This window comes from Mycobacterium sp. E2733 (assembly GCF_001667585.1).
In the GTDB taxonomy this organism is placed as follows: domain Bacteria; phylum Actinomycetota; class Actinomycetes; order Mycobacteriales; family Mycobacteriaceae; genus Mycobacterium.
Genome location: NZ_LZJZ01000096.1, coordinates 1 through 50,451, shown reverse-complemented (window position 1 = coordinate 50,451; position 50,451 = coordinate 1). Strand labels below are relative to the sequence as shown.

Annotated in this window: 38 protein-coding genes and 1 riboswitch; of the genes, 8 read left to right on the top strand and 30 right to left on the bottom strand. The window is 66.7% G+C overall.

The features are described 5' to 3' along the window. Together A5678_RS18065 and A5678_RS18060 are read right to left on the bottom strand one after the other, a co-directional pair. Nucleotides 1-1,964, bottom strand: a 1,964-nt coding sequence (locus A5678_RS18065; RefSeq protein WP_156746968.1) for a beta-ketoacyl synthase N-terminal-like domain-containing protein, incomplete at its 3' end; no start/stop codon positions are given. Continuing rightward, entirely contained in the window at nucleotides 1,961-3,703 is a 1,743-nt protein-coding gene (locus A5678_RS18060) for an AMP-binding protein (RefSeq protein WP_068044783.1), read from the bottom strand. The genes A5678_RS18065 and A5678_RS18060, both read right to left, overlap by 4 nt. A gap of 612 nt (nucleotides 3,704-4,315) precedes the next feature. On the opposite strand from A5678_RS18060, the gene A5678_RS18055 reads away from it, so the two are divergent. Together A5678_RS18055 and A5678_RS18050 are read left to right on the top strand one after the other, a co-directional pair. Then, nucleotides 4,316-5,038, top strand: a complete 723-nt coding sequence (locus A5678_RS18055) for a thioesterase II family protein (RefSeq protein WP_068044780.1) — start codon at nucleotides 4,316-4,318, stop codon at nucleotides 5,036-5,038. Nucleotides 5,039-5,223: 185 nt separating this feature from the next. Further along, nucleotides 5,224-6,108 carry an SDR family oxidoreductase gene (locus tag A5678_RS18050; protein WP_068044778.1) on the top strand — a complete coding sequence of 295 codons (885 nt, stop codon included), beginning with the start codon at nucleotides 5,224-5,226 and terminating at the stop codon, nucleotides 6,106-6,108. A 72-nt stretch (nucleotides 6,109-6,180) separates the two neighbouring features. On the opposite strand, the gene A5678_RS18045 is transcribed toward A5678_RS18050, so the two are convergent. Then, entirely contained in the window at nucleotides 6,181-9,450 is a 3,270-nt protein-coding gene (locus tag A5678_RS18045; RefSeq protein ID WP_082945606.1) for an RND family transporter, read from the bottom strand. A gap of 561 nt (nucleotides 9,451-10,011) precedes the next feature. Between A5678_RS18045 and kasB the strand changes: the two genes are divergently transcribed. Together kasB and A5678_RS18035 are read left to right on the top strand one after the other, a co-directional pair. After that, entirely contained in the window at nucleotides 10,012-11,265 is a 1,254-nt protein-coding gene (gene kasB, locus A5678_RS18040) for a 3-oxoacyl-ACP synthase KasB (RefSeq protein ID WP_068044774.1), read from the top strand. A gap of 73 nt (nucleotides 11,266-11,338) precedes the next feature. Further along, on the top strand, nucleotides 11,339-12,211 hold the full coding sequence (locus A5678_RS18035; RefSeq protein WP_068044772.1) for a haloalkane dehalogenase: 873 nt from the start codon (nucleotides 11,339-11,341) through the stop codon (nucleotides 12,209-12,211). A 79-nt stretch (nucleotides 12,212-12,290) separates the two neighbouring features. On the opposite strand, the gene gcvP is transcribed toward A5678_RS18035, so the two are convergent. The 12 genes from gcvP to A5678_RS17975 form a co-directional block, all read right to left on the bottom strand. Continuing rightward, a complete protein-coding gene (gene gcvP, locus A5678_RS18030; RefSeq protein ID WP_156746966.1) occupies nucleotides 12,291-15,137 on the bottom strand; it encodes an aminomethyl-transferring glycine dehydrogenase in 2,847 nt (948 codons plus the stop codon). Between the two features lie 173 nt (nucleotides 15,138-15,310). Then, nucleotides 15,311-15,408, bottom strand: a riboswitch (glycine riboswitch). A 39-nt stretch (nucleotides 15,409-15,447) separates the two neighbouring features. Continuing rightward, nucleotides 15,448-16,053, bottom strand: a complete 606-nt coding sequence (locus tag A5678_RS18025) for a MerR family transcriptional regulator (protein ID WP_068044768.1) — start codon at nucleotides 16,051-16,053, stop codon at nucleotides 15,448-15,450. 280 nt (nucleotides 16,054-16,333) lie between these two features. Next, nucleotides 16,334-16,828 carry a bifunctional nuclease family protein gene (locus A5678_RS18020; RefSeq protein ID WP_046184273.1) on the bottom strand — a complete coding sequence of 165 codons (495 nt, stop codon included), beginning with the start codon at nucleotides 16,826-16,828 and terminating at the stop codon, nucleotides 16,334-16,336. 104 nt (nucleotides 16,829-16,932) lie between these two features. Continuing rightward, complete coding sequence (locus A5678_RS18015; protein WP_068044766.1) at nucleotides 16,933-17,694, bottom strand: MerR family transcriptional regulator; 762 nt, start codon at nucleotides 17,692-17,694, stop codon at nucleotides 16,933-16,935. Next, a complete protein-coding gene (gene garA / locus A5678_RS18010) occupies nucleotides 17,694-18,176 on the bottom strand; it encodes a glycogen accumulation regulator GarA (protein WP_068044764.1) in 483 nt (160 codons plus the stop codon). Before garA ends, A5678_RS18015 begins: the two co-directional genes overlap by 1 nt. A gap of 253 nt (nucleotides 18,177-18,429) precedes the next feature. Further along, nucleotides 18,430-18,828 carry a glycine cleavage system protein GcvH gene (gcvH, locus tag A5678_RS18005; RefSeq protein WP_067743820.1) on the bottom strand — a complete coding sequence of 133 codons (399 nt, stop codon included), beginning with the start codon at nucleotides 18,826-18,828 and terminating at the stop codon, nucleotides 18,430-18,432. 29 nt (nucleotides 18,829-18,857) lie between these two features. Further along, complete coding sequence (locus A5678_RS18000; protein WP_231983708.1) at nucleotides 18,858-19,595, bottom strand: DUF881 domain-containing protein; 738 nt, start codon at nucleotides 19,593-19,595, stop codon at nucleotides 18,858-18,860. Nucleotides 19,596-19,763: 168 nt separating this feature from the next. Beyond that, nucleotides 19,764-20,096: a small basic family protein gene (locus tag A5678_RS17995; protein WP_007170008.1), complete on the bottom strand. Its 333-nt coding sequence runs from the start codon at nucleotides 20,094-20,096 to the stop codon at nucleotides 19,764-19,766. 55 nt (nucleotides 20,097-20,151) lie between these two features. Beyond that, entirely contained in the window at nucleotides 20,152-21,069 is a 918-nt protein-coding gene (locus A5678_RS17990) for a DUF881 domain-containing protein (protein ID WP_068044760.1), read from the bottom strand. Then, nucleotides 21,062-21,691, bottom strand: coding sequence for a CDP-alcohol phosphatidyltransferase family protein (locus tag A5678_RS17985; protein WP_068044758.1), 630 nt, complete (start codon nucleotides 21,689-21,691; stop codon nucleotides 21,062-21,064). Before A5678_RS17985 ends, A5678_RS17990 begins: the two co-directional genes overlap by 8 nt. 175 nt (nucleotides 21,692-21,866) lie before the next feature. Continuing rightward, a complete protein-coding gene (gene secA2 / locus A5678_RS17980; protein ID WP_068044755.1) occupies nucleotides 21,867-24,191 on the bottom strand; it encodes an accessory Sec system translocase SecA2 in 2,325 nt (774 codons plus the stop codon). 121 nt (nucleotides 24,192-24,312) lie between these two features. Then, complete coding sequence (locus A5678_RS17975) at nucleotides 24,313-25,956, bottom strand: acetolactate synthase (protein WP_068044753.1); 1,644 nt, start codon at nucleotides 25,954-25,956, stop codon at nucleotides 24,313-24,315. Nucleotides 25,957-26,049: 93 nt separating this feature from the next. On the opposite strand from A5678_RS17975, the gene A5678_RS17970 reads away from it, so the two are divergent. Together A5678_RS17970 and A5678_RS17965 are read left to right on the top strand one after the other, a co-directional pair. Next, nucleotides 26,050-27,975 (top strand): ABC transporter ATP-binding protein/permease, encoded by a 1,926-nt coding sequence (locus tag A5678_RS17970; RefSeq protein ID WP_068044750.1) that lies wholly within the window; start codon nucleotides 26,050-26,052, stop codon nucleotides 27,973-27,975. 105 nt (nucleotides 27,976-28,080) lie between these two features. Beyond that, entirely contained in the window at nucleotides 28,081-30,747 is a 2,667-nt protein-coding gene (locus A5678_RS17965; RefSeq protein WP_231983707.1) for an adenylate/guanylate cyclase domain-containing protein, read from the top strand. Between the two features lie 52 nt (nucleotides 30,748-30,799). Here A5678_RS17965 and A5678_RS17960 read toward each other — a convergent pair whose 3' ends face one another. The 3 genes from A5678_RS17960 to A5678_RS17950 form a co-directional block, all read right to left on the bottom strand. After that, nucleotides 30,800-32,272 carry an FAD-binding protein gene (locus A5678_RS17960; protein WP_068044748.1) on the bottom strand — a complete coding sequence of 491 codons (1,473 nt, stop codon included), beginning with the start codon at nucleotides 32,270-32,272 and terminating at the stop codon, nucleotides 30,800-30,802. Nucleotides 32,273-32,345: 73 nt separating this feature from the next. Further along, nucleotides 32,346-32,846: a VOC family protein gene (locus A5678_RS17955; protein WP_068044745.1), complete on the bottom strand. Its 501-nt coding sequence runs from the start codon at nucleotides 32,844-32,846 to the stop codon at nucleotides 32,346-32,348. Between the two features lie 130 nt (nucleotides 32,847-32,976). Next, nucleotides 32,977-33,660: a TetR/AcrR family transcriptional regulator gene (locus tag A5678_RS17950; protein WP_068044743.1), complete on the bottom strand. Its 684-nt coding sequence runs from the start codon at nucleotides 33,658-33,660 to the stop codon at nucleotides 32,977-32,979. A 112-nt stretch (nucleotides 33,661-33,772) separates the two neighbouring features. Here A5678_RS17950 and A5678_RS17945 point away from each other — a divergent pair, with 112 nt between their 5' ends. Beyond that, nucleotides 33,773-34,228 (top strand): nitroreductase/quinone reductase family protein, encoded by a 456-nt coding sequence (locus tag A5678_RS17945; protein WP_068044741.1) that lies wholly within the window; start codon nucleotides 33,773-33,775, stop codon nucleotides 34,226-34,228. 4 nt (nucleotides 34,229-34,232) lie between these two features. Here the strand turns inward: A5678_RS17945 and A5678_RS17940 are convergent, their stop codons facing one another. Both A5678_RS17940 and A5678_RS17935 read right to left on the bottom strand, forming a co-directional pair. After that, entirely contained in the window at nucleotides 34,233-34,916 is a 684-nt protein-coding gene (locus tag A5678_RS17940; RefSeq protein ID WP_068044739.1) for a hypothetical protein, read from the bottom strand. Between the two features lie 94 nt (nucleotides 34,917-35,010). Further along, nucleotides 35,011-35,943, bottom strand: a complete 933-nt coding sequence (locus A5678_RS17935) for a sterol desaturase family protein (protein ID WP_068044736.1) — start codon at nucleotides 35,941-35,943, stop codon at nucleotides 35,011-35,013. Nucleotides 35,944-36,044: 101 nt separating this feature from the next. Between A5678_RS17935 and A5678_RS17930 the strand changes: the two genes are divergently transcribed. Next, nucleotides 36,045-37,241, top strand: a complete 1,197-nt coding sequence (locus A5678_RS17930) for an NAD(P)/FAD-dependent oxidoreductase (protein ID WP_068044734.1) — start codon at nucleotides 36,045-36,047, stop codon at nucleotides 37,239-37,241. On the opposite strand, the gene A5678_RS17925 is transcribed toward A5678_RS17930, so the two are convergent. From A5678_RS17925 to A5678_RS17875, 10 genes are all read right to left on the bottom strand, one after another. Then, complete coding sequence (locus A5678_RS17925; RefSeq protein ID WP_068044732.1) at nucleotides 37,238-37,951, bottom strand: MgtC/SapB family protein; 714 nt, start codon at nucleotides 37,949-37,951, stop codon at nucleotides 37,238-37,240. The genes A5678_RS17930 and A5678_RS17925 overlap by 4 nt on opposite strands. A gap of 150 nt (nucleotides 37,952-38,101) precedes the next feature. Beyond that, the gene (locus A5678_RS17920; protein ID WP_068044730.1) at nucleotides 38,102-38,422 is read right to left on the bottom strand and encodes a DUF732 domain-containing protein; all 321 of its coding nucleotides are present in this window, start codon (nucleotides 38,420-38,422) and stop codon (nucleotides 38,102-38,104) included. A 99-nt stretch (nucleotides 38,423-38,521) separates the two neighbouring features. Then, nucleotides 38,522-38,845, bottom strand: a complete 324-nt coding sequence (locus tag A5678_RS17915) for a DUF732 domain-containing protein (protein WP_068044728.1) — start codon at nucleotides 38,843-38,845, stop codon at nucleotides 38,522-38,524. A gap of 52 nt (nucleotides 38,846-38,897) precedes the next feature. Further along, the gene (locus tag A5678_RS17910; protein ID WP_068044726.1) at nucleotides 38,898-40,316 is read right to left on the bottom strand and encodes a PPE family protein; all 1,419 of its coding nucleotides are present in this window, start codon (nucleotides 40,314-40,316) and stop codon (nucleotides 38,898-38,900) included. Nucleotides 40,317-40,388: 72 nt separating this feature from the next. Next, nucleotides 40,389-41,645, bottom strand: coding sequence for a PPE family protein (locus A5678_RS17905; RefSeq protein ID WP_068044724.1), 1,257 nt, complete (start codon nucleotides 41,643-41,645; stop codon nucleotides 40,389-40,391). 1,170 nt (nucleotides 41,646-42,815) lie between these two features. Beyond that, nucleotides 42,816-44,648 carry a type VII secretion AAA-ATPase EccA gene (gene eccA, locus A5678_RS17895; RefSeq protein ID WP_068044721.1) on the bottom strand — a complete coding sequence of 611 codons (1,833 nt, stop codon included), beginning with the start codon at nucleotides 44,646-44,648 and terminating at the stop codon, nucleotides 42,816-42,818. Then, nucleotides 44,645-45,850, bottom strand: coding sequence for a type VII secretion protein EccE (gene eccE, locus A5678_RS17890; RefSeq protein WP_068044719.1), 1,206 nt, complete (start codon nucleotides 45,848-45,850; stop codon nucleotides 44,645-44,647). The genes eccA and eccE overlap by 4 nt, the downstream gene beginning before the upstream one ends. A 19-nt stretch (nucleotides 45,851-45,869) precedes the next feature. After that, nucleotides 45,870-47,696, bottom strand: coding sequence for a type VII secretion-associated serine protease mycosin (locus A5678_RS17885; protein WP_068044717.1), 1,827 nt, complete (start codon nucleotides 47,694-47,696; stop codon nucleotides 45,870-45,872). Then, nucleotides 47,674-49,185, bottom strand: coding sequence for a type VII secretion integral membrane protein EccD (gene eccD, locus A5678_RS17880; RefSeq protein WP_068044716.1), 1,512 nt, complete (start codon nucleotides 49,183-49,185; stop codon nucleotides 47,674-47,676). Before eccD ends, A5678_RS17885 begins: the two co-directional genes overlap by 23 nt. A 265-nt stretch (nucleotides 49,186-49,450) precedes the next feature. Beyond that, complete coding sequence (locus A5678_RS17875) at nucleotides 49,451-50,353, bottom strand: ESX secretion-associated protein EspG (protein ID WP_055405688.1); 903 nt, start codon at nucleotides 50,351-50,353, stop codon at nucleotides 49,451-49,453. Between the last annotated feature and the right edge of the window lie 98 nt (nucleotides 50,354-50,451).

Sequence of the window (50,451 nt, the reverse complement as noted above, 5' to 3'; positions counted from 1 at the left end):
GCGAAGGCGGGTTCGTCGGTGAGCAGTTGGTGGGCCATGCCGGTCCATTGCGATCCTTGACCGGAGTAGACGAACACGGTACCGCTGCCGCAGGGTTCCTCGTGCGGGCCTACCACGCCGGGGGCGTGCTGGTCGTGGGCCAGCGCGCTGAGCCCGTGGCGGGCCTGGTCGTGATCGCGGGCGCACACGGTGGCGAACAGTCGGTGGCGGGCGCGGTGGTGATTGAGGGTGTGGGCGATCTCGGCCAGCCCGACCTGGGCGCCGGGCCCGGCCATCCACTCGGCCAACACCGCGGCCATCGAGGCGATACGCTGCGGTGTCTTACCCGAGACCACCAACGTGCTCACCGGCGGATCCGGCTGAGGCTCAACCGGTTCCCTGGCCGGCGCCTGCTCGAGCACCACATGCGCATTGGTACCGCCGAAGCCGAACGAAGACACCCCGGCCCGCCGGGCACGGTCCACCGGCGGCCATTCCTGGCTCTCCGCAACGACTTTCAGCCGCATCTGGTCGAATGCGATGTGGGGGTTGGGCTCCTCGAAGTGCAGACTCGCGGGGATCTCCCCGCGCTGCACCGCCAACACCGCTTTGATGAAACCCGCGACCCCGGCCGCCGCCTCCAAATGACCCAAATTGGACTTGACGGCCCCGAGCAACAGCGGTGAATCCTGGGGACGCCCACGGCCTAACACCGTGCCCAGCGCGCGCGCCTCGATCGGGTCGCCCAACAGCGTCCCGGTCCCATGCGCCTCCACGTAATCGACCTCGTGCGGCTTTATGCCGGCATTGCCGTAGGCCGCACGCAGCACCGCCATCTGCGCAGCCGGATTCGGCGCCATCAGTCCGTTGGATCGGCCATCCTGATTCACTGCCGAACCGCGCACCACCGCAAGCACCCGATCCCCGTCACGCTCGGCGTCGCTCAGCCGCTTGAGGACCGCCACCCCGCAACCTTCACCCCGGACGAAGCCATCAGCGCTCGCATCGAACGCATGGCACAAACCGGTTGGTGACAAGGCGCCGGCCTGATCAAATCCATGGAAGATCGCCGGCGACAACAGCAGATTCACGCCCGCTGTGATAGCGAGATCAGAGTCGCGCATCCGTAGGCTCTGACATGCCATGTGCACCGCCACCAATGAGGACGAGCAGGCCGTGTCCACCGCAATCGACGGACCACGCAGATCCAAGAAATATGACAGCCGATTCGCGATAATGCTCAGCGCGCCACCGGTGTTACTCCAGGCGTCGACCGAAGGCAGGTCGGCGCCAACCAGATACCCGTACTCACTAGCGCATGCGCCGGCAAAGACTCCCGTCTGCGACCGGCGCAGAGAAGTCGCCGGAATCCCTGCGTGTTCCAACGCTTCCCAGGCGACTTCCATCAGCAGGCGCTGCTGAGGGTCCATTTTCGCCGCCTCGCGGAGAGCCACCTCGAAGAACTCCGCATCAAACGCGTCGATGTCACTCAAGAACGAGCCCCATCGGGTTGTGCGGGCGAGCGTCTCTGCGACCTCCGCGGAGCCGTCGTTGAAGGGCTCCCACCGATCGGCGGGCACCTCTGTTATCGAGCAGCGACCTTCAGACAGGAACTGCCACAGGGCCTCCGGCCCGGAAATGCCGCCGGGAAAACGACACCCCAGTCCGATCACCGCGATCGGCTCGTCGGTCAGGAACCCGTCGGGGCGAGTTACCGGGTCGGCCGCCGGTTCGGAATCCGGGTCGAGGAGAAATTCCACCAGACCGTTGATCGTCGGGTGCTGCCAAAAGTCCACCGGCGAAACCGGCCGATCAAGCAGCTCCCCCAGTTCCCCGGACAGCACCACCGCGTCGCGGGACCCGACCCCGAGATCGTTCACGGACCGGTCCAAATCGACTTCTTTTGGATCACAACCGATATTGTTGACGAGGTAGTCGATCAGCCACTTGCGAAGCTCGACGTCGCCACGAATGGTCGTGGTCATGCCGTCACGTCCAGGGCGTCGAATTCATCCTCGCGGTAGCGCTCAGCACAGGTCGAGCGCCGGATCTTACCGCTGGTCGTGATCGGTATGGAGCCGGCCTGAACGAAGACGATGTCGGCGACACGCACGCGGTGGGTGTTCGATACCGCCGCTATGACTTCGCGCTTCATCGAACGGAGCCGCTGCTTGTGTTCCTCGTCGGACTCGCCGCGATTCTTCACCTCGATGATGGTGACAAGCTCCTCCGTGCGGTCGTTGGGTACCGAGATCGCCGCCACCCGGCCGCCGGTTATCTCTTGGACGGTCGCCTCGATATCGTCCGGATAGTGGTTGGACCCGTCCACGATCAGAAGGTCTTTGATGCGTCCGATGATGAACAGCTCATCATCGGAAATAACGCCCAAGTCACCGGTTTTCAGCCATGGTCCTTCCGGTGTCCCGGGTGATGGACCGCTGACACGTCCGCCGAAGGTGCTTTGAGTTTCCTGAGGTCGCTGCCAGTAGCCCTGGGCAACGTTTTCCCCGTGCACCCAGATTTCGCCGACCTTCCCCGCCGGGTTCTCCCGCGAGGTCTCCGGATCGATGATGCGGAGATTGGTGGAGCGGGTAGTGCCGTGGCCGACCAGCTCTGCGCCGCCGACGCTTTCGCTTTCGCATGGCTTGGCATGGCCATTCGACAATTTCTCATAGTCGAAACGCACGGTCTTCGGTGCGCGGTCACGGTCCGCACTCGCCACGTAAACGGTCGCCTCCGCGAGCCCGTACGAGGGCCGTATCACCGTATCCTTGAGATTGAAGCGCGCGAAGCGATCCGTGAAGCGTCCGATCGTCGCGGCATGGACTCGTTCGCTGCCGCTGAGGATCACCATCACGTCGCCAAGGTCAAGTCCCGCCATATCTTCGTCAGTCGTCCGCCGGGCCGCCAGCTCAAAAGCGAAATTGGGTGCGGCAGAGAAGGACTTGGGATTCGTGGCGAGCAGCTGCAACCAGCGCGCCGGCCGTTGCAAGAACGACATCGGGCTGGTCAATACCGCGCTTCGGTCGCAGATCAGCGGTGCGAGAACCCCTTTCATCAGACCCATGTCGTGATAAAAGGGCAGCCAGGAGACGAAGACGGTTTCCGGCGGTATCTCGTTTCCCACATAGTCGGTCAGCGCCTGTTCGACGTTGGTGATGACGTTTCGGTGGTTGATGGCGACGCCGGCCGGATTGCGGGTCGACCCCGACGTGTATTGCAGATACGCGGTCGGGCAGGTGACCGCTTCAGGTGGATCGAACCCCCAAGGCGAGTCCAGGTCCAGCGAGTCGACCTCGATCACCACGGGCGCGGGTTTGCCGTCATCGTCCCGGGCGTAGGGCCCAATGTCAGCGGCCACGGCGGATGTGGTCAGAATGACGGACGGGGCGCAGTCACGCAGCGCCGAAGAGATGCGCTCGTCGTGAACGCCGAATTGTGGCACCGAGAGCGGGACCGCTACGAACCCGGCATGTAGGGCGCCCAACAAGGCGACGATGTACTCGAGCCCTTGCGGCGCCAATATCGCCGCCCGATCGCCGCTGGCGCCATGAAGCCCCAGCTCTTCGGCGACGACTTGCGCCTTACTTTGGATCTGCGCCCAGGTGATGCTTTCGGCGAACCCATTGGGATCTACGTCGTAGTCAATAAACGTGTACGCGGTGGCATCTGGCTGTCGATCCACGCGTTCCTGCAGCAGCGCTGTCAAAGACGGTCCCGCCATCATGGACTCGCTACCTCCTTATCTCGCAGAAGAACTCGCGACAGCTCCCAGACGAAGCGGTCACGATTCAAGGTTGGGGCGACGGTGCGGTGATGCGCACGAGTAATTCGATGCTCGTTTCCCGCCCTCTGCCGACTGCGACCTCCTACCCGGTCACCCGGGCGGGTGGAACCTGCGACCTAAGGCGCCGCTCGCCGGCGGAAACGGCTGGTCACGGCCATAGAATTGAGAAAGATTCGATGGCAGCGGTTTTCGGTGCGGCCCAGGTTTCGTGGCGGACATCACGAGGGGGCGGTTCCCGCGCAGGACACCGTCGCTGCCGTTGCGCCGACGTCAATTTCCGAGTGGCGTGAAGCCACAGTCGATTTGGAGCCGCCCGTGACGTGCCTGCGCGGCATGGACGAAGAGCAGTGCACTCGGGCGCCTCCGAGCGCATCGGTGCGAAAGTTCTTCCGATGCCGCCACGGGTGACGGACAGGCGATCGAAAACCCGCCTATCAGCGCAATATGCCGACAATCCCAACCATCGTTTACAGTGGGCGCCATACGGATGTCGCACTGACATGTGGCATTCCGGCCGCAACGGCGCTGCCAATTCGATGATGGGCCGACATGAACGCAGAGCAGACTGAATCACCGACCGCCGTCCACACGCTATACGTGTTTCCACACGCCGGCGGATCGGCGGGGTCCTATGTCCCTTTTTCCCGGGCGTTTTCCGCCGACATGAGACGGATCGCCGTCCAATACCCGGGCCGAACCGATCGACACGACGTACCTGACATCGCGAGCATTCCGGCACTCGCGGACGACGTCTACAAGATGCTGGCGCCCCAAACTGGTGCGGACGTCGCTTTCTTCGGCCACAGCATGGGCGGGCTGGTGGCCTTCGAGGTGGCCCGCCGGTTTGAAGCCGCGGGCACGCCCATTGCCGCCCTTTTCCTGTCGGCCTCCCCGGCACCCGGAAGCGCCGGATACGAATACCTGAACCAAAGCTCCGATGAAGAGCTGTTGAAAATGGTGACCGAGATGACCGGGATGGACGCGCAGTTCATCGACGAGCGATTCGGCGCAACGATCCTGCGGACACTGCGCAGCTACGGGACCATCACCGATTACCGCTGCCCGGCCGGAACAACGATTTCGTCCCCCATCTACGCGTACGCCGCAGCGGATGACACCGTCGTCAGCCAGGAAAGTGTTGCGGCGTGGTCGGACTTCACGACGTCGGACTTCGCCCTTCGTGTTCTGCCCGGCAACCACTTCTACGTGACGCATGATGTGCAAGCACTCGTGGAGGACATGCAACACCGGATGGCTCCGAGCCCGGCATAGCCAGTCGGTCGGGCTGCGTTCGGCGGTACCCAGTCAAATCGGTTGGCTTCCTTGACCCTTGACCCACCTGTCGCGACGGTGGATCGGTACTCGAGCGCGGCTGGCCCGCGCCCGCCGGCATCGGCGCGGGTAAACCTGGCATCATTTGGTGGATTGCCACGGCCGCAATTGGGTACTTCTCGCCCATGCCAGGCGTGAAATCCCAAATCGTCTTCATCACCGGCGCTGCCGGCGGAATCGGAGCGGAAGTGGCCCGGCGGCTGCACCGGAATGGCGCAAATTTGGTGCTGATCGACCTCGACGAGGCGTCATTGACAGCCCTGGCCGGCGAACTCGGCGACGATCAGCGGCTGCTGACCGTCGTCGCCGACGTGCGCGATCTGGCGGCGATGCAGGCCGCGGCCGACACGGCCGTCCAGCGCTTCGGTGGCATCGATGTCGTCATCGCCAATGCCGGCATCGCCAGCTACGGCTCGCTGCTGCAGGTCGATCCGGCCGTGTTCAAACGGGTTATGGACATCAATCTGCTCGGCGTTTTCCACACCGTGCGCGCCGCGTTGCCGGCAGTGGCTCAACGCCGGGGCTATGTCTTGATCGTGTCGTCACTGGCCGCGTTCGCCGGCTTCCCCGGCATGGTCCCCTACGCCACGTCGAAAGCCGGTGTCGAGCAACTGGCGAACGCGCTACGACTGGAGGTCGCCCATCTGGGGGTTGGCGTGGGATCGGCCCACATGTCCTGGATTGACACCGCTTTGGTCCGCGACACCGAGGCCGACTTGCCCGCGGTGCGGGCAAATCGCGCCAAGCGCTCCTGGTCGCCGTTGAGCAAGATCACCCCGGTGGACAAGTGCGCCGCGGCCTTCGTCAAGGGTATCGAGGGGCGCAAGAATCGCATCTACTGTCCGCGCTGGGTGGGATTGTTCCGTTGGCTCAAGCCGGTGTTGTCGACGTCGGCGGGCGAGTCTGCTATTCGCAAGACCACACCGGAACTGCTGCCCCGCATAGACGTTGAGGTCGCGGCACTCGGGCGCTCGACGAGCGCGCGCACCGAGGCATTGGAGGCCCGATAAGCGTATCGAGCACCATGCGCTTGGTCTTTCCGGCGCCGAATCCGTTTCCTGGCCGTACCGTCGATGACGGGATTAATGCCGGGACGCCAGCCAGCGCGCCGATGTGGTCTCCGCTGATTCGGTGATCGCGGCGTCTTCGGAGGTCTTCCACCGGCCTCTCATTGTGACGTCGCCGTCGCCGTCCAACGCTGGCAGCTCCATCACGGGGCGCGCCGTCCAGTGCGCCCGGCGGCCATTACCGGAAAGACCTTTGCGAACGGGGGGGCTTTCGTGGCTGTCCGTCGGCTGAGTTCGTCCTGCGTCGTGGCCGTTGCCGCTGAACGTCCCCGCGCCGGTGAGGTACCGCGTCAGTCGGCGCAATCGGCGACCGGGGCGACGCAAATCGGTCGGGGCGGCGGGGTGCACCGGGACGCGACCGTGGTCCTCGTCGGCGCCGTTTTCGACGGTCCCGCCGTTCGGTTCAGGCACCGGCTCCGCCGGCGGTGGGCTATTCGAGCCGGCAACAGGCATTGGCGTCGTGTCCCGGTCACCAAGTGCCGGTACGGGTTCCGCTCGTTGCACAGAGGATGACCGCGCCCGCCGCCGCAGGTGTGGCCACCAGTTCCGTTCACCCATCAGCACGGCCAACGCGGGCACCGTGATGGTGCGCACCACAAAGGTATCCAGCAACAACCCGGCCCCGATGATGAATCCGGCCTGCAACAAACCGACGAGATCGCCGAACAGCAGCCCGAACATCGATGCCGCGAAAATGACACCCGCCGAGGTGATCACACCGCCCGTGGAACCGACGGTGCGGATGACCCCGGCCTGCATGCCGTGCCGCGACGACTCATCGCGGATCCCGGAGATGAGCAACATGTTGTAGTCCGCGCCTACCGCGACCAACACGATGAAGGCCATTCCAGGGACGCTCCACGACAGTTGCTGGCCCATGATCATCTGGAACACGATGACCCCGATACCAAGCGCCGACAGGTACGAAACGACCACGGAACAAATGAGGTAGAGCGGCGCAACGAGGGCGCGCAACAAGGCGATCAAGATCAGCAGCACGACCAGAATCGTCGCGATGATGATGAAGCCGAGGTCGTGGTTGTAAAAGTCGCGCAAGTCCCGATTCGCCGCAGGGAACCCCACCATCGATATCTTGGCGTCCGACAACGCGGTATTCACCTGGGCGCTCCGAGCGGTGTTGGCGATCGTACTGACCTGATCCATCGCCTGGGTGCTGAAGGGGTTGAGTTTGGTCTGGACCAAGTAACGTACCGTGTGCCCATCGGGTGAGACGAAAACCTGGGAAGCCTTCTTAAAGTCGTTGCCCGCAAGGATTTCCGGGGGAATGTAGAAACCCGACATCGCCGGATCCGACGCGTCGTTCTTCAACGACAGCAGGAACTTGGAAGCCTCGCTGAGCCCCGAGCCCATCCTTTTGGTTTGATCCACCAGACGTTGCACACCGTCGGCCAACTGTCGGCTTCCGTCGGCGAGGGCGTCGGCGCCGTGTTGCAGGGCGGCGAGGCGGCCGCGCGCGGCGCCAAGGTCGTTGAGGCCCAATGATTGGATGTCGGAGATGGCTGTGTTGAGTCTTGCGCGCAAGCCGCTCAACATCGACTCGATGGATTGCGTCTCCTGCGTCGGCGGCAGCTGGCCGGCCAGTTGGGTGATTCTGTCGAGGGTTCCGTCCTGGGAGAGGCGCTGCAGCTGGGTACGGATGTCCTGGATGCGTGGATCAGAGAGGGCGTTGAGCGCGCCGTTGGCGGTGGAAGCCGCCTGATCGACCCCGGCCCGGACTTGTGCGAGCCTGTCGGCCAGCTGGTTGGCACCGGCGGCCAACTGGTCGAGGTCGCCCGTGTGGTCGTTGATCATGCTCGCCGTGTCCTGGAGCTTGCCGCCCACTTCGCCCGCCTGGTAGGCCACGCTCGCCTGTTCGGGAGGCTGGCCAGAGGGTCGAGTGATGCCGCGAACGCTTGCGACGTTCGGCAGTTGGCTTACCCGATGTGCCATCTGCTCCAAATCGGCAAGGGCCTTGGGGCTCCGCAGATCATGGGGCGACTGGACCACCAGATACTCCGGAACGGTTGAGCTCAACGGGAAATGGCGGCTGAGGGCGGCATATCCGCGGTTGCTCTCGGCCGAATCCGGCACCGTCTTGCTTTGATCCCAGTTGAACCGGACCAGGGTCCCGCAGACAGCGAGGATGATCAGCAGTATGAGGCTCCCGACCAGGTGTGCCCGGGGCCGCCGCACAATGCGCTCCCCCGAACGCCGCCAGAAACGACTCGTGAGGTCGCGCCTTGGCGCCACCCATCCACGTCGGCCAGCGAGCGTCAAGATGGCCGGCAGCAGAGTCATGGCGGCGACAAATGCCACACCGATGGAGATTGCCAACGCCGGCCCGCTGGTCGACAACATTTCCAATCGGGCGAACTTCATACAGAGGAAGGTCACCGCCACGGTGGCCGCGGAAGCGGTGATCACTTTGCCGATCGAGCTCAGCGCCCCACGCACTGCCCGATCCGAATCCACGCCGCGCCGCAGGTAGTCGTGATAGCGGCTGATCAGGAACACCGCATAATCGGTTCCGGCGCCAGCCATCATCGCGGTCATGAAGATGATGGTCGGTTGGGAAATGCCCAGTCCGTGTTGCGACAGTCCGGCCACTATCCGCTGGGCCGCCACCAGGGACACACCGATCGTCACCAACGGCAATAACATGGTGACCGGGTTGCGGTAGACGATCAGCAAGATGAGCAGCACCAGCAACGCGGTCGCGATCTCGATGACACGCATGTCTCGTTCGCCAACGTAGCTGGCATCGGCAATCGTGGCCGCGGGCCCGGTCAGATTCGCGGTGAGGGTGGACCCTGCGGCGGTCTGCCGGACAGTCTCAGCGACGTGCTTGTACGCCTCGTCGGCTTGGGGCGACCCCAACCCGCCGGCCAGGCCGATCGGCAGGAACCACGCTTTCTGATCTTTGCTGGTCATGACCTCGCGCATGGGGGGTGCGCTGAGGAAATCCTGCATCATCACGACGTCTCGAGCATCCTGGCGCAGCTTGTCGACGAGCGTGCGATACACGTCTTCGTCCGAAGGTCCCAGCCCTTTTTCGTCGGTCAGGACGATCAACAGGAGATTGTCTGAGCCGGATTCGTGAAAGGCCTTACTCATCTGTCGGGCCGCGACGCTCGACGGCGCATTGTCCGGCAGCATCCCGACCGGATGCTCGTGCACCATCCGCGCCAGCGGCGGGCAGGTCACGAACAGCGCGGCCAGCAGCGCCACCCAGCATCCGATGACGGCTACCGGCCAGCGCGCTTTAAGGCGGCTCAGCCGTTGCAAGCTGCCTCAACTCCAAGCGATGCGCCGCCCGCGGTTGCCTGCCCCATCGTGACTAAACCCTTCACTAGCAGGATGTTGCATGCGTCTGCGGATACCCCGAGCGCGAGGCCCGAAACTCGAGTTCCGTCCACGCGCAGCCCTAACCGCCACGGTACGCCCGCCGGGTTTACCGGCCCGTCAACACAAAGCTCGACCGGCTGGTTGCGGGATTTTGCCTGGCAGGATGGCCGTCCCCGCGAACCGGTCCCGACCGCCCGATCGATTTCGGCGGCGATCGCGACCACGCGCCTCCGCGTTCCCCGACCTCGCCGCGGCATCAGCACCTTCTGGAGCTGACGCCGGCTACGGACACCAACCGAACGCCGCGGCGGGGTCTTCACCCTCGGGACGGCAACTTGCCGCTAGGCTCGATCGAGGTTGATGCCACGGCCAACGCCACGGGGAGCGGTGCGAAGGTTCGCAGTTGAGCGCATTTCCCTCCATCCGGAGGGTGTCCTGTGACACGCGCGTCCCTGAGTGACGACGGCCGGGTGGGCGCTGGGAAAGGATGATCCACGAAGCATGACGAATCTGATTACGGGGCAAGCGCTTCCCAATGTCGTCGTCACCGGATTCGCCATGACAACCGCGCTGGCGACCGACGCGGAGACGACCTGGAAGTTGCTACTCGACTGCCAAAGCGGGATTCGCGAGCTCGATGACCCGTTCGTGGACGAGTTCGACCTGCCGGTTCGCATCGGCGGGCACCTGCTGGAGGAATTCGACAGCGAGCTGAACCCGGCCGAGCTGCGCAGGACGGGCTACCTGGCCAGAATGTCCGCCGTCGTCAACCGGCGGGCGTGGGACCACGCCGGCTCGCCCGAGGTCGACCCCAACCGCCTGTTGGTCTCCATCGGCACCGGATTCGGTTCTGGCGAGGAGCTGGTCTTCACCCGCGACACCCTGCGCGCCCGTGGCGTGAAAGCGGTCTCGCCGCTGGCCGTCAGCAAGTACATGCCCGACGCCGCCGCCATGGCAGTGGGGCTGGAACGGCACGCCAGGGCCGGCGTCATGACACCGGTCTCGGCGTGCGCGTCGGGTTCGGAAGCCATCGCCCGCGCATGGCAGGCGATCGTGTTCGGTGAGGCGGACGTCGCGATCTGCGGCGGCGTCGAGACGCGGATCGAGGCGGTACCCATCGCCGCCTTCGCGAACATGCGGATCGTGATGTCGACGAAGAACGACAATCCCTCCGGCGCCTGTCGCCCGTTCGACAAGGACCGCGACGGCTTCGTTTTCGGCGAGGCCGGCGCGCTGATGGTGCTGGAGACCGAGGAGCACGCCAAGGCTCGCGGGGCACGCATCCTGGCCCGGCTGATGGGCGCCGCCGTGACGTCCGACGGCTATCACATGGTGGCGCCGGACCCGAGCGGGAATCGCGCCGGCCAGGCGATGACGCGGGCGATCCAGCTCGCCGGTCTCACGCCCGAGGACATCGACCACGTCAACGCCCATGCCACCGGAACACAGATCGGCGACCTGGCCGAGGGCAAGGCCATCAACAACGCGCTGGGCAGCAACAAGCCGGCGGTGTACGCGCCCAAATCCGCTCTGGGCCATTCGGTCGGCGCGGTCGGTGCGGTGGAGTCGATACTGACCGTGCTGGCGTTGCGCGACCAGGTCGTTCCACCGACATTGAACCTGGAAAACCTGGACCCACAAATCGATTTGGACGTGGTGGCGGATAATCCGCGGCGCGGCAACTACCAGTACGCCATCAACAACTCGTTCGGGTTCGGCGGGCACAACGTCGCCCTGGCCTTCGGCCGGTACTAGGGGCGACCGCCCTCGCGGGCTGGGGGGTGTCACACTCCGGGCCTAGCATCATGAGCGCTACCGAAGGAGCGCCATGAGCATCGATTTCACCCCCGACCCGCAGCTCTACCCGTTCCAGTCGCGCTGGTTCGACAGCTCGCGGGGGCGCATGCACTACATCGACGAAGGCCCCGCCGGTTTCGAAGGCCCGCCAATCCTGCTGTACCACGGCAACCCGACCTGGAGCTTCCTCTATCGCAACATCGTCATCGCGCTGCGCGACAGGTTCCGCTGCATCGCACCGGATTACCTCGGGTTTGGGCTGTCGGACCGTCCCGCGGCGTTCGGATACACCATCGAGGAGCATGCCCGGGTGGTCGGTGAGTTCGTCGACCATCTCGGCCTCGACGGCTTCCTGACGATGGGCCAGGACTGGGGCGGGCCCATCAGCATGGCGGTCGCGGTGGAGCGCGCCGAGCGGGTGCGCGGCGTCATCCTGGGCAACACCTGGTTCTGGCCGACGGATGAGTTCACTACGAAGATGTTCAGCCGGGTGATGTCCAGCCCGCCGCTGCAATACGCGATCCTGCACCGCAATTTCTTCGTCGAGCGTCTCGTCCCCGCCGGAACTGAGCACCGCCCAAGCGATGCGGTGATGCAGCACTACCGGGCCGTGCAGCCCAGCCCCGACGCCCGCAAGGGTGTCGCCGAGATGCCCAAGCAGATCCTGGCCGCCAAGCCCCTGCTGGCGCGGCTCGCCCGGGAAGTCCCGGCCAAGCTGGGCGCCAAACCAGCCCTGTTCGTTTGGGGCATGAAGGACTTCGCGTTCCGGCCCGGCCCCGCGCTCCCGCGCATGCGCGCGGCGTTTCCCGACCACGTCCTCGTCGAACTGCCCAACGCCAAGCACTTCATCCAGGAGGACGCCCCGGATCAGATCGCCACGGCGATCGTCGAGCGCTTCGGCTGACCCGGGGCCGCCTCGACCGTAACCACACAGCGAAAAATCGCGCTGAATTTCGCAGTGCGGTTACGCTGGCGCCGCCAAGTTAAGCGAACGCCTCCACCGGCGGGCACGAGCAGACCAGGTGCCGGTCGCCGTAGGCGCCGTCGATGCGCCGCACCGGCGGCCACACCTTCGGCCGGAAGTTCTTCCCGAGCGGATAGGCGGCCTCTTCCCGCGTGTACGGATGCTGCCAGTCGGCGACCAACAGGCACTCGGCGGTGTGCGGCGCGCCCCGCAGCGGATTGTCTTCAACGGGCCACTCCCCCGTGCCGACCCGGTCGATCTCGCCGCGGATGGCGATCATGGCCTCGCAGAAGGCGTCGACCTCGGTCAGGGTCTCGCTCTCGGTGGGCTCCACCATGAGCGTGCCGGCCACCGGGAAGCTCATCGTCGGCGCGTGAAAGCCGTAGTCGGCCAAGCGCTTTGCGACATCGTCGACCGTCACTCCGGTGGACTTGGTGATCGGCCGCAGATCCAGGATGCACTCGTGGGCGACCATGCCGTTCTCACCGGTGTAGAGCACCGCGAAGTACTCATCGAGCCGGCGGGCGATGTAGTTGGCCGACGCGATCGCGGTCAGCGACGCCGCCCGCAGACCGTCGGCGCCCATCATCCTGATGTAGGCCCAGCTGATCGGCAGGATGGACGCGGACCCGTAGGGCGCCGACGACACCGGATGACCTTTCGGCAACTCGGGGGCGTGCGGGTGTCCGGGTAGGAACGGTGCCAGGTGCGAACGCACCGCGACGGGCCCCACCCCCGGTCCCCCGCCCCCATGCGGGATGCAGAACGTCTTGTGCAGATTCAGGTGGCTGACGTCACCGCCGAACTTGCCTGGCCGGGCCAGGCCGACCAGCGCGTTGAGGTTGGCTCCGTCGACGTACACCTGGCCGCCGGCGTCGTGGACGGCCGCGCAGATCTCGGCGATGTCGTGCTCGTAGACGCCGTGAGTGGACGGATAGGTGATCATCAGCGTCGACAACGCGTCGCCGTGCTCGGCGACCTTGACGCGCAGGTCGTCGAGGTCGACGTCCCCGTTGTCGTGGCAGGCCACCACCACCACCCGCATGCCGGCCAACGCCGCCGACGCCGCGTTGGTGCCGTGCGCGCTGGACGGGATAAGGCAGATGTTGCGGTGGGGTTCGCCCCGGCTGGCGTGGTAGTCGTGGATGGCCAGCAGCCCGGCGTACTCGCCCTGCGAGCCGGCGTTGGGCTGCAGCGAGACGGCGTCGTAGCCGGTGATGTGCACCAGCCAGCTCTCCAGGTCACTGATGAGCCGGCGCAGGCCGGGGGTGTCCGACGCCGGTGCGAACGGATGCTGACGCGCGAATTCCGGCCAGGTGATCGGTTCCATCTCCGCGGCGGCGTTGAGCTTCATCGTGCACGAGCCGAGCGGAATCATGCTGCGGTCCAAGGCGATATCTTTGTCCGCCAGTGCGCGCAGGTAGCGCATCATCGCCGTTTCGGTGCGGTATTGGGTGAACGCCGGATGGGTCAGGAACTCCGAGGTGCGGGTCGCGATGTCCTGGATATCGCCGGCGACGGGCTCGGCCGCCGGCACGTCGAAGGCTTCCAGAACCGCCGCGACGTGTTCATCCGTGGTGGCCTCGTCGCAGGCCACCGACACATGGTCGGCGTCGACGCGCCACACGTTGACGCCTCTCGCCTTGGCCGCGGCCACCACCTCGTCGGCGCGTCCGGGAATCCGCGCCAGCACCGTGTCGAAGAATGCGTCGTGCACCAGCGTTGTGTTGGCCGCCGAGCCCAGCGCGGCCGCAATGCCCTCGGCGTGGGCGTGCACGCGGCGGGCGATCTCGGCCAGCCCGTCGGCCCCGTGGTAGCTCGCGTACATGGCGGCCATCACCGCAAGCAGCACCTGCGCGGTGCAGATGTTGCTGGTCGCCTTGTCGCGGCGGATGTGCTGTTCGCGAGTCTGCAGTGCCAGCCGGTAGGCCGGGGATCCGTCGGCATCCATCGACACGCCGACCAGCCGGCCGGGCAACTGACGGGCGTGTTTGGAGTGCACCGACAGGTAGCCGGCGTGCGGGCCGCCGAATCCCATTGGCACACCGAATCGCTGGGTCGTTCCGAACGCGACGTCGGCACCGATGTCGCCGGGTGGAGTGATCAGTGTGCACGCCAGCAGGTCGGCGCCGACGGCGACCAGCGCGCCACGTTCGTGGGCCTGCTCCACCAGGGCCGCCCAGTCGGTGACGCGGCCGCTTGCGCCGGGCAGCTGGGCGATGACGCCGAAGAACTCGCCCTCGGGCAGGCCCTCGCGCAGGTCGGCGGTGACGATCTCGATGCCCAACGGCCGGGCCCGCGTCGCCAATACGGCCGCGGTCTGCGCGAACAGGTCGGCGTCGACGGCCAGCCGGTTCGACGTGCCACGGGTCGCGCGGTGCATCAGCGTCATGGCCTCGGCGGCCGCGGTGCCCTCGTCGAGCATCGAGGCGTTGGCGACTTCCAGCCGGGTCAGGTCGGCCACCATCGTCTGGAAATTCAGCAGTGCCTCCAGCCGGCCCTGGCTGATCTCGGGCTGGTACGGCGTGTAGGCGGTGTACCAGGCCGGGTTCTCCAGCACGTTGCGCAGCAGCACCGGCGGGGTGAGGGTGTCGTAATAGCCCTGCCCGATCATCGAGACGGCCACGGTGTTGGCCTCGGCGAGCGCGCGCAGCTCCGCCAGCGCCTCGGTCTCGGTGACGGCAGGGGGCAATTCGTCCAGACCGGGTGCCGCACCGCTGCCGGTGGGCTTGTCGAGGATGCCCGCCGGGACGGCCTTGGCGGCCAGCTCGTCGAGCGAGTCGACTCCGATGACGGCCAGCATGGCCGCGACGGCCTGGGCATCCGGGCCGATGTGACGGGCTGCGAAAGTTGCTTGCTCGGGCACTGGCGAAACTCCTGGCTGTGGCATCGACGAAGGCAGAGGACTAGCGGTCCCCTCCCTCTGTCTTCACCCGTTCGCCGGGCGCCTGAGAGATTCGGCGCCGGCAGATGTCCGAGCGCCTTTCCCCATCGGCGGGTGCTGACCGCGAGGGTCAGCTCCGCTTTCCAGAGGCATCGTTAACTCGGGCGGTCCGGGTGCCTGAGAGGTTAGCGGAGAGGTGTTGCTCCTTCGGCGTCCGTGGCTGGCCGTCACGGAACTCTCCCGCACGAGTGCGATGCGGGGCCCAGTTTACCCGGTCGGGTCGCGCGCGCGGTTAACCGATCTTGCGGTCGCGGGTCTTGCGCCGGGACGCCAGCTCGTCTTCCGGGGCGGCGATCGACTCGCCCCCGTCCGCCCGCTCGCCGGGGAAGTCGGCGATCACCCCGGTCAGCTCACGCATGGCGCCGGAGACGGCGATGCCGAACACACCCTGCCCGCCCTGCAGCAGGTCGACAACCTCTTCTGCCGAGGTGCATTCGTAAACCGTGGTGCCGTCGGAGAACAACGTGATGTTGGCCAGGTCCTGCACACCGCGCTGGCGCAGATGGTCGACCGCGACCCGGATGTTGTGCAGCGAGATCCCGGTGTCGAGCAGCCGCTTGACGATCTTGAGAACCAGGATGTCCTTGAACGAGTAGAGCCGCTGGCTGCCCGAGCCGGCCGCGCTGCGGATGGAGGGCACCACCAACGAGGTGCGCGCCCAGTAGTCCAGCTGGCGGTAGGTGATTCCGGCGATCTGGCAGGCGCTCGGGCCGCGGTACCCGACCAGCTCGTCCGGCACGGAGTCGTCGGGGAACAGTCCTGGCTGCACGGGCGCTTCCGGCGCGGCGGTCGGGTGTTCAGCTAGGTCCAGCTGTTCTTGGCGTGGCTGCTCGCTCACGGTGCTTCCTCTCGCCGATCGCGCTTTCGTTTCTAGCTGCGTCACTGGCTGCGTCGCAGCCACGTTTGCTCAGGCCCGAGTGCTAGAGAGCTTACGCTGTCGATAGCTACCGTGCCCTTAAGTCGTGATCAAAGTATGGCTGCCGCCGGGCTATGTGAGGGCGCTATCCGCCAGGCGTGTCGACATCCCGATGCCAGTTGAGATCCACCCGTGATGTCCGTGGCCAGGGTAGTACCCGGCCAGCGGGCCTCGCCAAGCGCCAGAACGGTCCCCGAACCGCCTACGTGGCCTTGAAATCGTCGGGAGACACGCTGTCGAGAAACTCCTTGAATTTCTCCACCTCGTCCTCGCGGACGGCGGTGCCCCCCTCTTCGTCCGTCTCGTCGGGAATGAGTAGGCCGGCCTGGGCGAGCACGGCCTCCTCGACGTAGATCGGGACGCCGACGCGCAGCGCTATCGCCACCGAATCCGAGGGCCGCGCCGACACGGTGATGTTGCGGTCGAAGACCAGATCGGCGTAGAAGGTGCCCTCTTGCAGATCGACGATCCGCACCTCTTTCAGCGAATGGCCAAGCGCGGCAATGACATCCCTGATCAAATCGTGTGTCAACGGGCGCGGCGGCTCGACCCCCTGCTGTTCGAGCGCGATGGCGGCAGCCTCCGATTGACCGATCCAGATAGGCAGGTATCGGTCGCCGTCGGTTTCGCGCAACAACAGGACCGGCTGGTTCTGCGGCTGCTCAACGCGAATGCCGACAACACGAACTTCACCCATTTGTGTCTGCCCTCCGCATATGCTGCCGTGTCGGTTCTTGGCGCAACGACGACGCCCGAATGTCGCTATGCCGCTGAAACCAAGCTATCGACGAAGTCTAGTCCTCAGCGATGCAGAACGTCGCGAACGGCGGATTTGATCAACGACGTGTGCAAGGTGATGGCGAGAGCCGCCACCTCGCGCGCCAGGTCGTCGGCGCGGTCGCGGGCGCCCGCCTTATCGGCTTTGACTACCGGCCCGGCGATTTGGGCGATCAGGTCGGACTGCCGGTCGGCTGCGGAGCGGAACGCACGCAGATGCCGCGGCTCCACACCGTATTCCGACAGCGCCCGCGCGCATTGCAGGATGACCACGGCGTGTTCGTCGAAAAAGCCGCCCGGGCCGGTGGTGATCACCCCCGCCTTGAGCAGCGCCGTCAACAGGTCGTCAGACACCCCGGAGCGCTCCAAGAGATCTTCCCGACTCAGCCGGATGTTGGCCGGCGCCACCGCGGCCGTGTCCGAGCCGGCCCTGGAGCCCGGCTCGGCACCGACATCCCCGACTCCGGCCACCGACACCAGCCGTGGCCCGCCGTAGGGCGAGCCGAAGGGCGGCAGTTCGCCGTCGGGCTGGGCATCCAATTGCGCCCGGATGACCTTGAGCGGTAGGTAATGATCGCGCTGCGCGGTCAGGATGAACCGCAACCGGGCGCAGTCGTACGCGGTAAATCTCCGATAGCCCGACGCGGCGCGCTGCGGCGTCACCAGTCCTTCGGCCTCCAAGAAGCGAATCTTGGAGATCGTGACATCGGGAAAGTCCGGCCTCAACAGTTCCAGGACCGCCCCAATCGACATCCCGGCCAGTGCCGGGCTATCGGGTGCGCTCACTAGCCTCCGGATCCTCCATCCTCACCCTGCTTGGGCCCGGTCAGAAACACCAAGCGGAACTTGCCGATCTGCACCTCGTCGCCGTTGGCGAGCACCGCCGAGTCGACGGGCTCCCGGTTGACGTACGTGCCATTCAGGCTACCGACATCGACGACGTTGAATTCGTTGTTTTCCAACCTGAATTCGGCGTGGCGGCGACTGACGGTGACGTCGTCGAGGAAGATGTCGCTGTCGGGATGCCGGCCGGCGGACGTGATGGGCTGGTCGAGCAAGAAGCGCGACCCCGCGTTCGGCCCGCGTTTGACGACCAGCAGTGCGGAGCCCGCCGGGAGGCCTTCCACACCGGAGACCGCGCTCTCGGTGCCCGCCTGCGCGGGAGCGTCCAGTTCGTTGAGGAAGTCGGCACGAAAGACGGAAGTCGTCTCCACCGTGACTTCGTCAGAGGTCTGGTCTTGGGGACTTCCTGAGTCCATGTCCGTCACGCGCTGCTCCTCACTGGCCGCTGTGGCGTTGTCTGACCGGGCCGCTCGGCCGGCTGCTCACTGGGTTTCTTCGCCCGGTACTGCCGATTGCTCTGACTCGTGCGTTCAAGTGTCGATGTGTCGACGGTACCGCGCATAGGTCTGCAATGTGCCCCCCACCCGACGATCGGAAGACCGATTGCCCGCCTTTCCCCCGCCGGCCCGCCGCACCGCTCGCGTCGCCGCGCGGGGCTGGCAGGCAGATTAGCAATCGTCATTCGGTCAGTGTTCCGCGGTAGGCCTCGGCGTCGAGCAGCGACGAAATGGCCGACTCCAATGCGGCGACATCCGACACCTGGACGTCCAGCAGCCATCCGCCGCCGTAGGGCTCGGAGTTGACCAGCTGCGGGCTGCCTTCCAGATCGGCGTTGACCGCGGACACCGTGCCCGACACCGGGGCGTACAGATCCGAGACCGATTTCGTCGACTCGACCTCGCCGAACGATTCACCCGCGGTCAGTTCGGTGCCCACCTCGGGCAGTTGAACAAAGACGACGTCGCCCAGGGCCGACTGGGCAAAGTCGGTGATACCGACCCGCACGGTGTCCTCACCGCTTCGGCGAACCCACTCATGTTCGGCGGTGTAGTGCAGGTCGGGCGGGATATCGCTCACAAGGCGTCCTGTTCTGTTGGGCGAATTGCTCACTTGACGGGCTGAGCGTATTGGTGCGGTTTTGGTTGTCGCAAGGTGGTCACGTCCACTCGGTCGGCCTGCCGGACGGACATGCGCGCACCGACGCGCTTGATGCTGTCCTCCGCGCCGCCCGGAATGTTCATCGCCGCGGCCAGGGTGGGTGGATCGCCAATCGCCAGAATCGAATACGGGGGCGACAGCGTCTTGGTATCGACGGTCAGCGAACCAGGCATACCCACCACCCAGGTATCGACACCGACGCGGACGGACTGGTGCGCGTCGTTGATCTCGATCGCCTCGGCGCCGGCGGCACGCAATTCGTTGATCACGTCGATTATCACCTCCGGCGAGACCCCGGGCCCGGGGTCGTCGATCGTGACGGTGACACCCGGCCCGGTGGCGCCGACGGCGCCGGCCAAGATGGACAGCGCGGCCAGCTTGGCCTGCGCGGCCCGGATGGCGGCCTGGTCGTTATTGCCGGACGCCTGCAGCGAATTCAGGGTGTTCTGCAGTTCGTTCACTTCGGCGTTGAGGGTTGCCTCGCGCTGCCGTAACGAATCCAACAAAACCAACAGGTCCGCGGGGCGCGCCGTTTCGAGCGAATCGCCCGACTCGTTCTGGCGGACCTGCGTGACGATGGCGATGCCCAGCAGCAGACACAACAGGGCCGCCAGCATCCCGAACGCCAGCCGGGAACGACCGCCGCGGACCAGCCCGGACAGTCCGGTGCGGCGCACCGGCCCGATCTCCGGGCGGGCGCGCCTCGCGGGAAGTTCGTGGCGGCCGTGCGGCGCGGGGCTTGCTGCGTCACCGCTTTCGGCGGGTCCGTCCGCCGGGTCCTGGCTCACGCTGACCTCCTCCCCGTCATAGCGCCGCTCCCTCCTATCGCTGGCTCTGCATCGCCGCCGGCGCGGTCACGCCCCGAACAACCGGCGCCGCAGCGCGGCGGCGTTGCCGAAGATGCGGATTCCCAACACCACGATGATCGCCGTGGACAACTGCGTGCCCACGCCCAGTTGATCGCCGACGTACACGATCAGTGCAGCCACAAACACGTTGAACACGAAGGAGATCACGAAGACTTTCGGATCGAAGATCCGTTCCAGATAGGCGCGCAACCCGCCGAACACCGCGTCGAGCGCCGCGACCACCGCGATGGGCAGGTAGGGCTGGACGACCTCGGGCACGGCGGGATGAAAGACCAGGCCGAGCACGATGCCGATCGCCAGCGCCGCGATGCCGATCATGCTCGACTTCCCGTCCGCGACTCGCACAGCCGGAGATGTCTGTCGAGGGCTTTTGTCACTGTGGCCCAATCTGTTTGGCGAATTTGATATCCCGGATCGATCCCGCGGGCAGCGTCAGCCCGTCGGCGGCGTCCACGGTGACGACGACACCGTAGGAGACCTCAAGCAGCTTAAGACGCTCTCGGCCGGCGCTCTGGTCGAAGACGTCTCTCATCGCGCGGGGCGGGCCGACCGCGAGGATCGTGTACGGGCTGCTGGTGGGATTGTTGTCGACCAGGATCGCGCCGCCGGCTTGCCGGATGGTCACATTGGGCCCGATGCGGACGCCGCCGACCGAAATCGCCTCGGCGCCGCTGGCCCACAACGAGTTGACCACCAGCTGCAGATCCCGGTCCAAAATGATTTGCCTGCTGCCGCCGACCCGCTGCTTGGAAACGTCGGAAAGGTTCGGGCTGGCACCCGGATCGGTCACGGTGACCTTCAGGCCGGGGCCGATGACCGCCGTGCTGGCCGCCGCCAGGCCGAGCGCGTCGAGCCGGGCCAGCAGCCGCTGCCCCTCGGCGTCGTCGGCCAGTGCGCGGCGCTGTACGCCGTCCACCTGAGAGGACAGCTCGCTGCGCCGCTGGGCGAGTGTGGCCGCAGTGTTCTCGGCCGAACGCACATTGCCCAGCAGCAGCTGCTGCGCGGAACGCACACCGGGGGCCACCGAGCGGGCCTGCGCGACGGCGGCGGCGAAGACCGTGGCGATCAGCAGCGCCGCCAACGCCTGCCACAGCCAGCCGAAGGCGCGACCACGCCCGTGGGCGGCGGTGTCGCCGCGTTTGGCCGCCGCCGCGTAGCCGGGGTCCAGGTGCTCGGAGAGCAGGGCGCGCAGCAGGGACGGCACCGGGATCAGCTGCGGCCGCGCCGCCACGTGGGCGCTGCGCCCGGCGTTGGGGTCGTAGCCGCCGAGCAGGCGGTCCGCGTCAGCCACGTTCGACCGCCTTCGGAGCGGCGGGCCGGCGTACGCCGTGTCTGACCCGGGGCATCCGGCGCACGACCAGCGTCATCTGCACCACATACTGCGCGAACGCCCACAGGTAGCCGTACATGCCCCAGATCAGGAACGCCCAGCCGCAGGCCCCGACGACTCGGCTCCACAGGGCGTCCCATGTGCCCAGCAGCACCAGCGGAAAGCCGGACATCAGCGCGAACGTGGCGGCCTTTCCGATGTAGGTGACCGGCAGGGCGGACAACCCGCGGCTCCACAGCAGCGGCAGCGTCGCGGCCAGCAGTCCGTCGCGCACCAGCAGGATGGCGACAAACCACCACGGCACGATCCCGCTCAGCGCCATCACGACGGGAACGCAGATCATGTAGAGGCGGTCCACCGCCGGGTCGAGGAGGACACCGAGCCGCGACGACTGGTTCAGCAGCCGGGCGATCTTGCCGTCGGCCCAGTCGGACGCACCGCTGAACATCAGGATCCCCACAGCCCAACCGTTGGCGTGGGCGACCAGCAGGGCGTAGACGAACACTCCGATGAGCACCAGGCGAATGGCGCTCAGCGCGTTGGGCACCGTCAGCACCCGGTTGGGCGGAAGCGCCGGCTCCATAAGCCGTGACCTTAGCCCGACGACGATGCGGTCCGCAGCGCGGACCGCGGTGGAGTCGGGCAATTGGCTTAGCCCGACGACGATGCGGTCCGCAGCGCGGACCGCGGTGGAGTCGGGCAATTGGCTTAGCCGAACGCCGAGTGCGCGGCTGGCCGCACACTCGGTCACCACCGGGCTAGCGGAAGACCCCGGGCAGGCTCAGCGTGGACAGCGTGTCGTCCGACAGTGGGTTGTCGTTGACCATGTAGGTCCACGTCGACGTGGGCCGGGCCAGCTTGGACAGATCCAGGCCCTGTTCCTCTTCGAGAACGTTCGCCGTCTCGAACGTCTGCTGCGCGGCCTCGATCGCATCCGCGGCCAGCGACGCGAACGCGTCGACTGCCAGCCGGTGGAACTCGTCCAGCGGATTCTGTCGGCCCAGCGCTCGCAGGTGGATGCTTTCGCGGATGTCGGCGAGGTACGCCAGATGATCGGCCCAGCCGCGGTCGAGGTGATAGAGCATGATCTGCCGGCAGATCGTCTCGAGGCGCTCCTCGGGGATGTCCTTGGACAGTTCCTTATACCGCTTGGGCGCCAGTTCGGCCAGCTCCTCGCGCGCGCTTGCGGTGCGCAGCAAGGTGTTTCGCCTATCGACGATGATGGCGCGCTGCTGGGCGATCAGCTGGTTGTAGCGCCAGGTATTGGCGTGCACGTCGAGCATCCGGCCCTCGGCGACGCGCTGGGCGTGGTCGAGCAACCCGGCCGCCTTGGGGCTGACGATCCGGCCGTCCTCGTCGGTCTCCATCGGCAGCTTGTTATGGTCGAGGTTGGCCGCCACCACGTCGTCTTCCCAACTCGAGAAGAACACGGATGAGCCGGGGTCGCCCTGGCGTCCGGCGCGCCCGCGCAGCTGGTTGTCCAGCCGTTCGGTGTGATGCCGTCCGGTGCCGACCACGTGCAGCCCGCCGAGTTCGGCGACCCTGTCGTGGTCGGCTTCGTCGGAGCCGCCGAGCCGAATGTCGGTGCCGCGCCCCGCCATTTGCGTCGACACCGTGACCACCCCGTACTTGCCGGCCTCGGCGATGACCTCGGCCTCCTCGGCGTCGTTCTTGGCGTTGAGCACCACTGCGGGTACGCCCCGGCGCAGCAACCGCTCGTGCAGTTCCTCGGATTCGGCCACGTCGCGCGTGCCGACCAGCACCGGCTGCCCGGTCTCATGCACCTCGACGATGTGCGCGACGATTGCGTCGTTCTTGGCGGCGGCGGTGATGTAGACCCGGTCGGACTCGTCCTCGCGAATGTTGGGTTCGTTCGGCGGAATTGGTGACACGCCGAGCTTGTAGAACTGGCGCAGTTGCTCCCCGGCGGCCAGCGCGGTGCCGGTCATGCCGCACACGGTTTGGTAGCGATTGATCAGCGCCTGCACCGTGATCGTGTCGAGCACTTCCCCGGTTTCGGTGGTCTCGATCCCCTCCTTCGCCTCGACGGCGGCCTGCAGGCCGTCCGGCCAGCGTTGCAGTTGCGCGATGCGGCCGCGCGCGGCGTTGATGAGGTGCACCGCGTCGTCCCGGACGATGTAGTGCACGTCGCGCTGCAGCAGCACGTGGGCGTGCAATGCGACGTTTACCTCGGTCAGGGTCGTGCCGACGTGCTCCTCGGAGTAGAGGTCGATGCCGCCGAGCGCCTTCTCGACCTTCCGCGCCCCGACGTCGGTCAAATGGACGTTGCGGCTGTCGGAGTCGGTCTCGAAGTCGGTATCGGGGTTCAGCTGGCCGACCAGCTTGATGATCTCCAGTCGCGGCGTTTCCCGGTGCGTGGTGCCCGCCAGCACCAGCGGCACCAACGCCTCGTCGACCAGAACCGAGTCGGCCTCGTCGATCAGGGCCACGTCGGGGTTGGGCGACACCAGGTCGGCGACATCAACCACGAGTTGATCGCGCAGCACGTCGAAACCGATCTCGTTGACCGAGGCATAGGTGACATCGCAGCCATAGGCCGCGCGGCGCTCCTCGCTGGTCGACTCGGCGGTGATCCAGCCGACCGTCAGTCCCATCGCCTCGATGAGCGGGCCCATCCATTCCGCGTCACGGCGGGCCAGGTAATCGTTGATGGTCACCACGTGCACGTGCCGCCCGGCGAGGGCGTAGCCCGCGGCCGCGATCGCCCCGGAGAGCGTTTTGCCTTCACCGGTGGCCATCTCGATGACGTCGCCCGCGAGCATGCGCAACGCACCCAGCAGCTGCACGTCGAACGGGCGGAGCGTGGTCGCCCGTTCGGCCGCCTCCCTGGCGATCGCGAGGAACTGCGGGATGTCGTCGGACTCCGCGAGATCATCCAGCTTGAGCAGCCCCGCGGCCTTGCGGAGCTGCTCATCGGTGAGGCCGGCGGCTTCCTCGTCGTACTCCGACGAGTCGGTCACTTGGGCAAGGGAGCGGTTGCGGTTCTTTTCGGTGCTGGCGCCGAGCAGCCGCCAAAATCGGCTGCTCAGGCCGCCGGGTTGGGCGCGGGTGGTCTTTGGCACAGGTCAACGGTACGCGAGCCCCAACCGGCGCGAGCGTGCGTGTTTGCCCGCGACACGCCGGGCGGCGCCGTCCATTCCCCTGGGGAGCGGGGACCCCAGCGCACGCTCGTGGCGGGGCGAGTCACGCCAGGTTGGAGCGGCGTGGATAGGCGACGCTGGGGTCGGTGAGGACGTTGACGACGGAGGGCAGGCCGCTGGTGAAGGCGCGTTCCAGCGCCGGTCGCAGCTCGACCGGCGCGGAGACCAGCTCACCGTGGCCACCCAGGGCGCGCACCACCTCGTCGTAGCGGGTGCCCGGACGCAGTTCGGCCACCACCGAGTAGCCGTACAACGCCTCCATGGGGTGCTTCTCCAGCCCCCAGATTCCGTTGTTGCCGATCACCGAGACGACGGGCACGTGGTGCCGGGCCAGGGTGTCCCATTCCATGCCGCTGAAGCCGAAGGCGCCGTCGCCCTGCAGCAGGACGACCTGCCGGTCCGGCCGGGCGAGCTTGGCGGCCAGGGCGTACCCGGGGCCCGAACCCAGGCAGCCGAAGGGGCCGCTGTCCAGCCAGCAGCCCGGTTGGTAGCTGTCGATCACCCGTCCGGCGTAAGAGCCGAAGTCACCGGCGTCGATGACGACGATGGCGTCGCGGTCCAGCATCGGCGCCAACTCTGCGTACACCCGCATGGGGTGCAACGGGACGCGGTCGTCGGCGAGCTCGGCCTTCTCCTTGCCGCGCGCCGCGGTTTCGGCCGTCCGCAGGTCCTCGATCCAGTCCCGGTGGTCGGTCCCCCCGCCGGCGGCCAGCGCCGCGAGAGTTGTCAACAGGTCGCCGTAGAGCTCGGCCTCGACCGGGCGGGGATGGTTGCGCTCGGGTTCGGCCCGGTCCGCCACGATGAGCCGGGTCTCGGGCCCGAACACCGCACCGAAGCCGAGCCGGAAGTCCATGGGCACCCCGACGATCAGCGCAACGTCGGCCTCTCCCAACGCTTTTCCCCGGACCCGCGAGAACGCCAGCGGGTGGTCGGCGGGCACCGCGCCGCGGGCCATCCCGTTCATCAGGACCGGGATTTGCAGTTCCTCGGCGAGGCGCAGGAGGGCCGACTCGCCGCGTCCCCACCAGAGGTTGGTGCCCGCCATGATCACCGGCCGCTTCGCCGCCGACAGCAGGCCGGCAGCCCGGCCGAGTGCGTCACCGTCGGGAGCAGGCCCCGGCGGCAGGTCGGCGAGGGCGCCGGGGCGGCCGTCATCCTCGGACAAGGAAAACACGTGGTCCATGGGAAAGTCGACGAAGCCGACGCCCGACGGGGGGCCGACCGCCGCCCGCAACGCGTCGTCGATGAGCCGGCCGGCGTCACCGGCCGACTGGGCCGTGGCGGCGAAGCGGGCAAGCGGCGCGACGAACGGCACGTGATCGATCTCCTGCAGCGAGCCCATGCCCCACCGCTGCGCGGGCGCCCGGCCACCCAAAACGACCAGGGGCGACTGGTTCTGCTGAGCGGCCGCCATCGCGCTCATCCCGTTGGTGACGCCCGGCCCGGCGGTGAGCGCGGCGACCCCGGGCACCCTCGTCACTTTCGACCACCCTTCGGCGGCGAAGGTCGCGGTCTGCTCGTGGCGGGTATCGATCAGCCGCACCCCTTCCTCGCGGCAGCCGTCGTAGAGGGAAAACAGGTGGCCACCCGACAACGTGAAGACGGTGTCGACACCGCTGGCGCGCAGGCGCCGCGCGATGAGCCGGCCGGCGTGCAATGTTTGTGTGGGGATGGCGTCGGTGCTCATAACCGCAGCCTAGCCAGATCCTTCGGGTACCTTCGCCGGAGGATTTGAAGTTCCCGCAGAGTCCGCCAGCTCGACCCCGAGGAGACAGCGACCATGGGCCCGAAGCCGTTCAAGCCGTCGATCGACTGGTCGGCGGCGACCGTGGATTCCTTGCGGTGGGTAGCCATCGCGTGGGTCATCAGCGCGGTGGTCCTCTTCATCGTGTTGGTCGCCTTCAGGTACCTCACGCCGTGGGGCCAGCAGTTCTGGCGGATCACGCGTGGTTACTTCGTCGGTGCGCACAGCGTGCGTGTCTGGGCGATGCTGGGCGTGCTGTTGCTGTCCGTCCTTCTGTCGGTGCGGCTGATGGTGTTGCTCAGCTATCAGGGCAACGACCTGTACACGGCGGTGCAAAAAGCGGTGCAGGGCCTCGCGGCCGACGACGAAAACGTCAAACAGTCCGGGATACATGGCTTTTGGATGTCAATCGCAATCTTCAGCGTGTTGGCGGTCTTGTACGTCATCCGGTTCATGGTGGACATCTACCTGACGCAGCGTTTCATCATCGCCTGGCGCATGTGGCTTACGGCCAATCTCACCGACGATTGGCTCGCCGGCCGGGCCTATTATCGGGACCTGTTCATCGACCACACCATCGACAACCCCGACCAGCGCATCCAGCAGGACATCGACATCTTCACCGCGAACGCGGGTGGCACCCCCAACATCCCCTCGAACGGGACCGGCAGCACCTTGCTGTTCGGGGCCGTGAATGCGGTGGCCTCGGTGATCTCCTTCGCCGCGATCCTGTGGAACCTGTCCGGCAACCTGACTGTGTTCGGCGTCGACATCCCGCGCGCGATGTTCTGGACCGTTCTGGTGTATGTGCTGGTCGCCACTCTGGTGGCGATCTGGCTCGGCCACCCGCTGATCTGGCTCAGCTTCAACAACGAGAAGCTCAACGCCGCGTTCCGTTATGCGCTGGTCCGATTGCGTGATGCCGCAGAGGCCGTGGGCTTTTACCGCGGCGAGCGAGTCGAGCGGGCGCAACTGTGGCGGCGCTTCACCCCGATCATCGACAACTATCGCAAGTTCGTCCGCCGGACCATCATCTTCAACGGCTGGAACTGGTCGGTGTCACAGGCAATCGTTCCGCTGCCGTGGGTGATTCAGGCGCCACGCCTGTTCGCCGGCCGGATCGACTTCGGCGACGTCGGGCAAAGCGCGACGGCCTTCGGCAATATTCAGGATTCGCTGTCGTTCTTCCGCAACAACTACGACGCGTTCGCGGCCTTCCGGGCGTCGATCATCCGGTTGCACGGGCTGGTCGACGCCAATGACAAGGGCCGAGCGCTGCCGACCATCCTGGTCAAGCCGAGCGAAGAGGCGCCCGTCGAGCTTCGCGACATCGAAGTGCGCACGCCGGCCGGGGATCGGCTGATCGACCCGCTGGATGTTCAACTCGCCGAGGGTGATTCGCTGGTGATCACCGGCCGCTCGGGTGCGGGCAAGACCACGCTGCTGCGCAGTCTGGCCGAGTTGTGGCCGTACGCGTCCGGGACCCTCTGCCGCCCGCAGGGTGACAACGCGACGATGTTCCTGTCGCAGTTGCCGTACGTGCCGTTGGGCAGCCTGCGCACAGTGGTGTGCTACCCGAACTCGCCGGACAACGTCTCCGATGCCGAGCTGCATGAGGTGCTCACCAAAGTCGCGCTGGCACCACTGCTTGACCGGCTCGACGAAGAGCGGGATTGGGCGAAAGTGCTTTCCCCCGGCGAACAGCAGCGTGTCGCCTTCGCGCGCATCCTGCTCACCAAACCCAAGGCGGTCTTCTTGGACGAGGCCACCTCCGCGCTGGACGAGGGCCTGGAATTCGCGTTGTACCAGCTGGTGCGGACCGAACTGCCGGACTGCGTGGTGGTCAGCGTCAGCCATCGGCCCACCGTCGAGCAGCACCACGAGCAAGAGCTGCAGTTGCTCGGCGGCGGGCCGTGGCGGCTGGGACCCGTGGAGGAGAAGAAGGAACCCGCGCGCGTGTAACGGCTATCGGCTGCGGAATCGAGGACGACGACGACGTCGATTGCGGCGATCTTCGATCCTGTGCGATGTTTGCTGTGGCATTCTGCATGGGTGTGCACTGAACGGGTGGATCGCCCTTCGGGCATCGTGACGTTTCTGTTCACCGACATCGAGGGTTCGACACGTCGGTGGGAGGCCGACGCCGAGAAAATGCGGACCGCCCTGGCGCTGCACGACCAGGCGCTACGCCAGGCGGTCGAGTCGTACGGCGGATGGTTGTTCAAGCACACCGGCGACGGTGTCTGCGCCGCGTTCGCCTCACCGAAATCCGCGGTGGACGCGGCTGTCGCCGCCCAGCGCTCACTGGATTTGCCGGTGCGGATGGGGTTGGCGACCGGCGAGGCCGAGTTACGCGACGCGGACTATTTCGGTGCCGCGCTGAATCGCGCGGCGCGGGTGATGGCCGCGGGCCACGGCGGGCAAATTTTGCTGGCCGATTCGACGGTGGGCCTTTTGAGCGGCGTGGATTTGCTGGATCTGGGTCCGCGCCGCTTGCGGGACCTGCCCGCCCCGGTGAGAGTGTTTCAGGTTCGGGCGCCCGGCCTACGCGCCGACTTTCCCGCATTGCGGGCGGCCGACAGCGGGCCGGGGAACTTGCGCCCGCCGCTGACGACTTTCATCGGCCGCGAAACCGAAATCGCCCAGGCGCGTTCGGCTTTGAGACTCCATCGGTTGGTGACCTTGGCCGGCGTCGGTGGGGTAGGCAAGACCCGGCTGGCGCTCGAGGTTGCGACGCAGCTAGCCGACGATTTCGCGGATGGTGTTTGGCTCTTCGAACTCGCAGCGGTCACGGACCCCGCCGCGGTGCCCGATGCGGTGGCCGCGGTGCTGGGCGTCACGCAACAGTCCGGGAAAACGGTGTCCGACAGCGTGGCCGCCGCATTAGAGGGCAGGCTGCGACTGTTGGTGTTCGACAATTGCGAGCATGTGCGCGACGCGGCCGCCGACCTGATCGAGGCCATCCTCACCCACTCGACGACCGTGCGGATTCTGGCAACCAGCCGCGAGCGGCTGGACGTCGCGGACGAGCAATTGTGCTCGGTGCCGACGCTGGGTATCGCCGAAGGCATCGACTCGCCGGCCGGAATGTTGTTCATGCAACGCGCCCAACAGGTGTCGTCAGACTTTTCGGTGACGGAGGCGGACGCGGCCGCGGTCGCCGAGATCTGCCGTCGTCTCGACGGCATTCCGTTGGCCATCGAACTGGCGGCCTCGCGCATGGCGTCCATGACCCCCGTTGAGGTGCGCGACCGGCTCGATCACCGATTCCGGTTGCTGGTTGGATCACGGCGCGGCCTGGGTCACCACCAGACATTGCGTCACGCTGTGGCGTGGTCCTATGACCATCTCGACGAGGACGAAAAGGCGCTTTTGGAGCGCTGTTCGGTGTTCGCCGGCGGATTCGACCTGCAAAGCGCCTGCGCGGTGACTGGCTTCATCCGGTCGCAAAGCGTCGACGACTACGCGATCTTGAATCTGCTGCATTCCTTAGTACGCAAGTCCCTGCTCGTGGTTGATCGACTTGCGGGGCAGACACGCTATTCGATGTTGGAGACCATCCGAGAGTTCGCCGAGGAGCAACTCGTCGCCAGGGGGAAGGCGCCGGCGGTGCGGGCCGCCCACGTCCGCCATTTCGCCCAGCGTGCAACCGACGCGTTGGACGTGTGGGATAGCACGAACCAGCGGCAGGGCTACGCCTGGTTCTCCGCTGAGATGGCGAATCTTCGCGTCGCATTCCGCTGGGCGGCCGATCACGACGATCTGGACGATGCCGTCGCCATTGCCACATCGGCGGCGTTCCTCGGATTCATGGTTAATGCGATGGAACCGACCGCGTGGGCGGAAGAACTCATCGAGTCCGCTCGCGCGGCCGACCATCCCAGGCTCCCACTCCTCTACGTGCTGGCCGCGAACTGCTATATGGCCGGACGGATCGACGACGGGGTCCACTACGCAGACCGCGCGGTGGAAATGCTCAACGGTGATCACAGCGGGCTGCCGTTCGGCTTGGAGGGCTGGCCTTCTGGGGCGTATACGGCCAGCGGGCACCCCGAACGGTCCGTCGAGTTGTGTCGCGCCCAGCTGGCACGGGGTCGCGACTCACACACCATCACCAGGGGGTGCCTGGTGATGGCACTGACGATCAGGGGACCCAGCGAGGAAGCCTCCGCGATCGTCGACGACCTCGTCAACGCTGCCCAAGCGACCCGCAACCCCGCCGCGCTTTGCTACGCGCTGCTCGCCGCGGGGTTCGCCCTGCGCGACGTCGACCCTTCGCGCGCGTTGGCGTCCTTGCGTCAGGCGTTGGCCCTCTCGCAAGAGTCCGGCAACCGCACCAGTGAGACTCACACGGCGGCCGTTCTGTGCCGCGTCGAGTCCAAATATGGTGACCCGTTGGCGGCGCTCGATCACTTCAGATTGGCCGTCCACAATCATCACGAGGCGGGCAACACCACCATGATCAGCACACCGTTGGCTCTGCTCGCGGGATTCTTTGACAAAATCGAACGTTACGAGGCGGCGGCCACCATCGCCGGTTTCGCCTTCGGCCCCGTCACCGCCGCGAGTTTTCCCGAGATCGCGGCCGTGATCGCCCATCTCAGCAGCGTGCTCGGTGCGGATGCGTACGAATCGTTGGCGCGGGCTGGAGCGAAGATGACTACCGCCGAGATGGCCAACTACGCTTACCGCGAAATCGACCGGACCCGAGCAGAACTGGAACGCGCCGGCTGAATCAGCCATCCACGCCCCCGGCCCTGCGGGCCGCGTGCGCTCCGGCCGGGTCCTAGCGCGCCTGCGCGCCCCCGGCCCTGCGGGCCGCGTGCGCTCCGGCGCGGCGCCCGAAGAACGAGCCCTCCCCCAGCTGCGTCCCGCTGGCGTAACCCTTGCCGTCCTGGGCGATGTTGGACGCGCAGGCCCCGGCCGCATACAAGCCCGGCACGACGGTGCCGTCCTCGCGCAACACCTCGCCGTCGACGGAGGTGACGAGCCCGCCGATGGTGAAGCCGGCGTACATCGCCTTACCCAATGACATGTCGAACGCGCCCCATGGGCCGTGATCTTGTGCCGCAAGGAATTCGGGCTGCTTGTGGAAATCGGGATCCTCGCCGCGGGCCGCGTTGGCGTTGTAACGGTCCAGCGTCGCGACCAGATTGCCCTCCGGAATGCCAAGTGCGGCTTCCATTTCCGGGACGGTCTCCCATCCGTCGATCAGCGGTACCAGCGGCATCTTGGGATGCTCCAGGTGCGCCTCGTCGACGATGAGGAACGCCGCGCTGTCCGGCTGGTCCATGATGAACCCGGAAGTCCTGGAATGGTAGGAATCCTCGGCGACGAAGCGCTGGCCCAGCTTGTTCACGATGATCCCCGTCAACAGGATCGACGGCGGGTACGGCGGAGCCGTGATGAAAATCTGATCCATGTGCTCGGTTGCGCCGCCGGCCGATACGCCCATCCGGATGCCCAGCCCGTCGTCGTAGGTATTGCCCAGCACGAACGGTTTCTCGGCCAGCTTGGGGGTGTACTTGGCAACCATGTCCGGGTTCATCACGAATCCTCCGGCAGCGACGATCACCGACTTTGCTTTGATCGCACCGGTTTCGGAGAACCGCTTCCACATGACACCGCTTACCGCGCCCGAACCGTCCACGATGAGTTCGGTCGCGCCCGTCTCGTACCGGATCTGCACGCCCAGGCTCGCGGCGCGCTTCAGCAACAGATCGATCACCATGCTGGCGCCCCCGGTGTCGCCGGGCACGGGCACCTTGTGGCCGCGTGGTGCCGGCACCGCCTGCTCGAGGAAGGGCCACACCTTCTCGTTGCCGGTGAACATCAAGCCCTCGGTGTTGGGCTGGATGACCGCCTTGCCCGGGAAGTAGCTGCGCTCGAACTGAAAACCCAAGTCTTCCAGCCAATTGAAGTGCTCGACACTGCCCTCGCAGTAGGCCCGGATCTTGTCGTGATCCGGCTGCCGGGACACGGCGACCAGGTACTTGTACATCTCCTCGGGCGAGTCCGCGTGGCCGGTGGCCTCCTGGACCGCCGTTCCTCCACCCAGGTAGAAGTGGCCCCCGGCAAGCGAAGTGGTGCCGCCCGCCACCGCGGCGCGCTCCAGCACCAGCACCCGCGCACCGGCGGCCGCAGCGCTCACGGCGGCGCAACCGCCCGCGATGCCGAAGCCGACCACCACAACGTCGACGTCATCTGACCAGGACGTCACGTCGTCCGCGTTGAGGGTTGCCGGTATCTCCGTGCTCATTGGCGCCACTCCCTTCCTCCGCAAGCGGGAGGTACCCCCACGTCGCTGCGTTCTGCGTCGTCGCCGGCGCGGCTCACCGCTGCTCCTGCTTGATGTAGTCGTAAAACGCCCTCATCTCGGGCGCGATGTAGGCGATCTCAACAAACGGCACCGCCGCCTGCGGCGCTGACACATAGGCGAATTGAATTCCGCCGGGCATCACGCCTTGCTGCACGACCGGGGCCCCAAATTCGACGGCCTCGGCCAACACTGCGTCGAACCGCCCAGGGGTCTCGGCCTCCACGCAGATGTGGTGCAGACCGGGCCCGGATTCGCGCAGAAAGTCACTATAGATGTTCTCCCCGCGGACGGGTTGGATCAGTTCCAACTGCATGTCCCCGAGATAGCTCAGCGAGATGCTGGCGACGAAATCGGCTGGCTTGCCAAGGTAGCTGCAGGATTCCGGAGCAAAGTGCACGTCTGGTATCCGGATCCATTTGCGCACCCCTAACAAGCCGGTGAGGGCGGTTTCGGTGGCGTCCAGGTCGGTGGTAACCCACGCGATCTGCGTCGGCGATTGAACGGGAGGGGTCATCGTCTCGCAGGATAGTCCAGAGGCTCAGCCGCCAGAAAGGGCCGCGAAAACTTTGCCATGGCGAGCCGCTCCGGCGCGGCCCAAGCTGGGTGAACGTGTTCTAATTCCGGGCCCGCGGCCGTCCGGGCCGTCAATGCTGGCTCAACACACCCACCAGCAGCCGAAGCTGGGCGTCGAACACCGCCTCGGGGTCGGTCAGGGTATCGGCACCGTATTGTCCGAACACCTCGAGGCTGATCGCACCCAGCACCGCCGCCCACAACAGGAAGCACTTGGCGACCACCTGATCATCGCCGGGAAAACCGAACTCATGACGGATCCGCTCAAAGTCCGACGACATCGGTTGGGGCGCAACGGTATCGGTCAGCCTGATGTCACCGGTGGCTATCCCGGACGCCACGGCGTCGAAAAAGGCCGCCACCACCCGCGTTCCCACCGCCACGGTGCGCTCCGGCGGTGCGTGATAGCCGGGCACGGGGCTGCCGTACAACAGGGCCCAGCGGGCCGGGTGCGCGAGGGCCCACTCGCGCGCCGCCCGGGAAATGGCGATGACGTCGTCACTCCAGAGGTCCCCGACCGCGGCGCGGGCTCGATCGACGGCCTCGGCCAGGTCCGAGTAGGCGTCGACCAGTAGCAAGGTCAGCAGCTCGTCGCGGCTGGACACGTACCGGTAGACGGCCGACGACACCATGCCGAGGTCCCGCGCGATCGCACGCACGGACAACCCTGCCGCACCGCGGTCGACCAGCTGCTGGCGACCGAGCTGGATGATGCGCGCCTCGATCTGTTGCCGGGTTTCCTGGCGTTTGCCCACGCGGTCAGTGTGGCATAACCGAGATCACCGCTCTTGCTTTATGGCCGGCGGTGTGGCATCGTTCCCGTTTTAGAGAGCGGTGCTCTCGGTAGGAGCTGCGAGAGGATGCGAGATGTCCACGCGATACGAAGAGCCGGGCGGGGTCGTGCGGGCCGCCAACGCGGTGATCCGCTGGCTTGCCGAGATGGGTGTCAGCATCGCCGGTACCCATGCGCTGCGGGTCCGCGGGCGCAAAAGCGGAAAGACGCGGGCGGTGGTCATCAATCTGCTGACCGTGGACGGGGTGGACTACCTGGTCTCACCCCGGGGTAACACTCAGTGGGCCCGCAACGTCAGGGCCGCGGGGGTCGTCGAGACCGGCCCGCGCTGGCGCCGGCGGCGCGCCCGGGTGAGCGAGGTGGCCGATGCGGCCAAACCGGAACTGTTGCGGCGCTATCTGGACCGCTGGTACTGGCAGGTCAAGGACTACGTCGCCGGGCTGACCCCGGAGAGCACCGACGAACAATTCCGCGCCGTCGCACCCACGATTCCGGTTTTCGCGCTCGCGGAGGCGGACGCGTCCAGCTGAATCGCTATCGGGCGCTCCCGCGGGTCACGCCGAGGTCCTCACGGACTTCTTCGGACGTGGCCCGCCACGACACCGCCGCCGGGAAGTCCCCCCACACGCTGTTGAAGATCCCCACGAGCAGCCCCGGACCGGCGCTGGACGGCAGGTACACGGGCCCGCCCGAATCGCCGTTGTGGCTCTGCACGCCGTGCGACATGGTGAACCAGCCGTTGTTGACGCTCTCCACCGTCCCGCAGGTTTCACCGGTGCTCACGCCGAAGTGGCAGATCGCCTGTCCCGGGGCGAGCGCCGCCGCCGGATTCGAGATCAGTGGACGCCCGCCCGGCAGAACGTTGTTCGCCATCACGCCGTTGTCCAGCACGATCGCCTCGTAGTCCGTGATCAGCTGGTCGGTGGCGACCGTCGTGCCGCTGGGGGTGTTGTCCCGGAAGGCGGCCAGGCGGCCGATGACGGCCCCGCCGCGGTCGGTGACGACTCCGGCGCCGCCGCGGCAGTGCCCCGCGGTGAACGCGACCTTGAGGTTGGGGTCGACGTAGCCCAGCGTGCAGACGCGATTGTCCTGTCGGATCTCCATACCCGGATAGACCATGACAAAGTCGGCTTGAGCCGGCGCAGACGGCATCCATTGCGCGAGCGCGGCGACGGTGAGCGACGCGGTGAGCGCACGCATTGCCAGGCGACGCACCATCAACTCCGATCCGTCGGGGCCAAATCTCGACCGATTTGAGATTACGGCGTGACTTTCCGTTACGCAGAAGTCTTCGCGCGGTCCGCCGTCGGCGTTACGGAGATGTCGCCAGGGAAACGGCCGCCTCGGTGTGGTCCGCGGTGCGCGGCGCCCAGCCCGGCGGGCCGAAGACGTAGCCCAGACGATCGCGCAGCCGGGTCGCGGAACGCCAGTCCTGGGCGATTGCGACGTATTCACGGGTCTGCAGCTTCCAGATGTTGAACGTCTCGACCCGTTTGGTCAGGCCGTAGTGCGGGCGGAACAACTCGGCCTGGAAGCTGCCGAACAGCCGGTCCCAGAGGATGAGGATTCCGCCGTAGTTCTTGTCGAGGTAAATCTGGTCCATCCCGTGGTGCACCCGGTGATGCGACGGGGTGTTGAAGACGAATTCGAAGGGCTGCGGCAGCTTGCCGATCCGCTCGGTGTGCACCCAGAACTGGTAAATCAGGCTGACCGAGAAACTGAAGAACACCATCCAGGGCGGGATCCCCAGCAGCGGCAACGGCACCCACATCAGGATCTCGCCGCTGTTGTTCCACTTCTGGCGCAGCGCGGTGGCGAAGTTGAAGTATTCGCTGGAGTGGTGGGCCTGGTGCGTCGCCCAGATCAGCCGCACCCGGTGCGCGATCCGGTGGTAGGCGTAATACAGCAAATCGACCCCCAGGATCGCGATGACCCAGGTGTACCAGTGGGCCACCGAGAGGTGCCAGGGCGCCACGTAGGCATAGATCGCGGCGTAGCCGAACAGGGCGAGGGTCTTCCATGCTGCTGTGGTGCCCACCGAGACCAGCCCCATCGAGATGCTGGCCAGCGAGTCGCGGGTGAGGTACGCGCCGGAGACCGGCCGTGCGTTCTCGGCGATGCTTTCCAGCTTGCGGGCCGCCGCCCATTCCAGCGTCAACAGCAACAAGAAGAAGGGAATGGCGAGCAGCACGGGATCCCGCATCTGCGGGGGCAGCCCGGCCACGAAACCTGAGAGTGCACTCACAGGCACAAGAGTACGACGACCTGCGGGATGGGCGGGTCGCCTTGGTCCGGTATGCGGACCACACTGGGACGACGGGGCCGAACAACGCGAGGTGTGAGCAGTTGACCGCTGTGCTGGTGATCGGCTCGGGCTTTGCCGGATTGTGGGCGGCGCTCGGTGCCGCCCGCCGGCTCGACGAGCTGGCCATCCCGGCGGGCACGGTCGACATAACCGTGCTCGCCACCCAACCGTTCCACGACATCCGGGTGCGCAATTACGAGGCCGACCTGCGCCAATGCCGCATTCCGCTCGCCGCACTGCTCGAACCCGTGGGAGTGGCTCATGTCGCCACCGAGGTGACCGCGATCGACACCGACGCCCGCACCGTCGCCACATCGGGTGGCGCCACGTATGACTACGACCGGCTGGTGCTGGCCTCCGGCAGCCAGGTCCTCAAACCCCCGATACCGGGCCTGCGGGAGTTCGGCTTCGACGTTGACACCTATGACGGTGCCCTTGCGTTGCGGGAGCACCTGCTTCGGCTCGCCGACGGCTCCCCGACGACAGCGGCGGGCACGGTCGTCGTGGTCGGGGCGGGCCTGACCGGCATCGAAGTGGCTTGCGAGCTACCGGACAGGTTGCGGCGGCTTTTCGCTGGGAGCGACGTCAGTCCACGGGTGCTGCTGTTGGATCGCAGCCGCATCGGCTCCGACATGGGCTCCTCGGCGCGTCCGGCGATCGATGAAGCACTATCGGCCAACGGAGTCGAGACCAGGGCGGGCGTCGGCGTCGCGGCGATCAGCGAGCGCGGTGTGTCGCTGACCTCGGGCGGGCACCTGGCGGCGGGCACGGTGGTGTGGTGCGCCGGCATGCGGGCCAGCTCGCTGACCGAGCAGCTGCCGGTGGCGCGCGACCGACTGGGGCGGGTGCCCGTCGATGACTTTCTGCGAGTCATCGGAATCCCCGCTGTCTTCGCCGCGGGCGACGTCGCCGCTGCCCGGATGGACGACGACCACCTGTCGGTGATGTCGTGTCAACACGGCCGCCCGATGGGCCGCTACGCGGGCTACAACGTGATCAGCGACCTGTTCGGGGAGCCGCTGCTGGCGCTCCGGATCCCTTGGTATGTAACCGTTCTCGATCTCGGGCCAGCCGGCGCGGTTTACACCGAAGGGTGGGATCGGCTGCTGGTATCGAGCGGCGCACGGGCCAAGGATACGAAGCGGACCATCAACACCCGGCGGATCTACCCGCCGCTGACCGGGAACCGCACCGACCTGCTGGCCGCGGCCGCGCCGGAGCTGCAGTCCCGCCCCTAGCGGTCCGACTGTGCTTCGTCGCCGGCATACCACTGCACCGCGCGGACCCCCGGCTGCAGGGACAGCTCCGCCACCAACCGCTCCAGCCGGGATGGAGCGTCGCCGTCCATGAGTAGGTGCGCGGTCAACGTGACCTCGTCGTCGCCGGACCGCCCGGTGTGGATGCCGCGCAGCGTGATGTCGTTGCCGCTCGCGTGCTGCACGATCTGAGCGCGCGCGTACTGCTCGTGTTTCGGACGGGAGACCACCTGCACCAGGTAGGGCCGCAGGCTTTCATCGTCGTCGCCGGTGTTGTCGCGGTCGATCAGCCGGCCCAGGGGCCGCCCGAACACGTGGATGGCGATGACGGTCCCGGTGCCGATCAACGCGAACATCAGATGCCCCGACGCCGCGAGGACCCCGATCGCAGCGGAACACCACAGGGTGGCGGCGGTGTTGAGGCCCCGGACGTTGACCCCTTCGCGCAGGATCACGCCACCGCCGAGGAATCCGATGCCGGACACCACATACGAAGCGACCCTGGTGGGGCTGGTGTCGGTGGTGGCAGCGGCATACAGCACGAACAACGTCGCTCCGCCGGCGACCAGCGCGTTGGTCCGCAGGCCGGCCCGGCGCGCGCGCCATTGCCGCTCCAGACCGATGAGAGCGCCGCATCCCACGCCGACGGCGAGCCGGAGCGCGAAATCGGCGACACTCAGCGTGGTCTCCATCGGCACTCCTTCCCTCGGATCGGCAACGGCCGCAGCTAACCACGCCCAGGTGAACGGCAGATGGACCCGAGCCGAACCGGATGCGGTGCGGCCACGCGTGCGAAACCTGCGGGCCGCCAAACGGTTCCGGTTACGCCCCGCAGCGGCAGGCTAGCTCCTGTTCAGTTGCTGAGGGCAGTAAAACTTCGCGGCTATCGCCAGAAACGACGTCGCGTGATCCGTAGTGAGCCCGGGATTTTGGCCCTTCAAATCGTTGACCATCTGGGGGCCGTACTCGCCATTGCCCATGGCAGTGCACACCGCTTGGGCGAACTGAACCGCTGCCTCCGGCGTCTTGTAGGTGATGCCCGCGCTTCGCAGCGAGGCGAGGAAACTCGCCTCGTCGACGGCGCCCGCATCCGGCTCACCGTGCGCGGGCGCGGCGAGCGCGATCACAGCCGAAACGGCGATCAGCGCGACTAGCAGCCTCATAACCGGTGATTGTCTCATGGCGCGCCGCCGACTGCAGCGCTGGCCCCATGTGTCGAAACACGTTATAGGCCAGCCTGATACGGCACTGATGGGCCTCGATCAGGCCTTGCTGAGCTGGTGCGGGCAGTAGTATTTCGCGGAAAGCACTGCGAAGTTGGAAGCCATCTCCATGTCCATGCCCGGATTGTGCGTCTTCACGTCGTGGACCACTTCGAGGCCCGATTCCCCGTTGTTCAGGCACGAACACACCGCCCGGCCCGCTCCGACAGCCGCATCGGGACTTGCGAAGCCGAAGCCGGCCTGATGCAGGGCGGCGAGGAAGGCCCCGTCATCGCCGTTCGGTACGGGTGGAGGATCGGCGTATGCCGGTGCGGCCAGACCGATCATCACGGGGGCGCTCAATAGAACCAATAACCGTTTCATTACCCACCTTTCTTCGTGCGCTTGGCTGCCAAGGTCTCAATCATGTTGGCGTTCAACCTAACTGGACATCAGCGGGCAAGACTTTGGATTTGTCGCCCTTTCTCAGATGCACCGCGTGGATGCCGGGCTTCTTCGCCAGCTGCTCGAGCAGGGCGTCGAGGCCTTCTTGATCGACGTTGTGGTGCTGCACGGTTTCGGGTTTCTCCGATATCTGTGCGACCAGACGCTTCAGTTGTTCCGGCGACTGTTTGTCTTTGAGGTCCTTGATGGGCTTCATCCGGTTGCGGACGCCGGCACCGACCACGGTGGGCCCACCGGAGCCGAGGGCGCTGCCCAGCATCCCCGCCATTCCCATCGAACTGAACAGGCTGCCCTCGCCCAGCGCGGCCGCCGGCACCGCCTCGGGCCCGGCGGCCGACAGTGCGGCGGCAACCGTTCTGATGGCCGGGGTGGCCGAGGCCCAGCTGGGCGGAACGCTCAACTGGCCCACCAACGTGCCGCGCGCGAGGCCCGCCGTTGGGCTGATCGCGTCATACAGCGTGCCCCGGCCGAAGCCCAACGCCCCCAGCCCGGCGCCCAGCGCGTCCTTCGGTAGCGCGCCGTAGGCGACGGGTGGGGCGAACTTGAGCCACTGCGACAAGGGGAAGTTGATCAGCAGTCCGACGTCGTTGAACTGTGTGGTCAGGCCCAACGGCACCTTGACCGCGTTGTACATGGCCGTGATCAATGGGGTGCCGCCAGGAGTGGTGCCGAAGCCCTTCAAGAAGGTGTTGATCGTGGTGTTGTATTGGGTGGCAAGCTGCGAAAGCCACGCCAGTATCGGGTTGCCCGCTGTCGCGGTCGTGGTCAGCGAGTTGGCTGCCGCGCTGACCGTTGACCCCGCATTGCCGGCGGAGGTGCCCGCACTTTGGCTTATTGCAGCCGCCTGCATCGTTGTACCCGCAGCGTTCGTGGTCGCGGGCGGCTCCGCGAACGGCGTAAACCTCGAGGCCGCCTCCGACGAGGTGGCGTAGCTGTCCATCGCCACGGCGTCCTGGGCCCACATCTCGCTGTACTGGGTCTCGGTAGCCGCGATCGCGGCGGTGTTCTGTCCGAAAAGGTTGGTCGCCATGAGCTGCGCCAGGAGGGCACGGTTCTCCGCGATCACCGGCGGTGGCACATGCGCGGCGAACGCCGCCTCGTACGCGGCTACCGCCGCGTTGGCCTGAGTGGCCGCCTCCTGGGCCTGAATCGCGGTTTGCTGCATCCAGGTCACATAGGGCGCGGCCGCCGAGGCCATGGCAAGAGACGAGGGGCCCACCCATGGCCCGGTGGCCAGACTCGAAACCACCGACGAATAGGCCGACGCCGCGGACTGCAACTCCGCGGCCAGGTTCTCCCATGCGGTCGCGGCCGCCACCAACGACTCCGGTCCCGGGCCGGCATACATCCGGCCCGAGTTGAACTCCGGAGGAAAGGCTCCGTAAAACATCTTTGTTCCCTTACCTGGTGGCGGGCGGTTGCGTGCACGGTGTCGGGCTGGCGTGCGGTGTGTTCATGGCAGTCACTCCTCGATGCACGGGATCACGATGATGGTGGCGGCGGCCGGATCGGCCTCGACGACGGCACCGCCCAGCGAGCCGGCCGCTGCGGCGGCACTTCCGCCCATGGGGTGGGTCGCGCTGGCGGCGACGGCCCGCCCAAGCAGGCTGGACAGGCCCATTTGGCTGAAGACACCCTCTTCGCTCGCCAGCGCGGCGGCCGGGGCGGCAGCCATGTTGGTGGGCATCACCTGGGCGACTGTCCGGATGGCCGGCGCAGCGTCCGTCCAGCCCTGCGGTACCGACATGCTGCCGACCATGGCCGCTTTGCCCATGGAGCCGGATACCGGTGCGACGGCGGAGCTCAGCATGGGACGCACGGCACTGGGGCCGCTGGTCAGCGGTGCCAGTGCCCCGGAGATCGCTTTCGGGCCGGACAAATAGGCTGCGGCGCCTTGGCCGTTCTGACCCCAGGCGTACGCCTGACCGAACGACAGGAACGGGCCACCCGGAACGCTGCTCCATGACTGGGGGGAATACGGGCCCGTCAGCACCGACCAGATGTTGTTCCAGTAGTCGAGGTTTTGCCCGATTCCAGTGGTGATTCCGGTTCCCGTCGTGGGGTTGGCTGCCGCAACATTGCCGGCGTTCAGGAGGGGTTGCATCGCCGTGCTCAGCTGCGCGGCGGTGTTCGAGCCCGATTGCGCACCCGACTGGGTGACCGCGGCGGCCTGCATCGGCCCGGCGGACTCGTTGGTGGTCTGCGGCGGCTCGGTGAACGGCGCCAGTTGCGACGCGGTCGCCGACGAGGCCGCGTAGCCGTACATCGCGGCGGCGTCCTGGGCCCACATCTCCATGTATTGGGCTTCGGTGGCGGCGATCGCCGGGGTGTTCTGGCCGAGGATGTTGGTGGCGATGAGCGTTGCGAGCAGGGCGCGATTGGCCGCGATCACCGGTGGCGGCACCGTGGCCGCAAACGCCGCCTCGTAGGCGCCCGCGGCCAGTTTCGCCTGAGCGCCGGCCTCTTCAGCCTGAGCGCCGGTGGCGTGCATCCAGGCGACGTATGGCGCGGCGGCGGCGGCCATTGCGATCGACGAGGGACCGGTCCACGGCCCCGTCGCCAGCGTCTCGATGGTCGAGTGGTACGAGGCGCCGGTGGCCTGCAGCTCCGCGGCCAATTCGTCCCACGCCGCGGCAGCGGCCAGCAGCGGACCCGACCCCGCACCGACATACATCCGCCCCGAGTTGATCTCCGGCGGAAGCGCTCCGAAGTCCAACATCTACTACCTCCCGTCCCGCAAGTGGCCGCCAGGGTAGGCGCGACTTTGCTGCCCCGGCCGCATCCGCGGCGAGGTTCTAATGAAATCCATCAGATCCGGCATTGCAGCCATGAGCTCGTTTCACACATTTCGAACAAGGGCCTCCTATCTCCCTGACTAAGTTCCCGGCGATGATTGGCGCCCGACTTACCCGATCCGATCCACGAATATAAGGCCATTGTGCCGGTGATGCATTTCGGTCGGCGTTCTCTCCTGGTAACAGAATGTAAAAAGGAAATGTCACACTCTCGTCGGCGCCTGTGAGAAGTTGAGCCGCTCAGGCATTTACGTGTGACTTCGCATACACCCAGGTAAAAGGCGCTTCCAGCATGGTTGAGGGGCGATTTACGCCAACGCGCAAACCGCTATTTCAGCGAATAACAACCGCACGGACCGACGCTATTGCCGGTCGCGCTAAATTGATTCCCAATCGAATGCAGGGCGGACTTGAGGCGTTGAATCCTCCTATCGCCATATCGCAACACAATAAAAACAGGCGTATTTAGCTCGTGCGCATAAATACCTATCGGATTTGACCCGACCGCTCATAGCAAGCGTGTCAATCCGAAACGATCACCCCATCCGGGACGCAATTACGGCCCAACTGGGAGCCGACGGCGCTGTCGGTGCCGGCCGTGTTGCTGCCGGCGGTCTAGAACGTTTGCTTGTGGGCAATGGCCCCGGATGGATCACCCGGAAGCCGCGATCCGACCAGTTGATGAGTTGCCGGCAGGCCACCGAGCGCGCACCGTCGCAGAAGCCGCCCGTCGGCGGTTCGTCGCGCACGGGGCTTCGCCTGTTCGCCGACGAGGTCACCCGGACGCGAACGGTGCCTCCGAGCGCCTAGGTCGCCGAACCGATACGTGATCGCCATGCCGTTCCCTTACTGTTCATCCACACGAAGGGTAAACGGGCTACTCTGCCGCGCCGCTGATTAGCTGCTGACAGTTTGCTGGGAGCTAGTTTGCACTGCTCATCGATGGTTTTCGGAGGGCGCAGACGGCTCGGCCATCACGGCTACGACGTTGCTAAACGTCGGGATTTTCTCAACAGTGATTTGTAATAACCCGCCCCGGTCCCTGGTGTTGCCGCAGGCACCATCTGTCATCCGACGGCGGGCGCGCCAGGGACCTAGGTCGTCTTGTTCTCGGCAACCGCCGCGCTGAGACCCTCGGCCAGGTCCTCTTGGGTCAGCTCCTTGAACCGCAGGAGTTGCTGCTCGCTGAATTCGGTGACATCGCTGGCCAGCACCGCATCCAGGTCTTCGTCGTCCAGACGGAAACTGCGGTGATCGCGGGCCTTCTCGACCACATTGCGGACGAAGCCGGCGTTGCCGAGCGTATCGATGCCGCGGATCAGGTCCCCGTCTTCGGAGTAGCTCTCATCGAGATAAAACCTGGTGTACGAAGGCAATAGCGAGTGCGCCGCTTCCTCGGTGATGACGTCCTCGTTCTCCTGCCCCATCAACCGAGTCAACGCGACCAGCTCGTCCGGCGTATAGCTGAAGAACTCGATCACGGTCGAAAACCGCCGCCGCAGACCCTGATTCACGTCCAGCATCTTCTCCATCGCCTTGGCGTAACCGGCACCGAAGACGACGAGTTCGTCGCGATGATTCTCCATGTACAACAGCAAGGTGTTGATGATCGCGTTGCCGTAGGGGTCACCTTGCTGATAGCCCTTTTCGTGCAACGTGTGCATCTCGTCGAAGAAGACCGCCCCGCCGAGAGCCTCCTCGAGCATCTCCTCGGTGTTCTTCTCCGCGTCGGCCATGTATCGGCCCAGCAACTTGGTCCGGCTGGTTTCCACCACCACCGGTTTGCGCAGCACGGTCAAGCCACACAACTGCTTGCTGAACGCCCGTGCCACCGACGTCTTTCCGGTCCCGGGCGGACCCAGCAGCAGGGTGTGGCGCGAGGTCACCGGCACGGGAAGGCCCATCTTGGCGCGGGCGAGGTTCACCTTCGTCGTCGCCTTGATGAGCTTGATTTCCCGCTTGGCGCGTTCCATGCCCAGCATCGCGTTGAGCTCGGCGTCACCCTCGGCCAGGTACCTGGCGGCCTCCTCGGCGTGGCGGGCGGCCTCCGTCTCCTCCCGGGTCGGCGCGCTCTCCGCGTCCCACGGATTCGTGCGCGCCTCAATGGTTTCCGGGTCGGTCAAGACCAGTCGATAGCTGGGGTTGTCCAGCGCTTCGCGGGCCGGGCCGAACTTCGGATCCCGCGAATACACCCGGCGCAACAGTTCGACGGCCTCGTCCTCGCGGCCCAGGTGGCGCAGGCACATGCCCTGGGTGTAGAGGGCGATGTTGGCCGCGCCCGGAACGCGGTCCCCTTCAATCGCGTCCTGGCCGCGCCGGATCGCCTCCTCGAAGACGCCGAGCGACGCCAGCGCCGTCGTCGCCATGGCCGCTCCGGCGGCCTTCAGTTCGGGCTGACGCCAGACCTTGCCCTCCGGGAATTGGTTGAGTACATCCGGCCACCGCCCGGTGCGGAAGTACAGCACGCCCCGCACATAGTCGACCAGCTCCTGCTCGAAGGGTTGGCGCGGCTCCACCCCGTCGAGCAGCTCCGCGGCCTCCTCGTAGCGTTTGACCTCGGCCAGAACGGCCGCGTATGCACACGCCAGTGACTCGACGCTGGTGACAGCCAGTTGCAGGAACAAGCCGTCGGAGACCTGGGGACGGAAGTGCAGATCGGTGACCCCGAGCCGGCGGGTCTCCCACCCGAACGTGCGGTTCGCCGCCCACGCGCCGGCGAGCACTTCGATGCTCCGCTCCCCGGCAAGCAATCGCGCCAGCCAGGCGTCGCACATCCCCGGGTCCAGGTTGCTGGCCGTGGTGAACATCTGCGACGCAACCTGCGGGTTGTGACTCGGCTGCAACCCGTTGACGGAGATCCCGGATGCCAGCAGGCCGGCGACCATCGCGTTGCGGGCGCCCTCAGCGGTCGATTGCGGCCGCGTCATTGCGCCACAGGCACGCCTGCCGGGCTCTCTCGCAGCTGACCGACCGACAGCGTGAGCTCGTCGTCGTCACGCACGGCACGGCTCGGCACGACAAGCGAGGCGTGTGTCGCGGGGGCGGGCAGGCTGGCGCGGACCGCGGCCAGCTGGCGCCCGGTGAGGCGATTGAGGCCGGACGAAACATTCCGGGGCAGCCGCTTCTCGGTGTGGTAGCGCACCCAGGCCGACACCTGCGGCCGGCCCGCGCGGGCGGTGAGCCGGACCGTCAGCACGGTGGCGACGGTGTCCGCCTGCCACAGCTCGTCGAGCGCGTCGGTGGTGATGTCCGCGGGCGTCACCCAGAAGCTGGTGGTGAAGCCGTTGAAGTGCTTGAGGTGGCGCCAGCCGGGCCGGCTCCAGGTGGGCTCCAGATCGGCCAGCACCGCGCGGTCGACTTCGGTGATCTCCTCGGCGGTCAACGGCTTTGCGGCACAGGTAAGTCCGTCGAGATCCTGAGCCAGCCGCTCGGTGGCCGCCACCAAAGTCGAAGCCAGGGAATCGCGGACCGCCACAGCGGCGATGTTGCGCTGCGGGTTCATCCGCAACACCAGCCAGGTGCGGCGAACGTACGAGGTGGGCTCTCCGTTCGCCACCTCCCACTCCTCGGGGCCCCAGTCGTCGAGCTTCGACAACTCGGCGGCCCCAATGCCCGGGCCGCCGCGGCGCACCTTCACCGACACGATGTCGATGTTGTCGAGGTGAATGTCGAACTGCCGCAAGCCATCACCCACCGCCTGCACCAGCAGGGTGGGCGCCGAGTTCCGGTGCCGGTGGCGCGAAGACGGGTCGTCGTCGCCCCCGTTCACCGCGATGACCGAGACCAGCTGGCCCTCGTACTCGCGCACGCCGACCTTGTCGCGCCCGAATCGGCGCTGGTAATCGAGCACCGGTGTGCAGCCCGCTCCCAGTGCGGTGCCCGGGTCGGCGGACCAATCCCACAACCAGGTGGCCAATCCCGACGTCACTGTCACGCCGTGGTAGGTGACCAGCGAGAGCAGGGCGACCAACGCCGCCAGGCCGACACCCACCCAGAACGCAATGCGATAGGTACCCTGCCACGACTCCGGGCAGTGGCTGGCCACCACCAAGATGGCGATGTCAACCAGGAACACCGCGGTGACCCGCGGCCACGACAATGACAAACCGAACCTGCGCTGAGCTTTCATGTCTGCTGCTGCTCCGCCCTTATTGCTGCTTCCGCGATCGCTTCATCAGCATCGCCGTTCCAAACACGCCCCCACCGATCAGTAACGCCCCGAGCAAGCCTCCGGCGGCCACCCACACTGGCACCATATCCCGCGGCGGGACGGGCTTCGGTATGTTCAGCGGCGCCGACAGTTGCTGCGGCGGCTTCAACGGCCCTTCGGGTACGTCCCACGTGAGTGCCGCCACCGGGTCGACGATGCCGTGCCCGATCTGGTTGTCCACGCCCCGTGCCGGCGCCCGCGCGGTGCGGGTCAACCGGTTGATGACCTGGTATGCCGACAGCTGGGGAAACTTCGCGCGAACGAGTGCGGCGACGCCGGACACGATCGCGGCCGAGAAGCTGGTGCCGGACGGAACCAGCAGCGTGTTGTCCGGTCCGTCGATCGCGTTGATGACGCCGTCGTCCCGCGGTGACAGCCCGACAACGTCGGTGCCGGGCGCGGCGATGCCCACCCACGGACCGGCCACGCTCGTCGACGCCTGACCCTGGTTGCCCTGAGTCATCGGTCGGCCATCTTCGTCGACCGCGCCCACCGTCAGGACGTAGTCGCTGAACCACGACGGCGTCACGACGGTGGTGACGGAACTCCAGTTGCGAGGATCGTTGGGCTGCAACGGATCATGCGCGGGATTCTGTTTGCAGTCCTTCTTGCTCGTGTCGCCGGCCGCGGCCACGATCACGGCGTTCTTGTCGACCGCCGCATAACGCACCGCGGCACCGAGCGCCCGCTGGTCGATGATGTTGCGCGCGCTCATGCAGGTCACATCCGAGATGTTGATGACCTGCGCGCCCATGTTGGCGGCGTGCACGATCGCCCGCGCCATCGTCTGGACGTCGTCAATCTTCGCCCGGGTCTGCGGGTCTTCGTCGCCGGTGTAGGCATCCTTGAGGCCGAACGCCTGGCTGGACTGGCGGATTCCGATGATGTCCACATCCGGGGCGACACCGCTGAAGGCGTCAGGACCCGCCGAGGGTGGCGCGGGCGGCGGAGGTGGCGGGCTGGGCGGCGGATCCAGCGGCCTCGGCCCGCGCGGGTTGTCGACGCCGACTACGTGGCTCCCACCGGAGTAGCTGGGGATCGTCACGGTGCCCCCGCCGTGGTTGCTCGCGGGGGCCTGCCCGCCCTGGGGCGGTCCCGGCGGCGGACCCGCGGGCGCGGGCGGTGGCGGCAGCCCGAATGGCCCCGGAGCCGGCGGCTGCTCCGTCGGCGAAGGCGGAACCATCGTCACGGTCTGCGGCAGGGGCGACAACGTCACCGTCTGGGGCGGCGGCGCTTTCGGTGGCGGTTCGGTGGTGGGGATGGTGACCGGCCGGCGCGGCGCGGCCGGTGGCGCTCCGGCGCCGTTGGCCGGCGCGGCGCCGATCATCGAGGCCACGATGGTGCCGTGCGCGTCGCAGTCGGACAACCCGTCACCGCCCATGACGTAGTCACCGCCGGGGATCAGGCGCGGAAACCTCGGGTGTGGGCTCACACCGGTGTCGATGACGGCCACCTTGATGCCGGCACCGCGGCCGAACTGCCAGGCCTCCTGCAGGTTCAGCATGTCCATGTACTTCGGCTGCAACCGGAAATCCGTGCCGGGCAGCACCCCGACCTCGGTGCAGTATGAATTCTGCTTCATGGGCGCCGGCGGCCCGGGCGGACCGTCGGGCGGCACCGCGCCGGGATCGATCGTCGGCGGCGAAATCGCATAAGCGGGCGGTAAACCGGCCAATGCTCCTGAGGCGAGCAAGATTGCGGCGAGACCCGCAGCGGAAGCGCGCCCTCGCCACACCTTGCTACTACCGGTAGCGGATTGCTGCATAGACATTCATCAACCACAATGCCAGCGGGAAAATCGGCATCAGGCAGAGGTATTCGATCCATTCCACGAACTTGCGGAACAGCGGGCTGTAGATCGTGTTGGGCACCACGGCCGCCGACGTGAGGCCGGCCGCCGGCAGCAGAACCAGGATCGCCGCGCAGATCGACACGGCCAGGGGCGACTGCAACACCAGCGCGTACCGCACCACCACCGCACCGACGATGAGGACGGCGGTCACTGCCAGCGTGATCGCCTGCCAGCGGTCGACGTAGGAGCGCCCGCGCAGCATCAGGAACCCGGCGCTGAAGCCCGCCAACAACAGCGGCAGCCAGCGCTGGCCGGTGTGCGGATCCGACAACGCCGTCAACGAGACGACCATCAGCACGCCGAGCCCGGTCAGCAGGCCGGTCAAGAAGGAGCGGGCGCGCTCGGCCTGCACCAAGACGTCGCGGACGGACGCGGGTCCCTCGAGGACCGGGGGCCCACCGTCGGAGCGGACCACGGTGGTCGGCAGGTCGGGCCGGGCCTCGAACACCCACCGGCTGGTCGCCGAGGGGAACACCGGCAGCCGAATGCCGGCCAGGCGGCGGGAAAGCGCCGGCGCGGTGTGATAGATCAGCACGCACACCAGGACAACGCTGGTCAGCAGCGTCACGGCGCTGGTCATCGCGACCATTCGCGCCAGGGCCGCGATCGCCGTGACCACGCTGACGGTGACGAGCGCGGTGTAGAGCCCCAGGCGGCGTCCGGTGAAACGCAGGGCCAGCATCGCGGCGATGGTGAGCACACCGAAGCCCAACACCGCGTGCGGGGAGCCCACTCCGCCGGGGGGCGCCGCCGCGGCGGCGACCGTGAGAGGCGCCAGGCCGCTCAGCAGCATGATGTCGGCGACGCGGCGATCTTGCTCCGTGTGCGCCCGCATCTGCAGCAGCAGGGCAACGCCCAGCACCACCGCGGCGATCACCGCGGAGTACGCCGTCGGCAACCAAGAGTTGTGGTGCCACCGGTACCAGAGCAGCAAGCCCGAGGCGGCAGTCACCCCGGCCGCCACCATCGACGCGCCGACCTGCACCGCCACGACGGGGTCGATCGCGGCGAACCGCTTGCTCAGGTTTGCCGCGACCGCGGTGGAGATGTGCTCGATGACCTGCGAGCGATGCTCGGTGTCCTGGATGAACCGGATCCACAGCCGGTCGCCGTCGTAGACGTCCTGTTCGGTCAGGGACTGGGTCGCCCGCAACGGGGTGCCGTCAACCAGGCAGAGCGCCCACCTGCCGCGGCCCGTGGCCTCCAACGGCGTCTCGCCGAGTTCCCTGAGCCGGCTGTTCACCACCTTCAGCAGCGGCTCGGTCATCACCGAGACGGGGGCGTTGGCGTCCAGTAGGACGCCGATCTGTACGCCCGCCCCGGCCATAACGCCGACCACGACCGCCCGAGGCTGCGAAATTCCCTCAACGTCAGGCTGTAGCGCTTCAACTACCGCAGTCATCGCCCTGAACCCCTTACCGTCGTGAATGTGTAACCCCGTACCGCCAGCCGGGCGGAAGTGTGCGCCGGCCCGCTTTCCGGGAAGCTGCGGCCCCCGGGAAAGTGCAGCCCGACTAATCCGAATTCCATCTACCCCGCCTCGCGATTAAAACCTTTGGTGACAGTGGTTTGAAATTTGCTGAATCTCTTAGAGAAGTATGCCGTGTTGGCTTCTCAACCGCATGTTGAGCGCAAAGACATTGGTGAACTTTATGTTTCGTCGAATGTCAGACCCTGCTGTGGGTTTTCCACTCGCCGTAGGGAAGTGTGTCCAGCACCGTCTTGACGCCCACCTGCACCAACTGGGGGGTCGCCGGACAGATGGCCAGCCACGCCTCCCCCGACCCGGCCGTCCGCGCTTGCTGGTACAGCGCGATACGGCCACCGGAACCGTCTTTGAGCGACAGCACCGAAGCGCTGGGGCCCTTCGCGTCGTCCCGGTACTGACGCGCGTACACCGCGACCTCGGCCGCTGGGTCGGAGAGCGCCTGTCCCAGCGCGGCCACCGTGGCGGCGCTGATGCCCATGCGCCGCAGATCGCCGCCGGAGAACACGTTGAAGCCGGACTCCTGCCACGACTTCGTGGCTTCCAGCATCTCTTCCAGCGGCACGTTGACCGCGTTGATCGCCGCGGGCTCGGCGTGGTGGATCGACTCCAGCGCGTCCAAGACCAGCGACGCGATCGAGGCGCTGTCCGCGATGGCGACGTCGTCGACCGTGATGTCACCGCCCACCCGTACCGCGGACACCCAGTGCTGGCCGCGGCGGGCCAGCACCACCCGGAACTCGTTGTCGGGGATGTCGCGCGACCCGGGTGGCTGATTCTCGTCGTCGACCACACCGTAAAGCAGCTTGCCCCGCGACAGCAGGGCGATGACCTCGAGGTCCGGCGCGGCCAGCACCCTCATTCGAGCGGCCACATGTTCGTTCACCTGATCGTTTTCGACAATGCCCTGCTCGCGCATCACCGCCATGCCGGGGTGCTCGTTGAGCCAGTCGCTCGAGTCGGTCGAAACAAATGGCCGGCACCGCAATTCCGGCGCGACGTGCCGGATGTCCAGGAGGGCCTGGAGCATCCAGAAACCGTCGACGTTAACGGTGATGTCGGTGCGGGCGGTCTGCTGATCCATCAATACCTCAAGGGTTCAAAGTGCACGGTAACCGCAGGACGCGGCAGCACACCACCCGTAGGTGGTCTCTTAACAAATAATAACCATCCGAAGAAGCA

Coding starts and splice junctions, on each gene's coding strand:
- A5678_RS18060 (WP_068044783.1), bottom strand. CDS start 3,703: ATGGCGGGACCGTCTTTGACAGCGCTGCTGCAGGAACGCGTGGATCGA.
- A5678_RS17955 (WP_068044745.1), bottom strand. CDS start 32,846: ATGACCCCTCCCGTTCAATCGCCGACGCAGATCGCGTGGGTTACCACC.
- A5678_RS17995 (WP_007170008.1), bottom strand. CDS start 20,096: ATGATCGGCATCGCGGCGCTGGCGATCGGCATCGTGCTCGGCCTGGTC.
- A5678_RS17940 (WP_068044739.1), bottom strand. CDS start 34,916: ATGGTGCGTCGCCTGGCAATGCGTGCGCTCACCGCGTCGCTCACCGTC.
- A5678_RS18035 (WP_068044772.1), top strand. CDS start 11,339: ATGAGCATCGATTTCACCCCCGACCCGCAGCTCTACCCGTTCCAGTCG.
- eccD (WP_068044716.1), bottom strand. CDS start 49,185: ATGACTGCGGTAGTTGAAGCGCTACAGCCTGACGTTGAGGGAATTTCG.
- kasB (WP_068044774.1), top strand. CDS start 10,012: ATGACGAATCTGATTACGGGGCAAGCGCTTCCCAATGTCGTCGTCACC.
- A5678_RS17915 (WP_068044728.1), bottom strand. CDS start 38,845: ATGAAACGGTTATTGGTTCTATTGAGCGCCCCCGTGATGATCGGTCTG.
- A5678_RS17885 (WP_068044717.1), bottom strand. CDS start 47,696: ATGCAGCAATCCGCTACCGGTAGTAGCAAGGTGTGGCGAGGGCGCGCT.
- A5678_RS17985 (WP_068044758.1), bottom strand. CDS start 21,691: ATGGAGCCGGCGCTTCCGCCCAACCGGGTGCTGACGGTGCCCAACGCG.
- A5678_RS17905 (WP_068044724.1), bottom strand. CDS start 41,645: ATGTTGGACTTCGGAGCGCTTCCGCCGGAGATCAACTCGGGGCGGATG.
- eccA (WP_068044721.1), bottom strand. CDS start 44,648: ATGACGCGGCCGCAATCGACCGCTGAGGGCGCCCGCAACGCGATGGTC.
- A5678_RS17975 (WP_068044753.1), bottom strand. CDS start 25,956: ATGAGCACCGACGCCATCCCCACACAAACATTGCACGCCGGCCGGCTC.
- A5678_RS17875 (WP_055405688.1), bottom strand. CDS start 50,353: ATGGATCAGCAGACCGCCCGCACCGACATCACCGTTAACGTCGACGGT.
- A5678_RS17920 (WP_068044730.1), bottom strand. CDS start 38,422: ATGAGGCTGCTAGTCGCGCTGATCGCCGTTTCGGCTGTGATCGCGCTC.
- A5678_RS18020 (WP_046184273.1), bottom strand. CDS start 16,828: ATGGGTGAAGTTCGTGTTGTCGGCATTCGCGTTGAGCAGCCGCAGAAC.
- A5678_RS17960 (WP_068044748.1), bottom strand. CDS start 32,272: ATGAGCACGGAGATACCGGCAACCCTCAACGCGGACGACGTGACGTCC.
- A5678_RS17910 (WP_068044726.1), bottom strand. CDS start 40,316: ATGTTTTACGGAGCCTTTCCTCCGGAGTTCAACTCGGGCCGGATGTAT.
- A5678_RS17945 (WP_068044741.1), top strand. CDS start 33,773: ATGTCCACGCGATACGAAGAGCCGGGCGGGGTCGTGCGGGCCGCCAAC.
- A5678_RS17970 (WP_068044750.1), top strand. CDS start 26,050: ATGGGCCCGAAGCCGTTCAAGCCGTCGATCGACTGGTCGGCGGCGACC.
- A5678_RS18055 (WP_068044780.1), top strand. CDS start 4,316: ATGAACGCAGAGCAGACTGAATCACCGACCGCCGTCCACACGCTATAC.
- eccE (WP_068044719.1), bottom strand. CDS start 45,850: ATGAAAGCTCAGCGCAGGTTCGGTTTGTCATTGTCGTGGCCGCGGGTC.
- A5678_RS18050 (WP_068044778.1), top strand. CDS start 5,224: ATGCCAGGCGTGAAATCCCAAATCGTCTTCATCACCGGCGCTGCCGGC.
- A5678_RS17925 (WP_068044732.1), bottom strand. CDS start 37,951: ATGGAGACCACGCTGAGTGTCGCCGATTTCGCGCTCCGGCTCGCCGTC.